The sequence below is a fragment of the Lysinibacillus sp. NPDC096382 genome (assembly GCF_044762845.1).
GTDB lineage: Bacteria > Bacillota > Bacilli > Bacillales_A > Planococcaceae > Lysinibacillus.
In genome coordinates, this window is the sequence record NZ_JBIWFC010000002.1 from 1 (window position 1) to 57671 (window position 57671).

The following is a 57671-nucleotide window of genomic DNA, read 5'->3' on the forward strand; positions in this document are numbered from 1 at the left end:
AAATATTTTAAATCAAACACTTTAGTTAAATTTGAAATAGGTTTAATTTAGTATTTTTTATACTTTATTATAACCTTTATAGTTAATAAATGGAGTTTTTTGAAAATTCATTCAGTATTTTTAACATCAGTTTGCTGATGCACAAACATTATAGCATTAATGACTACACTATAATTTAGGCCATGTTACAAATGTGATAGATGTTACAAACGTTACATTCGTTACACATTAGGTATTTAAAAAATTATTTTGTAAACTTAAGGGGAGGTCGGACAGGTAAGGGTTTCCTCCCCTGTTATTTTTAAAATCCTAAATATTAGGGAAAGACAGACCGACGACCGACCTGCGCCTCATAAACTTGTTCGAGGCAAGACAAATACGGCCGGCCCATATTTTTAAGAGATTAGGTATCTTAATTAATATAAAAGGCTAAAAATTGCTGAAGGAGTGGTTTACATGTGAACTTCGTCCACTTTCCTTTTAGTTCCCGAACGACGCTTACAGAATGGCAAATACCCGAAAGGGATATTGGCGTTCATCTAATAATCCAATCATAAATAGAGCCCTAAATAATAAATACTGGGAGAAACAAAATTTAAAAAGTCTTTCCCAAATCATTTTAAAACCATAAAACTTTTGAACCGCCGTATACGGACCCGTATGTACGTTGGTGTGAGAGGTCGGAGGTTAATCACCTCCTCCTACTCGATTTGCATTGTATAATTGAATATGAATATACAAGATCAGTCGAGTATCACAGTACTCAGTGGTCATGTCCAAGTAACTATATTTGAGAAAGAAATTTCGACTAGTTAATCCTTCTACATTAAATAGTATATTGATAAACTAGTCTTAATTGGGGGAGAAAGACAATGGTTGCGTTTGAAAAAGTTTGGTCACCAACTATAAAAGATGATATTTCAGCATTAAAGGCATGGAATCACTGGGATAAAGGCATTAATCCACAGTTGGCAGATTCCTAGAAGTTCAAATGTTCTGAAAATTGTGATTTTAAAATTATTGCAGCAAATGCATTTACCAAGTTGAAAGATCAAAAAGTTAGTCCTTATTTTAAGTCGGCAAATAAGGATCAACAGCATGATCCTAACTGTGATCGCATAGTTGGACAAATCGCAAAAGACAATATGATAATGGAGAAACCAGTTCAACGTATGGACGTAAACAAAATACGGTCAAACTTGGTTTTGATTTAACCTCCGGATTACAACCAACTCAAATTTCAGTTAACTCAATACCAACTTTACCAGAACCATTAGTACTGAAAAATCGCAAATCTAACAGCAATGGTAACACTGCTGCTAAACCAAATTACAATCGTCCTGCACAAATTAAATCTATCGAAAGGTTGGTTAGTTATTTTCAAGATTGGAGAGCTGGTGATAAATCATTGAAATTAATTGATAAAAACAACAATCGAATTTCATTCGACGATGTATTTATTGATTTAGGAGATAATAAAGATTTAAGTGTTAATCAATCTCTTATTTATTTTGGTAATGCTTACGTAAAACGTTTTAAAGCAAATAAGGACATCTATTATTTGTCTTTTACAGGAGAACATAAATTAACTTCAGGATTGTCTAGCAAAATATCAATTGGGATTAATACTAAAAATGTGTCAAATAGATTTAAGAAAATGCTTAACAATAAGGCTGACATTTTTGAATCAAATAATTCAAATCCTGAGGCATATTTTGAAGCATTTGTTTACGGAAAACTTAGTGAATCGGAAGAAAAGACTGCCAAAGTAACAGGTAAAAAGTTTAAAACGATTCAATTGAGTCTAGAAAATTCAAAACAAAATAATCTACAATGGAATTTTGTCATTTATTAAAACTTCAATGTAGCCTAAATATTCCAACAAGTGTTCATGTTGTAGAATGAACAGGTCAGCTTTAATACCAACGATGAACACGACCTTGCACTATTAGAACACGCAGAGCAGATTAACCCATTGAATAACAAACCACGCAATTTTAGCAAGTATGTGAAAAAGTTAATCGAAGAGGATATGAAACGTGGTTCAGAGAGTGAAATAAGAATAGATAAAAATGAACCAGTATTGCACGAAGATGAAACATATACCATTGAAACAAAAGAGGCTATGAGCAGTTTTATATAAATAAGAAGTCACTCATTTGAAAATTAATGAGTGACTTTTCTCTTTAAATTAATTTCTTGCACCTGCCCGGTGTTATATAATTTTTTATTTTTTGTACCCCAGTGTACCCCAATTTAGTGGGGTACAACGGGTAAGAACGGAAACCACCATTTAATACCAAATTAATTTATAAATTAAACTTCAAGATTTTTTGAAATTAAAATTTTGTTTTTTTCTTAATCAATAAAACAAAAACCCCACTAAATCAATACTTTTACGTTATAATGTAGGACGAGGTGAAGAAAATGTTTGTTAGTGAAAAACAAGTTGAAATTCGATATGCTGAGACCGACCAAATGGGCGTAGTGTATCATGCAAACTACATCATTTGGATGGAGATAGGCCGTTCTCAGTTAGTAAATGATGCAGGCTTTGAGTATGCTAAGTTAGAAAAAGACGGTTATGTATCGCCAGTGATGGATTTATCCATTTCTTATAAGGCTGCTATGCATTATGGCCAAGTGGCAACGGTCCGTACATGGGTGGAAAAACACGATCGTTTACGTACAACATATGGCTATGAAATTTTACATGAAGATGGCACGATTGCAGCTACTGCTCAGTCCGTACATATTCTAGCTCAAAAAGATACGTTACGTCCGGTATCCTTAAGTAAAATTGATCCGGCATGGGATGCGAAATACAAAGAAATCGCATGCGAGACGAAATAGGAGAATCATATATGGAACTTTTATTGGCAATCGGTGCAATTATGGCTTGTCTTGGTGTCGTGTTAGGCGCTTTTGGAGCGCATGCACTAAAAGATAAATTTGCTTCACCACACTATGCAGCCATTTGGGAGACTGCGGTGCAATACCATATGTATCATGCATTAGGCTTACTAGGGCTTGGGATTTTATCGAGTGAAGCCCTTTTAGGCGCTTCAAGTATGCTTTCTTGGGCAGGCTATTTAATGTTGGCAGGTATTGTGTTTTTCTCAGGCAGTTTGTATGTATTAGCTGTTACAGGTGTGAAAAAGCTTGGTGCGATTACCCCAATCGGTGGTTTGTTATTTATCGTTGCCTGGGTGCTTGTGGCTATTTCCGCATTATCTTAAGAAACGCTAAGATTCACTAAAAAAACGATATAGTATTTACAATACGATAGAGGTAGTTCCTTTGGAGCTATCTCTTTTTATAGAGAAGTTTAAAAAAAATGAAACAAATTATCCTTTTTATGCGTACTACATAATGATTAGATTATTTATCTATCGGCGAATGTCACTGATTTGGCAAGGAGTTCATTTTAGGTGTTAGCCTAAAATCATCGCGTTCATGAGATAATGGCTAACTGAGCTGCACCGGAAAAAACGCCACATATCTGTGGCAATATCGAAATGACTGGCATCGTGTCGGTCCCCATGCAGGTCTAAGCACAAAGCCGAATCCGGACGCAATTAAGCCGAGGCATAATTGATATGATAAAATAAGTCTTAAGTATATAAGTTGAAGGTGGGAATAAATATGGGTTTATTAAAAGCAGGAGTTGGCGCATTAGCAGGTGTTTTAGAAGATCAATGGCGTGAATATTTCTATTGTGAGTCACTGTCAGCGGATGTGCTTGTGGAAAAGGGGCATAAACGTACTTCTAAAAGAGGGTCAAATAAAGGCAATGACAACATTATTAGTAATGGCTCTATTATTGCTATCAATGAAGGGCAATGTATGATGATTGTCGAGCAAGGGAAAGTAGTAGAGTTCTCTGCGGAGTCTGGTGAGTATGTTTATGATACATCCACAGAGCCGTCGATAATGTATGGCAATGATTTGTCCGAAGGTATAAAGGAAACATTCAAGCAGATTGGTAAACGCTTCACATTTGGCGGGGAACCTGCAAAGGATCAGCGTGTGTATTATTTTAATAAAAAAGAAATCGTAGGTAATAAATATGGGACACCTGCACCGATTCCTTTCCGTGTGATCGACCGTAATATCGGCCTAGATATTGATATTGCTATTCGTTGCCATGGCGAATATTCATATAAAATTGTCGATCCATTATTATTCTATACAAATGTATGTGGAAACGTTGAACGAGAATTTACAAGAGATGCAATCGATAGCCAATTAAAAACGGAATTGATGACTGCGTTACAGCCGGCCTTCGCACATATTTCAGCAAGCGGGGTACGCTATAGTGAAATTCCTGCACATACGGTTGCTCTAGCAGATGCCCTAAATAAAGTGTTATCAGAGAAGTGGCTAGCAACACGTGGTTTAGCAGTTGTATCATTTGGCGTTAGTTCATTAAAAGCATCTGAAGAAGATGAAGCGATGATTAAACAACTACAACGAAATGCAGTAATGCGTGATCCAGGTATGGCTGCAGCTCATTTAACAGGTGCACAGGCGGAAGCAATGATTGCAGCAGCTAATAATGATGGCGGAGCAATGGCAGGATTTATGGGCATGAACATGGCGACACAAGCGGGCGGTGTTAATGCAGGACAGCTTTACCAAATGAATGAACAAAATAAACAGGCAGCTCAACAAGGACAAACAGCGACGAACTCAGCTACATGGAAATGTGCATGTGGTAGTGAAAACACGGGTAAATTCTGTTCAAATTGTGGATCACCAAAACCAGCAGAAGAAGGATGGACTTGTGCATGTGGTGCTGTCAACAAAGGCAAATTCTGTAGCGAATGTGGTGCTAAAAAACCTTCAGGAGCATTACAATACGTTTGCGATAAATGTGGTTGGCAACCAGAGGATCCTGCAAACCCACCAAAATTCTGTCCAGAGTGTGGCGATGTGTTTGATGAGAATGATGTTAAGTAAGGAGATGACTAATGATGCCAACGCAAGATGCTGAAAATTCTAAACAAGTAAAGCTTGATTTTGACGCTGAGTGTCCATCATGTAGTGCATCCATTGAATTCAACCCAGCAACTGGAAAGCTAACATGTCCTTATTGTGGCTATGAGACTGAAATTGCAGCCCCAGAGAAGCAAGAGGAAAAAGTTGCCCAGGAAATGGATTTTGCAATGGCTGAAGAACGTGGGAATTTTAACTGGGGTGTTGAGAAAAAAACAGTCATTTGCAAATCTTGTGCGGCAGAAACGATTTATGATGCATTACAGGTAGCTGATAGTTGCCCATACTGTGGCTCTAATCAGGTTATGGAGGCTAGTGCTGAAAATACACTAGCCCCGAACGGGGTATGCGCATTTGAAATAACAGATAAGCAAGCGGGAGAGAACTTCCAACGTTGGATTAAGGGAAAATGGTTTACACCGAGAGCAGCAAAAGAGAGTGCAAAGCCTGATTCATTTAAAGGGGTATATCTTCCTTATTGGACGTTTGATACGAAAACAAGCTCAAGGTATTCTGCAAGGTACGGTAGACATCGCACAGTTACAGATAAAGATGGAAATACTCGAACTGAAACAGATTGGTATTCTACAAGTGGTTTTTATCAGGAATTTATTGATGATCATTTAATCAGTGCGACAACACGTTATGATCGTAATATGATGAGAAAAATAGAACCCTTTAATTTACTCAATAATAAAGCCTATAAACCAGAATATGTATCAGGATTTTTATCAGAACGCTACAGTATTGGTTTACAGGACGGATGGAGTCAGGCGAAGAGGGAAGTTTCTGATCATCTGAATGCACAAATTACGTCAAAAATACGTTGGGAACATAATGCGGATGTAGTATCCAATTTACATTTCTCAACGACTCATGATGATATTACATACAAATATCTAATGTTGCCGATTTGGCTTTCTTCATTCCGTTACAAAGAGAAAATTTATCGATTTATGGTAAATGGACAAACAGGTCGAGTAGGTGGGGATGCCCCAATTTCACCACTTCGTGTAACAATTGCTGTTATCTTATCTTTAATTGCAATTGCTATTATTTGGTATTTCTTTATGTCAGAATAGTCATGAGCAGTATTCCTGTAGGATATAATCCATACTTTGGAATACTGCTTTTTTACTGGTGTGGGTGAACGGCTGAATAATTTTAGGATATAGGATGAAAACCTTTAATTATCATAGCTTTCATATTGAATTGTTGCATAAGTTATAATGATAAAGGCATTCTGAGGGAGTTTTTTTTACACAACGATACAGGAAAAACTTTGTGGATGCATATAGAATGACGCTAAATAACAATAAGCGTACTTCAGCAACCTATTATGCGAGAAAGTCGTTATTAGTGATGAATTGTCAGAAAAAAATAAATCAGTTAGGTGGAAGTTTGTTAAATTTCCGGACAGATTTTTTCCATAAAATAACGCTATGTGAAGTTGCCAATTTACTTTAAACAAATTATTATACAGTCAGAGAGCTTTTTTTCATGTAATAAGCTGTGAATGCAATGTTATTCTTGGATAACATCATGTATGGAGGTTTCGACAATGGATGCAATTGAGGTTTTAACAAATTTAGATCAAATACATGGGTATTTTCAACCTATTTTTAGCGCGGATGCGCATACGGTGATTGCCTACGAAATTTCCGGACAGTTACAAATCGAGGGTCAACAAATTAATTTAAAAGATTTTGTGAATAATGAAGATATTCCAGAAGAGTATCGTATTGACATGGAACATAAAATTCTACATGCTGCATTAGCCAAAGTAGAAGAAATAGGACAGGATATTGATATTTATATTCCTAGTAACCCGAACTTACTGATGCAGGATTTTGGTGAAAGTCATTTTAATATTATTCAACAATATATAAGTGAAGACGATTTACATCGTATTGTATTAGTTGTTTCTGAGCATCGTTTTTTAGGTGATATTCATAAGCTGCACCATGCAGTACGTTACTTTACGACTTTTGGTATCAAAATTGCCGTTCAGGAAGTGGGAGCGGAGAGTCATTTAGAGCACATTGCTCTATTATCACCACAAATTTTAAAGGTCGATATTCAAGACTTAAATTATGATTCTTGGTCTGCACAGTCTGATATGATATCAGCAATAGGTAGTCTCGCTTATAAAATTGGCGCAAATCTTTTATTTGAAGGAATCGAAACTGTGTATCAATTGCAGTTTGCTTGGAAGAACGGGGGCCGATTTTATCAGGGGCGATACTTGGCAAACCCTGCCATAACATTCGTAGAGAAGGATATTTTAAAGGAACGTTTTAAGGAAGAGTGCCAGCAGTTTATTACCTCTGAAAAGAAAATTCTAGAGGCACAATATTTCGAGTTGAAAAAGCTGAGAGAGGAGCTAGAAGCGATTGTCCATCGTGTCAAACCTTCTAGTGACAACATCACACTTTTAGAGCATTTAGCGCAGCTATTGGATAGTTATTCGTTCCGAGTATATATTTGTAATGAAGATGGCTTCCAACTTTCTCCAAACGTAATGCGTATAGATGGACAGTGGGAATTGCAGCCTAGAGCCATCAATAAAAACTGGAGTTGGCGCCCGTACTTCCTACAAACAATCATTAAAATGCGCAACGATCAAAGTGGAGAAATCTCAGAGCTTTATCGAGATATCGAGACAGGGGAAATTACAAGAACATTTTCTATTGCTATTAATGAGCATGAGTATTTGTTCGTCGATCTTTCGTATGATTACCTATATGAACATAATATATTTAGATAGTTCTATGAATGCCTATACATCAAGGTTTCTGGGGTACAAGAATAACTTGTACCCCACTTTGTACCCCAAATTTGTGTAAAAGAAGAGAATCACTTGAGTTTTATTAATGATGAAAGAATTTTTGTAGCTTTTAATTCTTCATCTTCAAGTGAGTGTGCATATGCTTTCATCACCATTTCAGATGTATCTCCTATTATTTTAGCCACCGTCGTCAGAGCAACACCTTCTGTAATTAAAATACTCATAAAAGTGTGTCTTAATATATGAGCAAAAAATCTTTCAATTTGATGCTTGGTTTTTAGAGCATTGAACATTTTCACGATATAGCTACTACTTATAGGTTCTAAGTTTGAGGTAATAAATACATAATCATCATCTACTAATTCGGGACCATATATTTCCTTTTATTCCACACACCAAGACTTAAAACTTTTTAAGTGCTCATCAAGTTCTGCACTTATAATAATAGTCCGAATACTATTTTGAAAAGCAAACCATTTCTATAACTAAAACACGTGAATACTAGTGATGGCCTTATCATTTGCTCCTATTTTTTTTGAGGTTAGCCTCTTTAAAGCATGAATTGCATACCCATTTCTCCTCAATAGTATTCACCTCAATAGATAAGATGTTACTAGTATAGGAATTTATTGAATAGGACTGGCATGCACTAGTAACCGATAGGGCAAAGTTTGGTGTGGTTTTGAGAGCAAAAAGTTATTACATATTTTCCATCTTTTGGGTTACTATTGGGTGGGAGGTGAGATTATGGATAACTATATTATGGAGTTCCATTTAGATAATGGTGATGAAGTCTCTACACCAGAAATTAAAGCCGATTCATACCAAGAGGTGTATGAAAAATATTTCAATGTCGATAGTGAGACTAGAATGGTAATTATAGAGAAGAATGCAGAAACAATATTCTTCCCTTCTAGCAAAATCAGCAAAATCAATATTATAAACTTAACAGTTGCAGAAAAAGACGTGATTGACAACTGGATATAAAAATTATTTAAACCACTCTCGCGAGTGGTTTTTATTTTGCTTTGAAAAGTGGGTATCGGGCAGTTACTCCCCTTCACCGCTAGGGAAACGGTATTTACTTTTGAGAGTGAAATAATACCTAAAAATAATAGTGATAAACGGCTATTTTTGTGCTATTTTGTTAATGAGGTGACTTTATGGTGGAAGATATTACAACAAATTTTAAAAATCACGTGAACAGAACAACGCATAATGAGCAGGGTAGACTTAACAACAAAGCCATGAGTAGTAAAAAAATCACTAAAGAATGTGTTGACAGACTGATTGAGGATATTGATAAAACATTAAAGGCGCCCGAGTGACATCTTTTTTTGTAAACTGCATCAAACAACCAAAACGCTTAGCGATGAGAGGGCAGACTTTGAGGTGGTTTTGAGAGCAAAAAGTTATTACATATATTTCATCCCCTGGTTTATGATTGGTTGGGAGGTGAGAATTATGGAGTTTAAAGTAAGGCTATTATTTAATGATGCACATGCTCATCCAGAAGATATAAATGTTTCTGGTGCTAATGAAAATGATGTAATTGATAAAATAGGAAGTATGATTAAAAATGGAGAGGTTTTTTGTCAGAATGAAGGACAGAATTGGTGCTTAAACATGGGGCAAGTAAGGAAATTCCGTGTTTCATATAATTAAATGTTTTGAAGCATCCACTTAATGTGGGTGTTTTTTATTTTAATTAAAAGATGTTGGAGGTGGTGTTTGTGAGATATGGCTAATGGGGATGAAATTAAACGTGAATACGAAACAACTAACATAACATTAGCTAAACTAGCTGAAAAACATGATGTTCCTTTAGGTACTGTAAAGAGCCAAAAGAGTCGTGATACTAAAAACGGTAATCCATGGACCAGAGATGCAACTAAAAAAGATGCAACCAAAACAGCGAAGGTTGAAATCGGGGGAGTTTCCGCATAAACTTCGAATAGTTGAACCAGCTTGTCAACGCACTATTGGATTAGCATGGTCCGAAAAGCGCTACTTTACGCCAATTGCTAAGCAGTTTCGCTTATTTGTTTTAGAATACTTTTCATCAATTTCTAAAATTGATTAAGTAACCTTCTTTATGGTCGTTTTGCCAGTTGGACGTTTCCATTTTCAATTGTTTCCCCAGACTTTGTAGTAATTTTTCTTCTTCAACTAATGGGTGCGTTAATTAAATTGATTTGCATAGTCATCTCTTTTTTTCTTTATTGTGTAGCTTTCGAATAAAGTTTGAATTAAAATACCTTGCAAACATATATTTTACGATAAACTAAAGCATCCATTTTTGAAAAAAGATTGTTCAAAATGGATGCTTTTCCTGTAGTTGAAAAGTTGGTTTTTATAAAAAAAATTGATCTTTGCATTGTTCCATTAAAACAGTCAATAAAACATGAAAACGACAAATGTTTTCCGAGTGATTTTTAGCAAATAATGTTTATACCAAAAGGTAGCGAATTAATCCCAATATGGCAAAACAAAATAAAGCTATGCCAGCTCCTATTCCGGTGATTGCACTGCTGGCAACGCCCAATTTTTTTGATCCCCATGGTGATATGATCGCAATTGCTATAATGAGTACCGCTAATATATACAAACTGGGGTCTTTAAAGATTTTTACTAACCAGAAAAAGTGAACACCTACGACAAAAGCAACCCACGGAGCAACATAATCCTTTTTTTTACTTCGGATTAACAAGAAAGCACCGAGACCCGCGATAAAAAATTCAGTGTAGAAAACAATTAGGTAGTTATTAAACGTGTCCTTTTCTGACAAAGTAGTAGCCGCATCCCAGTGCGTCACGCTTAAGTACACGCCAATCAGGCATACTAACAACGCAATTCCGGAAGCAACCCTGATATACTTGCGCCAATTTTCTCTGGGATTCTCCTGAGCCCACCCAAACCATGCAAAACTAAACATACCTAAAAACGCTGCGTACGTCACATAGTCCCTTATATATTCTGACTCCATATCCACCCACCTTTCTGTTTTATAATTATTATTGGGTATTCTTGCATATTACCTTGAAAAGGTTAATTAAGGGGGAACAACGTATAACAAATATGTACGATGCAATTGACATGTTTTTATATTGATTTAGTTGAATTTATGAGATACAAACGGCGGATTTAGCAGTATATTTCAAAGACTGAACGTTAAGGACATGGTATACTTAATTTGGTAAATATTGAAAAATGAAAAAGCCTTGGATTTTAGGAGGTATAAATGGAATTGAAATTAAGTGTTGAAAACAACGTGAAAAATAATGATGTAAAAACAATGACAGGGTTTCTACTCATATTTTATCTTGCGTGGTCAATTAAAGAATTATGGTTAATCGAATACATTTATTCGTTCGGTGAAATAATCTCACCATTAATAGAGGCACTGGTTAAAGGTCTTGTTTGGATTGTTCCAACTTGGTTATACATAAAATATTATTTAATTACTAATCCATTTGACTACTTAAAAATGAACATTAATGTTAAGAAAGGTTTCTTTTGGGGAATATTTCTTTCACTGTTAGTTGGCTTATATTTTGCTATTGAAACTTATATCATTAAGCAGCAATCATTTCAATTTTCATTATCTATTGATGATTATTTAAATGTCTTTCTAATGGCTGGGATTGCTGAAGAAATTGTTTTTAGGGGGTTTATTTTACAAGAGATAAATAAAAAAATGGCCTTTTGGGAAGCAAATGTTATTACCGCTTTATTATTTTTAGTAATACACTTTCCAGTTTGGATTTACAATGATATATTCTTTCATTTTGGGACGCACGCATATGTTTTTATTTTAGGCTTACTCTTTGGATTCGTGTACAAAAAGACTGGTTCATTATGGTCGGTTATAATATTGCACGCACTTCATAACTTTTTCGTTACCATTATTTAATGGGGTGCTTTACTTGAAGATCATTGAATTGCATATGCAGCTCTTTTTTTCTTATTGAACTGGCTGGGCAGATTAGTGGAAGAGTTAGCTTGTTCCACTTATAGAAGGCAAGAAATACTCAGGCAAAGAAAAAGATATCTATGAAGCTGGAAAAATGTTCGGACAATTTCATCTCAGTTTACGGCTTTCAAAGAACGTTTGAATACCGTTTACGTCTTACTCTCTACTTATATTATAACCCCATCTGATAATTATTTATAGACTACTTTTTCACCATTCCTTACCTTATACTGTTATACGCAAGTCAAAAAAAGTATAAGGGGTGCTTTTATATGAATGACAAAAAAAATATCTTAGATCCCGGTCCATTCTTTCATGGTACTAAATCAGAACTGAAAATCGGAGACCTACTTGAACCTTTGCACTTATCCAATTATCAGGATAAGAAATCTAACCATATATATTTTACTGCAACATTAGACGCGGCTAAATGGGGTGCTGAGTTAGCAAGATCTAAATCAAAAGAGAGAATTTATATTGTAGAGCCATTAGGTGATTTTGAAAATGATCCGAACTTAACTGACAAACGATTTCCTGGAAACCCAACACGTTCTTATAGGTCCAAATCTCCTTTGAAAATAATAGCTGAATTAAGTTCATGGGAAAGACATTCCGATGAAGAAATAAATCATATGCTTACATCTTTAAAAAAGTTAAGTGAACAAGGACAAAATGTAATATACGATTGATTCTCACATTACTACAATTCCCGCCAAAGACATGAACTAATGGGGAAATTATAAGAAGGTAACAAGCTGCTAGTAGGGAGTAATTTGTAGTACGAATGGGGTGCTTTACTTGAAGAAAATTGGGTTGCGTAAGCAGCCCTTTTTTCTTATTGAACTATCGGAGCAATTTAGTTCAAGATAACAATGATATTGTAGGTGGTGTTTCTATGAATAAATTTATTATTACATCAGGTGCAGTAGTTCTGGATGAACATAAGAGGATTTTATTAAAAAAAGAATTGGGAGTTACCAGGTGGGATTGTAGAAGAAAATGAAAATATAAAGAATGCAGTAGTTAGAGAGGTTAAAGAAGAAACAGGAATAATCATTGATATTATTGAATTTTGTGGAGTTTCACAAGAGTTGAAGGGAAATATATGTAATATACGGTGGTTAGGAACACCTATAAATGGAAGTTTAAAAACAAGTAAAGAAAGTTTAGAGGTCGTTTTTTTTAGCATTGAAGATGCATTAAAACTGATAAGAAATGATGACTTTAAAGAGGAATTTTTAAAATGTGTATATAAAGATAATCATCAATTTTTTATTACAATATTAAGTTCACCTGAAGAACTAACTTCATTTATTTTAACTTCAATATTGTTTTCGTTTTTAAAATGCTCAACTGTAACTTGTATTGCTTTTTCTTTAGTATCTGACCATACTTCTTCACTAAATTCCTTTGGCATACCTTGGTCGATTTGATGAAAAAAATAAGGTATTCCACTATTTATACGATAATCCGCAAATTTATGAAGAATAGATTTCATTTAACTATATATCCAAACAAAAAGGCAGAATTTATCCTACATATTTTGTAGATTAAATCTGCCTTTTAATTTTAACAGCAACAATCTTTTCAAAAACAGCTTAATAAAAAAAGTCACTAATAAAAAAATGTAGTGAACCCCAAAAGTTAGATTTTAACCGGAATGGATTTTTCCATTCTGGTTTTTCTTTTTGTTCTCTATTTAATTATTTTAAAGGAATACCAAGTCCTATGGCAGAAGCGATCGATACAATAGAGCTAATAACACCTAGTATACTAGTTAATTTCTCTAATGGTTTTTTAGCTTTCTCTTTATCTCCATTTTCTATATGAGTTTGAAGGAGTTCAAAATTAGCTTCCGCAATCTCTCGTTGTTCCTCAGCTAGGTGTTGAATTTCTTCATGAAGCTGTTGTAAAGCATTGATAATGTCATTAGGCAGGCTAGCTATCCCTTGATTGAGTGTACCATTGTTTTCAATAGTTATATTACCTTTGTTTTCTCCAAAAGTTAAACCACCATATTTACTAGAATCGCCCATATAACCATCTCCTAAGATAATAGTAACTTTCCCGAGCTTTGATACTTTCTCTAATAATTGATCAGAATTTTCTTCGGCTAAAATACCGATAATTTCTCTTAAACTCTCAGGTTTATTTTGCTTACTTAACTCGACATTTTCCGTTTTGTTATTAATTTTTTTTTTGAAAAACTTTGTCTGAAATCATCACTTAATTCGATTATTGGAATGGCGTTTAAAGGATCAAAACAGTTTTCTGTACCACAATACTTACAAGGAATGGAATCAATATTGTCAAGTTCAGATTTATTAGTAGTTAAAATACTTCTACTACATTCCTCGCAGTGAAATTCTAATTTTATAACGAGCGCTTCTTTTTTTTCTAATTCAGATAATGTATCAATAACTACTCCAAGAGGTAAGTTAGTTATTTTGGCAATATAACTATGGTAAAATTTTCCAATCTTACTGATAGCAATTGTCTCAAGTGCATTATCTATTTTTTGAGAAATTTCCCATGGCTTTAAATTGCTCAATACTTTTACCTCGCAGAATAAATTTGGTAAATCAATTTTTCTCTAATATAATCCAATACAGGTTCAGACGCAAATACATTGAACTTAAATGTCTTTGTATTGACACCGATTCGTATAGAATATTCTTGTTTCACGCCATCAACACTATGTTCAAATAATATGGATCCTTTTTGTTTGGATAGATGAGGTTCTAAATAATTGTATAATGGTAAACCTCTTAGTTCCCTAATACTGCCTAATCCTATTGTTTCAAGACCACTTAAAAGTAACAACGTAAAAGGTGTTGTTTCTAAAATGCCGGTAATATCTTCGCTATTTAAATTTTGCTCTAGAATGGATAATTCACCACTAGTATAGTATTCGTCGATTGCAGAAAGTATACTCACAATTGATTGGCCCTGTGTTTCTTCAAATGTATTTACTAATCCTGCTGGTCTTCCAGTAGCATCAATAAGCCTACCTTGAAGTGTATCAGCTAAAGACTCAAGAGTACCCCCATACTTCTCTAACAAATCATGTTGTTTGAATTCATATTTATCATCGACTATTTTAGTTAACCAAGCAATAATTTTTTTGGCAACAGCTGAACTTGCTCGTACTTCAATTATTCCCTTGTCTTCATCAATATAAACTGTTGTTATTTCGTGCTTAATGTATTCTCTTCGGTTAGCTAAAAAATAATCAACATTAACACCAGTTCTATGAATAAATCTTAAATAATATGCTTGAGAACCTTCGATTTCAGCAGCGGCAATAATCGTAGGATCAATAGGAACATTTTCGCTGTTTGGTGTAACTACTTTTTCGAAAGGGTTAAATGGCATTTTATCAATAATACTTTGTTTAAATCCTATTAAACCAGTATTATTTGTCGCCTGGTACCAAGCTAAAGAAACTGCTCCGGAGAAAATATTATTGCTTATCATTTTAAGAACATCGCCTTCAATATGATCAAAAGAGTTCCACACTCTACTTGCTAATTCATTTACATTGCCAGTTGTTTCTAAAGTCAATTTATTACAAATTTCTTTGAGTTGAGTTTTGCTTAATCTATGCAAGTCTTGGGGGAAAATTAACGATTTAATTGTATTCATTTAACACCCTCCAGAATTATATTCTGTGTTCGATGAAATTATGTCGTTTTATTAATAAATATAATATTATATGTATTGAATAACCAAAAAATGACATAAAAGTGTTGATTGACATGGGGGTTTAAATGAATTGGAACTTATATGCATCGAAATGAATAGATATCGTTATAGTTCTTTAGTCTTTTTTGCTGTTTGAGGTTTTTAAAAGAAATAACTACTATTGATTAGAGAGTAGTTAGCTTTTAGGTATCATATTCAATTCATTTTGCGTTAGTTTCTTTAGTGCTCTCATAGATTTTTTTAAAAATTGAATAGGGCGGGAGTATTGATACAATTTAGCGTTCTGCTTCTGGTATAATTAACTGCGAGAGAGGATGATCAATATGAGCAAAAATATCGTTGTTATAACAGGGGCTGGCAGTGGTTTAGGTGCAGCACTTGCTAAAAAATACTCGTCTTTAGGCAATCACATTTGTTTACTCGGCCGTACGAAATCAAAGCTTGAGAATACGGCTAAAACTTTAACCAATGGCTATTCTATTTATGAGGTTGATGTTACTTCGAAACAAATGGTTACTCAAATAATGCGTTCTATACAAGATGATTTTGGATCAATTCCATTACTAATTAATAATGCTGGTGTTGGCTATTTTGATAAAGCTGAAAACTTGAATGAGGATTCAGTTCATCAAATGATTGATATTAACTTAAAAGGAACAATTTTTTGCACACAAGAAGTACTAAAAGGTATGAAAGAGCGCAATGAAGGAACAATCGTCAATATCGTTTCTACAGCTGGTTTAGAAGGAAAAGTAACAGAATCTGTTTATTGTGCTAGTAAATTTGGTGTACGTGGATTTACAGAGAGTCTTGCACTTGAATTAAGCGATACCGCTATTAATGTATGTGCTGTGTACATGGGTGGCATGAGAACAGAATTTTGGGACGGTGTGTTTACCGAGGAAAAAACTAAGACATTAATGGATCCTAATGACATCGCGGATATTATTATGGAAAATATTAAACCAAGAAAAGCGTTAGCTGTAACTGAAGTTGTTATTAAAAATAGACGATAATCGTTAACAAAGGGAGTTATGAGAATGTTCATTGTTCTTGTAAAATATGTACAACCATTAAGTGTTGTAGACGCTTTTCTGCAACAGCACATTGACTTTTTAGATAGACATTAAAGAAGGTCATTTTATCTAAGTTTTCACCATTTATAAAAAATGTTCCAACTAATTAGAAAAAGTATTGGTTTTACATAAAAAAACGCCCGTAAGTGCGTAAAAGGCAATGACCAGATACTCAATTCATTTTGAGCCTGGTCATTTATTTTTTCATCAAAAATTTTACTCTTGTAATTTTAGTATTTTGCCCATATATCATCTTTTTCTCCATGCCAAAGTGCATCTAGAAGAAAGAAATGTAATCCATATTTCGATGAAAATCGAAATATCTATCTTGTACTATAGAAATTGAAAGTACGGATAGGAGGAGATAAAATGACTCAAATTGCTAACACAGAGATGATTAATCCAAAAATTCTTTACTACGGGACACCTGTAATTTTATTAACTACGCTAAATGAAGATGACTCAGTCAATATTAGCCCTCTTTCGTCATCATGGGCTTTAGGAGATTGTATTATTTTAGGAATTGGGCTTGGGGGAAAGGCTATTGAAAATTTAGAACGACATCCTGAATGTGTCATTAATGTTCCAGGTCCTTCATTATGGGGGAATGTAGAAAATTTAGCGCCATTTACAGGAAAAAAACCCGTTCCTGAGTATAAGAGAGCAAATGGATTCACATTTGAAAAAGATAAATATGAAATTAGTAATTTAACACCTAACGAGTCTAAATCAGTAAAGCCTACAAGAATTGCGGAGTGTCCAATTCAACTTGAGGCAAGAGTAAAACATATTCGAATCCCTGATTATGCTTCCTTTTTTGCCATTGTTGAGACACAAGTAATACATGTACATGCTCATAAGGAAATTATCGTTAAAGAAAATTATATTGATCCAAATAAATGGAGTCCACTCATTTATAATTTCCGCCATTATTTTGGACTTGGGCACCAGTTAGGGAAAGCTTTTAGGGCAGAAATTTAAATTTTAACGGTCAGCAAAAAAGGTCGGCTCTCATTTTTTTATGGGTAGTTGATCTTTTTGCTTTTATTCAAGATTTTCTATAAGCACGGTACGTTACAAAACTGTCATGTTGTGATGTTATTTGTCATGTAAAACAATGGATATCGTATTAATTCCTTGTTATAGTTAACAAAGTCGTTAAGGAAGTTTAGAACCTTGTACCCAGCTTAAAGGAGAAATGAAAATGAAACCATCATTAAAAATCTATCCGTTTATATTAGCTATGATTGTCTTCTTATATAGTATAACGCCTACAATAGCAAATGCAGATTCAACTGAAAAAATTCAGAAGATTGATCAATTTGTTAAAGAACAAAAGGCGATTAGTAAAATTCCAGGAATATCGGTAGTAATTGTTGAGAAGGGGAAAACGGTTTATGAAAAAGGCTTTGGATATGCCGATGTTCAGTCAAAAACACCAGTTACCTCTAATACATTATTTGAACTAGGATCTACATCGAAAGCATTCACAGGACTAGCCATTCTCCAATTGGAAAGGGAAGGCTTACTAAAACGTTCTGATGATGTCCAAAAGTATATCCCATGGTTAAAGTTAAAATATAATGGCAAGCCACAGTCAATTACTATTAATCAGTTTCTATATCATACAAGTGGCATAGCTACTAACACTATATATAATATTCCAAAAAGTAACGAACCGAATGCTCTTGAGTTGACCGTCAAAAAATTGCTTGATCAACCTTTAAATAGACAACCGGGTAGTTCATACGAATATGCAACACTCAATTATGATGTTTTGGGCCTAGTTATTGAAAAAGTTTCAAAACAACCCTTTGATATGTATATCAAACAGCATCTATTAGAGCCGATTAATATGAAGGATTCATTTGTTGGACTTCATCAAGTTAAATCTAATGAGATGGCGTCAGGATATAAGATAGGGCTTATGAAAGAGCAGGATTATACACCACCTATCTACCGTGGAAATGTGCCTGCTGGGTATATAATAAGTAACATAAATGATATAGCAAAATGGTTAAAGCTACAGTTAGGCAATAGCCAAATTTATTCGATTGATAAAAAAATTATTCAAGAATCACATATTCCAGATCAATCTGTTGAACCTTTCGATAAGGATACATACTACGCTAGTGGGTGGGGAGTTATAGAAAGAGATAAAAAACAATATTTATTTCATGCCGGCGAAAATCCAACATTTACATCTTATTTTATGATGCAGCCTGATGAACAATTGGGAGTGGCCATATTATCTAATATGAATTCGAGCTTTACAACAGCGATAGGTCAAGGTGTGATGGATTTATGGGAAGGGAAAACGGTTGATACTGTTCATTCAGATAGCCTTCAGAAGCTGGATAAAACTGTTTCACTTTTATGCGTGATTATTGTAGGCTTTGGGATGTTTTTAAGCATTCTATTGTTAACAACCTTGAGAGAAATTATTAAAAAACAACGAATTAAAGTAGCTTTAAATATGAAAAGGACCTTATTATTAATCTTGCATTCTGTAAGTGTTGCAATAATCTTTGCACTTATTAGTATGTCCCCAAAAATTTTATTAGAGGGATCAAATTGGGCGTTTATTAAAGTATGGGGTCCAACCTCAATCACTGTGTTATTTTATAGTGTTATAGTGGCAAGCGTGATTTATTTATTATTGGGGATAGTTAAGATTTTCACCAAAAAGCAAAACGAATTAAAAATGTAGAAATTTGATTGTTTATGAAAAACATGGTAAATTGAGAATAACTTTAGGTAAGGGGGAGAATCCAAATGAAAAAAAGATCAATACGTTTTTTAAGTATGGGTATTGGATTCTCAACAGCTGTTTTTTTCTAAAATTGAGTTTTAAGGGACGAGTCTGCCCTTTTTTAGAAAATAAAAACCTAAAGGAGAATAACTATGAATCATAAAATAACACGCAAAAATCCTATCCAAGTACCTAGCCCAGTTGGCAATTACAGTCATCTTACAATAATCCCTAAGAATGCAACAATGTATGCATTATCTGGACAGATTGGAGTAGGGGTTAGCGGTGAGTTGCCATCATCACTATCTGAGCAGGTTAAAAATACGTTGAAAAATATTCAACTTATATTAGAGGCAGAGGGACTTAATGCAGACAATGTGGTGAAGGCCAATATTTGGGCAACAGAAGAAATTGATTGGGATGACTTCGATCAACAATGGGAATCGATGTTTGGAAATCCCTATCCTTCTATGACGATAGCCTATATTACTGCTTTAGGACTCCCTGATATTAAATTAGAAATAGATATTTGGGCTGCTAAATAAGCAGACTACCGACAAAATCTTTATGATTTTGTCGGCTTTTTATTTACAGTAAAATAGAAAAAAGGTCACTTTTCCTAAGAAAAGTGACCAAAAAGTAAAGAATTAATGATGGGGGTGTGTGTCTTGCCCATTGTCTGAGCAAGTTGGAAGCGAATTAGGTACATTACTATTTTATGAAGAATTAAAACTAATTGTTAGGTATTTGTCATTTTAAGTTTTTTGGTTAGGAGCGTGCCTTAAAATTAGAAGTTTTTAGCAATGAAGGTACTGTCCAATAAGTACCCATTCGCCACAACCATTCTAATGGTCCAAATTTAAAGTATCTAAGCCAAATTTTGCTAAACAGTAATTGGATAATGTAAATGCTTATGCAAATCCAAAGAGATTGGATAAAACGAATATTGCCAATAAGGTCAAAAGCATTGCCAATTAGTAAGATGAGCGCTGTTTGCCCTAAATAATTTGATAATGCCATTCGACCATAGTCTTTTAATGGTGAAAGTAAGGTCTGGCATAAAGGAAGTTTAAGTAATAACATTAATAAACCTACATAAAATGCCGATACAAAAGGGCTAAATTGAAGACCGATTAATGAAAATTTTTCAATGTTTGTCATATGTTCTGTCATTTCATCCGTTGTCATATTGTCAATGTTCACCATTGCCTCGGGGACATAATTCCATTGATACAGCAAGCCACCTATGCTAATCATGAACATAATAACTGTAAAGGTTAATATGCTTTTACGATTGTCATGGATCTTTTCAAAAATTCGATATTGCCCAGCAGCTAATCCTAGTAAAATTAGTGGAAACGGCATAGCGATTTTGATGCCATAATACGCTGTTACGGCTAATAGGATAAGCCCTAAAGTGACGTTTATTTCTTTACGAACTTTGTAAAATGGTAAAGCAATTAGCCCGAAAATTGCATAGACGGTTAATGCTTCTCCAGGTTGGAAATAAAAATGTACAAGCCCGATTAACAATAAAATAATAATTCTTCTAATAAATAAAAGATAGGCGTTATTATTTTTAGCCATTGCTCGGGAAATAAAAATATAAAATCCTACACCAAATAAAAATGAAAAAATCGAGAAAAACTTACCTTCCACAAATAATATTAAAAATCTATTATAGGCAATATCTATAGATGTGTCCGGTGTTTTAATCCATAATAATGCCGGAATATTTACTAAAATAATTCCTAATAAAGCAAATCCTCTTAAATAATCTAATGTATCAATTCGTTTGCTTAATTCAATTGGTTGCATGTTTTCTCCTCCTCACTTACAAAGTATAAGAAAATTGTCCATAAAGTAGTAACGATAAATGTTACGCCAATCTTACAAAATCGTCATATAACATTAATCATTTTCTGGATATATAGATAGGATGTCCTTTGCCTGCTGTCGTAAAATATTGATTAATTCTTTTGGTTCTACAATTTGAGCATGCATACAAAGTCGATAAAAGAGGGGACTTATAAAATTTAGTTCACCTTTGTCTATCATGGAATCGATATAGCCTGTGCCATCTTCATTGATGACGACTAAGTCTTCAAGGTTTGGTTCGCTTTTACATTGTCGTACACCTTCTCTTGATAATAGTACATGTAAACGAATGGGTTGTTTAATCTCATAGGTGTTGCCAAACCACTCCTCTAGATTAAAAAATTCCTCTTTGTTTTCTTCGCTTTTTATGATAGAAAGAATACGATCTACACGAAACAATAATATTTTTTGTTTCGTGAAATCAAAGGCGGGCATATACCATAATCCATCATGTGCGTAAACACCAATAGGATGAATATGTTTCGTTGTTGTACCCGATTTAGATTCATATTGAATGTGTAGATTTTTGTTTTCAATAGCTAGCTCTAAAACAGCTTTCAATAAAGGTGTTTCAATCGCGCGTTTAGGATTCCAAAACGCGATATAGGATTGAAGTTTATCCACTTTCCGCTTCGCCGCCTCCTGAAGCGAGTTATAAAGCTTATGAGAAGCGGACTTACTTTCCGTATTAAAAGGTAAATCACGATAATAGTGCAAAGATTGAAACGCAAAGAAAATTGAAACTGCTTCATCTTCTGTAAATAAAATAGGGGGAAGAAGTCTGCTCGATAGAACAGTATAGCCACCGTTTCGCCCTTGTTCAGCGTAAATAGATAAGCCCATATCACTTAAATCTAAAATATATCGATGAACCGTACGAATCGATATATTGAATTCATCAGCAATTTCCTGAGCGGTAAATTTCTTTTTTGCACTAACAAACAGCAGGATATCTAATAAACGTTGTGCTTTTGACATTTTCTCACCTTTTCTTTTAATCATGCCAGTAGTTGTCATGTATTGTGTATAGTATAAATATTGTTCATGATTTTTACAAAAAAGAAAAGGAGATGACAGTATGTCACGAGAAATCATTTTATATATTGCGACTAGTTTGGATGGATTTATTGCGAAAGAGAATGATGATTTACAATGGCTAGAAGAAACAGAGGGGGAAGGGGATGCTGGCTATTCAGACATGTATCAATCCATCGATACTATTATTATGGGCAAGAGAACGTATGATTACGTTGTAGACCATATTGAGCCTTTTCCATATTCCGATAAGAAATGTTATGTATTCACAACATCACGATCTGGTAAAAACGAACATGTTGAGTTTGTGAATGAAGAAGTTGTAGCGTTTACGAAAAAATTAACGGAACAGGATGGCTCAAAAATTTGGATGGTAGGTGGGGCAGAAATTCTCGATGCCTTCATGAAGGAAGCGTTAATAGATGAAATAATTATTACAGTTACACCGCATCTTTTAGGCTCTGGAATTCCACTGTTTAAGGATCATAACCCATATCAAGATTTGAAGTTAGTCAATACACAACGCTGTGGGCAAATGGTGCAAATGCATTATGAGGTGAAGAAAGAGGCTGAATGATAGCCTCTTTTTCTGTTTTTAGTCATGCGAATGGTAGATTTCACCCATGATACCCTTCATTTGATGCGTACCTGTATCAGTATTGGTCATCATAACAATTCCTTGTTCGAGGTGTGGATAGGCTACTAGCATACATTGAAACCCAGTACCCCAGCCAAGAGAAGAAAATTCGAGCTTTTCGCCCGTGCCATCTAGAAATACCCCAAGGCCCGCCCATTCTTTGCATCCCTGTGGACGGCACAGTTCATTTAGTTGTTTTGTCGTAATGCCAATTTTACTTTGTCCTTTAACAACTGTCATTACATCCAGTAATAATTTTGTTAAATCGCTTGGGGTAGTCCATATACCACAAGCCGCAATATAAGGGTAAATAGAATAGTTCCCTGGAATTAATGCCCCACTTCGATCGTGACCACATGCGAAATTATCTAAATTTGATGTTGAAAGAGAAGTAGAGAATGTACTGTTCGTCATGCACAGTGGTTTAAAAATAATATTGTCCATGAGATGAGAAAAAGGTTTTTGCGTTATATCTTCAATTAATAATTGAATAAGACAAAAGCCTGCATCAGAATAGTGAAATTTACTTTCAGGTTCAGAAGTCACTTCGATTGAAGTAGGGCAATAAGGAGTTGTACCATTCAATATTTCCACCATGGACGGTATTTCGTGAAAAGATTCTAGTTCCATAAAACTGCCCTCAGGATCCACAATACCAGATTGATGACATAGTAAGTTGCGTAATGTAACTTTTTTGTGCTTTGTCAATTGATTGTCAGGAATCTTCCATGAAACTAATTTTTTATTAACATCTTCATCTAAATCTACCTTCCCTTGTTCCACTAATTTCATCACTAAAATACTTGTTAGAAACTTACTGATCGAGCAAGCATTAAAAATGGTATGCTCATTAACTTTTTTATCGGTACCTGCCTCCAGAACACCGAAATGACCTGTGTTACTGATTTTTCCCTTATCGATAGCTACTAGACTTAGGCCAGCAATACGGTAATGCTCCATGCGTTCACGAATGTTTATCATCTACTTAGCTCCTAATTTTTTCTTAATTACAACAGAATGTCGGAACTGGTGTTCGTTTTTTCGTTTTGTTTTAGTAAATGTGCGTGTACAATCATTGATGGACTATCTTTTGTAAAGTCATTTTTGTTCCATGATCCATATATGTGTAACACTTCGATTGTTATTCTAATAGCCTCTTCATTTCCATTGGATATGTATAGCGAAGTCGAATTGAATCTTCGAAGGTAGCGTGTTCTAGCTTATTTATAGAACGGCAAGTTAAGATTTGTGTGATAGGGTCATATTCTTCACGATGCTGAATAGTTAGTTTTCCACCTTCGCTATTGACTGAACTTTCTTCGTATTCATCTACGATAGACAGTTCACTTAGAACGAATACAAATTCTCCTCCTGGATGTAAGTGCTTTTTAACGGAATGGAATAAAGCATTTTGACTTTCATTACTTAAAAAATGTTGCAATGCATTTCCTGTCATAAAGACAAAATTTGATGTGATTGGTAATTGAAGCTGTGTACAGTCTTGCACAGTAAAATGTACATTAACATTCTCCTTTTTCGCTTTTTCAATTGCCAATTGCAGCATCCCTTCATGGATATCTACTGCATAAACATTGAATCCCTGCTTGGCAAGCGGAATAGCTAATCGGCCAGTGCCACAGGCTAATTCAATTATCGTATCATTATTTTTGTTAAGAAGATTTTCAATAAAATATAAATCCACGTTATAATTTTCATGAAGTGCATCATATTCAATAGGGTTATTATATTTCTCTAAATTTCCACTAAACTCATTTTGATACATACAATTTAGCTCCTTCAAATTTATCTTTATTTGTAAGAATATTGTACAATAAATATAATATTCTTACAAAACGGACTAATAGCATAAATGTGGGTTGATTTCCGTTCCGGCTGGGCGCTTTCCTGGGGGCGTCCGATGAGCCGCTTCACTCGCGAGGCTCGCTCCAGGGTCTCGGGCCAACAGGATGTTGGTCACGAAGGCGTTATCACAGGACGTGATGCTTTTAGCCTTCGTTCCTCTATATCGCTAATCCCCAAGGAGTCGCCCAGCCTCCACTCCAATCTACTTAAAAATGTCTCTTTTTAATAAATTTCCATCCCTAAGTTTTAGTGATGAACCAATAAATAAACAAATTATAAAGGATAGGGGGATTCTTTTGAACAAGAAATTTCCACGCAAAATACATATCATAGGCTCTGTTGCTAGTGGGAAAACAACTTTTGCGAAAGAATTATCCACGAAATTAAACATACCATATTATGAATTAGATAATGTTGTTTGGATAAGGCAAAATTCCGGTGATATTAGAAGGACCGATCAACAAAAAGTGGATTATTTAAATAATATTATTCTTACAAATGCGTGGATTATTGAGGGCGTTCATAATGAGGACTGGGTAGCACTAAGCTTTTTGAATGCCGACTTAATTATTTTTTTAGATACAAATTATTTCATCAGAATCTATCGAATAATAAAAAGATTTACGCTACAAAAACTCGGTTTGGAAAAGTCCAATTACAAACCAACTTTTACGATTTTTATTAAAATGTTTAAGTGGAATTGTTATTTTGAGGAGATTGGCAAACCTAATTTTTATCACAAATATGGAGTATATTATGACAAGCTTTTGGTCGTATCAAGTAAGAGGCAGATTTTTAAAAAAAGCATATCCAAAAATAATGGATACGCTTCTTCCGTGTACATTTTAAGCATTTTTTTTCGTTCTCGGTGCTCGTTTTCTTGTTGCTGGCTTTTTTGTTTTTTCTAATGAGGCTTGAAGAGCTGTCATTAAGTCCGTAACGTTATCAGGTACTGGACGTTTATCGCTTGTCGAGATTGTATTTGTAGCTTTTTTCTCCTCTATAAGCTCCATTAAAGCATTGCGATAGTCATCTGTATATTTTTCAGGATTAAATTCTGTTGTTAATTGATCGACTAACATGAGTGCGGTTTCTAGCTCTTTTGGAACAATGTTTTGTTCACTTGGAATACTTGGAACATCACCAACACTCCTTACTTCATCAGGGTAATGAATCGTTTCCATCACTAAAGCGTTTTGATAAACACGGACAATTGCTAATTGCTCTTTTGAACGGATAATAATTTTGGCCACACCTATTTTTCCAGATTGTTCTAATGTTTGACGTAATAGGGCATAAGCCTTTCCGCCAGTCGCATCAGGGGATAAAAAATAAGTACGTTCAAAATAAATAGGATCGATTTCAGTTAATTTTACAAAATCAATGATTTCAACTGTCTTATCTTCATTTTCCTTCCGCAAGTTCTCTATTTCTTCTGGATCTAATACGACAAACTTATTTTTGGCATATTCATATGCTTTAACAATATCCTCATCTTTTACTTCTTGGTTACAGCCTTCACAAACCTTTTTATAGCTAATAGGGGTATGGCATTCTTTATGGAGTTGTCGTAATTTAATGTCTTTATTTTCAGTTGCAGCATGAAGTTTTACTGGTATATTGACAAGACCAAATGAGATGCTGCCTTTCCAAACTGTATGCATTTGTATCACCTCGTTTTTTCTTACTATGATATATTTTGCTTATTTTTATGTATCTTAAAGTGAAATCGTCAAAAACTGAAGGTAAAAAGCAAAGTAGGTATTTAAATGAAACCAATGCTATTAACAGAAGTGCTCGAAACGCCTATCGGTGAGGAATGGATGTACGAAACAAAATATGATGGATTTAGATGTATGTTAGTATGGGACGAACAGCCGATGCTAATAAGCAGAAATGGCAATAACTTAACTCACCTGTTTCCAGAGATACTTGATTTTTGTAAAAGCATATTTAATCACATTAAAAAGTTTTTACCATTAACATTGGATGGTGAATTAGTTTGTTTAACGAATAACTTTAAAAGTGATTTTTCACTTGTCCAAAAAAGAGGGCGGATGCAAAACAAAGAGGTTATTGCTACGCATGCAAAAGACTTTCCTTGTCATTATATTGCGTTTGATTTACTGAGCTATAAAGGGGAGTCGCTGAGCAATAAATATTTAAAAACACGCAAACAGCAACTTTCTAAGCTTTTTACAACTTTAAAGCTCCCGGCGACTGTCAATTATGAGGATTCATGTCATTTGCAAGTGATTAACTGTGTGGAACATAGTGAGCCTCTTTGGCAGGCTATTAAGATTTACAATGGAGAGGGAATGGTTGCAAAGAAGAAAACGAGTAAATGGATAGGAGATACACGCTCGACCCATTGGGTAAAAATAAAGAATTGGAGATATGTAACCGTCATAGTGACGAAATATGATCATGGAAATGGTTATTTTCATGGCAGTATTTATCAACAGGGAGTGTTAGTTGAAGTAGTTATTTTTAAACATGGAATGTCAGAGGAAGAGCGGAAAACACTCATAGCATTTTTTCAAGCAAATGGACAGAGGAAAAATGAAACATGGGAGCTGGAGCCATCCATTTGCCTTGATATTGCCTGTATTGATTTCGATGGAAGCAAATGTCGAGAACCGCGTTTCCATGCATTCCGACTGGAGATGTTGCCAGAGGACTGTCATTGGCAGCATATGCAACGTCAACTTTATCCTATCCCTGATTCGGTGCAGATTACGCATCCTGAGAAGCCTGTTTGGCCTGAAATCGGTATTACGAAGGATGATTATTTGTATTATTTGCAAATGATTTCTCCGTATTTGCTTCCTTTTTTGCGAAACCGACCACTTACGTTAATACGATTTCCTCATGGAGTGCCTGGTGAAAGCTTTTATCAAAAAAGTAGTCCTGAGAAAATACCTGCATTTGCTTCAACAGGATGGATGGACGATATTCATTATCTTGTATGCAACAATCTTGAAGCATTACTATGGTTAGGTAATCAGCTTGCATTAGAGCTGCACATACCATTCCAAACATTGCAAACTGAGCATCCGACTGAGATTGTTTTCGATTTAGATCCTCCTTCTGTTGAGCAATTTTCACTTGCTGTTACCGGGGCACTGGATTTAAAGGAAATTATCGATTATTTTAAGCTACAATCTTTTGTTAAAACATCAGGAGGCAAAGGCATACAGTTATATATACCGTTACCCGAAAATGCCTTTACTTATGAAGAGGTGCGAGTATTTACTGAATTTGTTTGTCGTTTTTTATGTGAGCAAAAACCGGAATTGTATACAATCGAACGATTAAAGAAAAATAGACATCAAAAATTATATTTAGATTATGTGCAGCATGCAGAAGGCAAAACGATTATTGCTCCATACTCGACTCGTGGCAACGAAAAGGGGTTAGTGGCAACGCCATTACACTGGGAAGAAGTCAATGAGCATTTAACACCAGACCTCTTTACTATTCCCGCTGTACTGGAGCGAATGAAAAATGTGAGCAACCCATTTAAAAATTTCCGTCAAGTAGGGGAAAGTCAGGATTTTAAATTAGCTTTAGAGCGTTTAAAAGAGCAATGATGTGCTTACTATGTATAACCAGGCTGATAAGAGCAAAACTTCGATAAAAGGAACAAGCGTCGGCATTATTGTCGGTGCTTTAATAGCTTTAGTTTTGTTTAATAAATCGAAAATTAATGTTAAATTACTTATAAGGTTGAGTTTACTTATTATTTCTGTTCGTTAAATTGGTGATTTTTTAGCGAAGATTAATAAGAAAGGGGGATAACTATTATGGTTTATCAAGCAAAAGCAAATATTTTTTTCACAATCATTATGTTTTTATTGGTTTGGATATTTGGCGCTATATCACTTCTTCCGTTCATCACATCTTTATCAACTGTTTTTATTATGTCAACGGCCTTTATTGTTTCAATAGTTTTTATTTTTTGGTACGCAAATTCGATTAAGTTTGTTTTCTGTGAAAATTATCTTTTAGTCAAAGGTGGGCCATTCAAAAGTAAGATTCCGTATCAAAGTATAACAAGGGTTTCTCCTACGACAGATAAGTATACTGGTTATCAAATTTCATCATCTGATAAGGGGCTGGAAATATTTTATAAAACGGCAGCCAATGGTCGTATAAAAATTTTACCAGAAGATAAAATGAAGTTTATTTTAGAGTTAAAAAAACGATGTCCTAATGCACAGATTTCGCAAATTCAAAAATTTGAGTAATTAAAACCTATGCAAATGAAAAAGGTATGAGGTGAAAAATGAAAATCGAATTTTATGATATTGGTTCAGTAAATGAAGAAGAGTTAGGATTTTCTGTGATAAGTGCTTATTATCAGGGACAATGGGTTTATGTTAGACATTTTAATCGGCAATCTTGGGAGATACCTGGTGGTCACAGAGAACCAGGTGAGATGATTGATGAAACGGCAAAAAGAGAGTTGTTTGAAGAGACTGGATGTAAAGAAATTAACCTATCACCAATCTGCGATTATTCAATGGATGATTCCTTAAAAAAAGTTTATGGAAGATTATACTTTGCAAGGATTAAGGAAATTGGTCAATTACCTGTTTCTGAAATTGATGAAGTAAAACTTTTTAGTAGTCTACCAAAATTTCTAACATATCCTGAGATTCAGCCCAGGTTATTTAAAAAAACACTTACTTTTATAAAGACTATGGAGATTTGTACTAAAGAATAAGAATGAGGAACTATATTTTTAGGTTCCCTTGTAATTTTTTTATTAGTTTTTTTAATTAATGCAGGTTTGAAGGGGAGGTTGGTTTTATTGAATTGACAATTCCCTTAGTCGATAACTGTTGAAGAAAAAAGAACATAAAAGAAAACAGAGAGGATTACTCCTCTCCAGTTAAGTCTGCTTTAATTTTGGGAATTCTTTTTCTCTAAGTAATCCAGAATCCCCATAGACGAAACAATGGTATCGAATGGGATTGTTTGATAAACCGGATGATTTTCTGAGATGCCATTTTCCTGTAAGTAGTTATACAAAAGTTCCTTCAAGCGAGTATCTAAAAATTGTACTTGTTCTTTAAAATCGCTAGATACCGTTAACGCCTTTTTCCCCTCAGCTAAAAATAGCGGTGTCCAGTAGCGCACTTGTCTATAAGCTTCAGCTGGATTTTTATAAGCACCGAAATGACCGAAATACAATTCTGAAGCATTTAATTTTTCATAAAGCTGGATAGACTGCTCCATTGTATCTGGATCATACTGATTCGGTGAAGTGGAGGGAATAATTAAATCAATGGATTCGTTCTCCATTTCCGGATAACGTACACCAGTAGTATCTCCTACAAACAAGCCATTCGTAGCAGAATAATGCATAGATACATGATGCCTTGCATGACCTTCTGTATGATAAAACGTTAACTGATGTTGACCTAAAGATAGTACTTCCTCATGTCCAATTTCTATAATGCGTTCAGCATCGATAGGAACAATTGGATCAAATAGACGATCGAATTCTGCTCCATAAACACTCTGCGCACTTGCAATTAGACGACTAGGATCAACCATATGAGATACACCTCGTGGATGTACAACGAATGTTGCATTTGGACAGCTTTGTAAAAACAAGCCTGCACCTCCGGCGTGGTCTAAATGAATATGCGTAACAATTACATATTGAATATCCTCTAGAGAAATATGTAATTCATCTAAACCTTCTACTATAAATGGCATAGACGGACTGGCGGAAGTCTCGATTAATGCAATTTTTTCATCGATAAGCAAATAAGAGCTTGTACGCTGTTCCCGATTTAAATCGTGTGTATCAATACAATAAAAATTTGGTGCAAGTTTTTGGACGCTCCCCATTAAATGATCCCCCTTTATTTTCGAAGCGTATTAAAAATTCTCTAAAACGCATTTTTTATCTACAAAAAGTAGTTGTTATACTTTATAATAATAGTAAAATGCAATGAATGTCCATTCATTTTTTAGGGGGGACTATTATGGAGAAAAATATTCGCTACGATACAAGAAAAGTCCATCGTGTTAATTTAGCCATTATTTCAATTTTGGCTGTTTTAATTTGTGGACCGTTGATACTCTCAAAGGGCATTATGTTCTTATTTGTTGGACTAGCCGTTATGGCATTAGCAGTTTGTAATTACTTTTTACCAATTAACACGTATGTTAAAGGCTTTATTTTTGGAATGATTCCTTCAAGTACTGTTTTTGCTTTATTTTTAGTTGATAGTTTTTCATTAAATAAACATTATATTTTACTTTGTTCGGTGGCCATTATCGCCCTTTATTTTAAAAAAGAATTACTTGTATTTTTTGGTGTGCTGACAAATATCAGCTTTCTGATTCTTTATATGGCTAATTCGAAATCATTATTAGGGCAATTTGATGATATGACTGTATTTATAACGCTATTTGCGATAATGAATGGCGTCATTATTGCATTATATTTAATCGCTAAATGGGGCAATGAACTAATTGAACATGCTACAATTCAACAAAATGAAGTGAAGGCGTCATTAAATGAGCTTGAAAATACGTTTCAGGAAATTGAAAAAAGTAGTCAAGCGTTGGATGAACACGTTACACAATTCCAACAAACAATGCAGCGAATATCTGGATCAAGTAAACAAATTCTTATAGCTACAGAGGATATTTCCGCAAGTATTCAGCAGGAGTCATCTAGCTTGCAAATGATTCATGGCACGATGAAGGAATCTGTGCATTTTGTCAACGAAACATTCTCAATTTCAAAGGATACTATTTCTAAATCTACTGATTTGCAGCAAGAGATATTAGTAGGATGGGAGAAAATGCAAGATGCGATGGTGCAAATGGGCGTTATGAATCAAGCGATGAGTTCTACAGCTGAAACTGTGAATGAGTTACAGACAAGCTTGAAAACGGTAGATAGCTTACTAAAGGGCATACAGCATATTGCAGAGCAAACGAATCTACTTGCTCTTAATGCTGCAATTGAAGCGGCAAGAGCGGGGGAGCATGGTAAAGGATTCGCCATTTCTGATGACGGTGAAAAAGCGTTACAACAAGGGGAAATACTGTTACAAGATGTAAGCAACTTCTTTACTATTTTAAAAGATTCATTTTCAAAGTCTAACTTCGATTTAACAAGAGGAATGAATGAACTAAGCAGCGCTATTTCGCAATTTGAAACAATCCAATTACAGATTGAAAAGCTTAATGATATGACCGAACAAAATGCGACTTCCACAGGAGAGATTGTACACTCGGTGGAGGACGAACATAATATGCTAGAGATGATGACGAACACAACTAGTCGTATTCAGGAATTAAGTGATACATTAAAGTCGCTTGTTATGAAAAAGGAAAGGGAATCTTTTTAAAAAACGAGAAGCCTATAAAGGTTAAATGGTAGATAGCCAATTAGTTGACTAAAAGAGACTGTGACATAATTATATTTCCAAGAAGAAAATAAAATTTCACATTAGAATAGCGCAAGAAATCAACGTTTTTAAATTGATTTCTCGCGCTTTTTGAGGTTTTTAATAGCTTTAATAATTGGTATCGTAGGTATCATTACAACAATACTATTTACTAAAATTTGAAAATATTTGATTATACAAAAAAACGGGTCGGCCCCGTACTGTTGATGTTTTTAACAATTTGGAGGTGCAGGTTTTTAGCCTTTGATTTCAAACCAATGAAAGTGTTCACTTAAAATACCATCCATTTATTCGACATTTGGCGTTTAAAATTGACGAAGAAGACCTTGAGCATGTATAAGAGTGGTTGTCTTCAACTAAACAGCAACCTCTAGTTCTATCAAATATTCCACATGCTAATGCGGCAATTTACTTTTCAGACCCAGATGGTAATTCATTAGAATTAATTACACCCTTGAAACTAGATGATGTTGAGAGCTTTGATGAAATGTCTATTGAAGAGTGGAGAAAAAATTATTCCTTGTAGCGGAATTTGCGTAATTCTTTAAGTAATTCTATTACAGTAAAGAGCCTTACACCATGGACGGTAAGGCTCTTTCTTTTCCTTGAAGAAATAATGCACTATTTCATTGTTACATTTTTCATTTCATTACTGGCATGGTTATATTTAAAAACGATGGCAAAAATGATGGCCAAAACGAGTGTATACGCTCCAAAGAACAACCAAATATATTGCCAATTCCTTATTCCGTCAACTGTAAAATAATCAACTACTTTTCCACTAATAACAGCTCCTAAATAGGCACCTATGCCATTGACCATTGTACTAAATAATCCTTGAGCACTACCACGAATGCGGTGGTCGACTTCTTTTTCCATAAAAATGGCTCCCGAAATATTAAAGAAATCAAAGGCGCAGCCGTAAACAATCATTGATAATAACAATAAGAAAAATCCTCCGCCAATTGGGTTTCCATACCCAAAGAAAACAAAACGTAATGTCCATCCCACCATACTGATCAGTATTACATTTTTAATGCCATACTTACGTAAGAAAAATGGAATGGTCAGAATAAAGAATACCTCTGAAATTTGTGACACTGATAATAAAATAGCTGGGTATTTTACCGCAAAGCTATTTTTATAATCAGGGTTTAAGGCGAAGTCGTGTAAAAATGGATCACCAAATGTATTAGTAATTTGAAGCGCAACACCTAATAGCATTGCAAAAATTAAAAACAACGCCATTTTTTTATCTTTAAAAAGAACAAAAGCGTCTAGTCCCAAAAGGCTTACCAACGACTTGCCCTTAACTGCATTAGAAGGTGGGCATGCAGGAAGTGAAATTGTATATAGTGCAAGTAGCAACGAAGAGCCGCTAGCAATAAAAAGCTGAATATTACTTAATTCAATTTTGGCAAGACTAATAATCCACATCGCAAGAATAAAACCAATTGTCCCATAGACACGAATAGGTGGGAAGTCCTTTATAACATCAAGTCCTTTGTCTTCCAGGTAAAAATAAGAAATGGTATTCGATAAAGCAAGTGTTGGCATATAAACGATTGAGTTAAAGAGCATTACCCAGAACATCATTGAAGGATCTGAAATTTGAGCAGCAGAAAATAGGGTAATCGCACCGAGGAAATGCAATATTCCGTATAACACATTTGCTTTTACCCACCGATCTGCAATAATGCCTATAAGGCTTGGCATAATAATGGCTGCAAGACCGTTAGAACTATACACGACTCCAACTTGCGCACCAGTAAAATGCAACGTATTGATCATATAAGAACCAAATGTAACAAGCCAAGATCCCCAAATAAAAAACTGTAGAAAAATCATTATTTTAAGACGCAATGTTATATTCATTTTTTCCTCCTTTAGAAAGTGATGGAGTTTTATTTACTTTGTGATGTTCTGCGCTAATGTTGCTATTGAGTACGCATTTGTAGAAGTAGGAGAAGTTACTGTTTTAGACTTTAGAACATACCTACAGCATTTGCTCCTAATGACAGATTCATACGAATTTTATTGGAGTTTCTTCTGTTGATTCTTAGATAAGAATTAACAGAATTGTTTTGTGTAAATCGCGGCAATGTATACGCTTTTCACGAAGATGCTAAAACGTGAAAAAATACTGCAAGGAGGATTTTACCTTTATTAAACCAACATCTGTATATCTCGTTTCTAAAACTTGTACTAGCTCTTAAATTTTTCATGTGCAATCTAGTTGCTAAATAATATAATTATTGAGTGATGTAAAAACTTAAAGTTTAGGAGTAGGTACAATGTTTATTATGGCAATATTGGTCACTTTAATTTTCGGTAGTTTTTCTTACATGTTGTTAAAGTTTCCAGAAGATTTTTTAAAAATGAGTTCCTTTTCAAATAAATTTACTGAGAAACCATTTTTAAAAAAGTTCGTAAAGTTTACGGGCTGGTGGTTTTTAATACTAGTGGTAGGCGTGTGGATTATAGCAATCATCTCTTTATTTGAATAAAATTATGAGAAGTAGTTGAAAAGCATGGCTGATAATGAGGATTGTCATTTTAACACATAGTTAGGGGAAACTAAGGGATAACATTTCTATACATATTGATCGTAACTTTTTAAAAATAGTGATAATTTTTTCCGCTTTCCAATTACCTCTATTATACGCAGTGCGATTTATATACAAATTCGCACTGCATTTTTTGTAAACGAGATTACTGTGTATTTTTTGGTCCATCATTTTAATAATGATGTGATTAATAATAAAATCCAATCACTTTACGCCCGAGTGCAGAACTTGAAGCGTTGTTTGAGTGACAAAAAGAAGGAGAAGGAACACGCAGCGAAATTTTGTTTTTTGAGAAGAGTTTGGCCTTCTAAAATCAAAATCATTCCCGTCGAAAAGATGGCTTGTCAGTTACACTAAAATATTGACAGTCCCTTCAAACTTTTCACTGACTGCAATTTTTAACCTACAGTTTAATTGGTAGTTAGAAGTTAATAAATTTGTAAGGAATGGGTAAGAAAAAAGAGAAAATCGATTTGTACAATTTAAAGTAGTAACTGGGAAAATTAAATGACTCATAGTGACAATTATCTGTTATTGGTGGTATAAAAAGCATATGAAGCGGAGAGAGGTGACTCCGCAGAAATGCCTGATTTAGGTATGAGGAATGAGATGGCTCAAACAACGCCTGCGCAAAGCTTTCTCTCGAAATGAGATGTGCAGGAAAGTACATATTTGGGTGAAGAGCTATATGTAAACTTAGAATCTGGAACAGGGAGAATTTTACATGCAATTAACAGATGTTTTTCCTATAATATCATTAGGTACACCATTTTTTATAACTTTATCAATAGTATCTATTGTGATTGGACTATGCCTGATTTTTTGGGGTCTTGTGAAGCAAAAAAATCATAAAGTACGCTAGCGACATGTTGTATTGTTTTAGGATTTTTAATTATAATTACTCATACAATCCAAATAATTGCGAGAACAATTTAATGTTATAACAAAAATAAAACAGCTAAGCTAGTACAAAAATTGTGACTGCTTCATCAATATCAAAAAGCCGATTTCTCAGTATTCAAATTGAAAAATCGGGCTTTTTTGTTCCATGAATTTAATAAATCCAAAATGACTAAATAGCTTATACTTCTTGAACATTAGCACCTGTTACTAAATAGCCCAGTTCACATGGAAAGATCTTTATGTAAAAAATTTATGATTGAATCGTTTACCTTTTTAGCATGGACTTTTTTAGTGCCAGAGATTTTATTTTCATGGGAGTTGATTAAGAAAAAGGTTGTTATCTCTACCCTTTTTGATGGTCGAACTCCGTCAGATTATTTTATTATGGGCAAAGTCACTTGGTTTACCCAATCCTGAATGAATCGCTCTTGATGTGCGTTCAAAAGTGGTAGGTCATTGCGAGTAAAGAATCTATGTTCGTGGCTTTCTTCTGTTTCATGAATTAATTCTCCTAAAAAACTACTTGAATGGAAAATAATCTGGATGCTGAAGACCTTATCTCCATTCGGATATTCTGCAAATCCTTCTCCTCCTGAATAAAGACCAAACAACTCTAATTGTTCAACTATCAATCCTGTCTCTTCAAATGTTTCGCGGACAGCAGTTTCAAGAAAGGTTTCTCCAGGCTCCATAACACCGCCTGGGATACCCCAAACATCCCGATCTTTTCGATGTTGTAGTAAAATTTGATTCTCTTGTTCAATAATAATTCCACAACCAACAGTCATTAGCACTTCATTTCCAATTAACTTACGAATTGTTTGTATGTAGTTCATTATTTCCCCCTTAAATCATTAATTTTTATTTATTCTTTTAAAGTTAATACGATTATTGTTCCTATAAGTTCCAATTTTCGAAAATTTTTATTAAATTTAACTGCCCCATTAGCCATCCATGTAGCGTAAAAACTAGCGTTACACCACAGAAGATGAAAATGTACTCAGAACGGGTATTGAATACTACGGCTGGGAGAGGAAGGTCGATAAACTATGGTGCCTTAAGCCCTTCCGTTAGTCTGACTCCAACGACCTCGGTGTATCACTGACTGTCGCTCCCTCACGGGAAGCACTCATAGGAGATTCATCCTACTCAGGTTGCCGCACCAGCCCCTAATTTGATTGGCCGTAGAAAGGATGTTTCTAATGGAAGTCATCATTGAACGTGCATGTGGTATGGATATTCATAAGGATTCGATTACCGCATGTATTATGACACCAGAAGACAAAGTGATTCAAACCAAAACGTTTTTTCTATTGCAGTTAATTGATTGGATTAAAGAACATGGTTGTACGCACGTAGCTATGGAAAGTACAGGTGTATTTTGGAAGCGTATTGTAAACATACTCGAGGCTGAGAGTATCAAATTTTTAGTTGTAAATGCCCAACATATCAAAGCGGTTCCCGTTCGTAAGACTGATGTTAAAGATGCGGAATGGATCGCCAAGTCTCCCTGTAAAGTTGTAATATACAAAGGGAATCAAAAATGTACTTGGTTAAACAGGCATTTTCGTACATATTTATTTCAACGTTTATACTTAAGTAATAGCAAGGATTGAAGAGGGGGTGTTTCTATAATTAAGTGTTTTGCTATTAGTATTACTATATTAAAGTGAGAGACAATATTTTGGCTTAAAGGTTGAAGTGGGCTACTTTCTTCAATATTCCTTGACAGGAATATTCTAATTGAGTTATATTGCGATTAACAGGATCATAAAACCTGTGCTGATGTAGATGATAATTTACCGGCGACCATCATTTTACGAGGTGAGCGACATGTCAGGGAAAGTTCTAGGAGTAAACTTAATGACGTTGAGTGCTTTGTCTGAACCAAATCGCATGAATATCGTTGAACTCCTGCGCCAGGGTCCTCTAACCGTGGGTGAGATTGCCAACCAACTGGGATTGAGGCAACCTCAAACTTCAAAGCATCTAAAAGTACTTAGCGACAACGGGATTGTGGAAGTACATGCTGAAGCTAACCGTCGAATCTATAAGCTCCGGCCCGAGCCATTCCAAGCGCTGGATTCTTGGATACAGTCCTTCCAGGGTGTAATGCAAGAAAGATTTGATAATTTAGATGAATATTTGAAAAAATTGCAGAAAAAAGAAAAATCATAAAACCATTTCATCATCAAGGAGGAACTACCATGTCTAACAATTCAATGATATCAAGAGTAGAGAACGATCGCGTACTTATATTAGAGCGCGTTTTCGATGCACCACGAGACTTACTATTCAATATGTTTAAAGAGCCAGAACATCTGAAACATTGGTGGGGTCCGAGAGGATGGGAAATCCCAGTCTGCATAGTTGATTTCCGTCCGGGAGGCGTTTGGCACTACTGTATGAAGTGCGTCGATGAAAACCTAGGTGACTTTTTTGGTATGGAAGCATGGGGAAAAGGGGTTTATAAGGAGATTATTGAGCCTGAGAAGATCAGCTATACCGATTACTTTTCGGATGCTGAAGGTAATTCGAATGACTCCATGCCGTCGACCGAGATTACATTGGAATTCGTCGATTTGGGAGGAAAGACTAAGCTAATAAATCGTGCAGAATATGTGTCTGCAGAGGCCCTTAAGACCGTTATGGATATGGGTATGCTTCAAGGCATCGCAGAAACTTGGGACCGTTTGAATGAGCATGTGCAGTCGCTATAGTAAGGGTTCATCACCAAAAGTTGTGGATGACTTTTGTTAAAACGTCTACTATGTAAAATAGATGATTGGAGTGGAGACTGGGCGACTCCTCGGGGATCAGCAATAGAGGAACGAAGGCTAAAAGCATCACATCCTGTGATAACGCCTTCGTGACCAACATCGTGTTGGCCCGAGACCCTGCAGCGCAGCGGATGTTTTCTGTGCGAAAGCGTAGCGACAGCAACACCAAAAGCGGCTCATCGGACGCCCCCAGGAAGCTCTGCTCTGCGCGAAAGCGAAGCGGCAGCACCAAAGCGCCCAGTCGGAACGGAAATCAACCACACGTTTTGGTGATAATCCATAGTAAGCAAAGTAAGACATTTTAAGGGAGTATAAAAATCAATGATTAATAAAGTCGGTCAACTCATGTTGTATGTTAATAACCAGGATGAAGCAAAAGAGTTTTGGACAGAAAAAGTAGGGTTTAGTGTCATTTCAGAGGAAGATAACGGCCAAGGAATGAAATGGATTGAAATTGCTCCAACCAAAGAAGCAGAGACAACAATTATTCTCCACAATAAGGAATTAATTGCTAAAATGCAACCTGAAATGAATCTTGGTACACCTTCTCTGATGTTCTTCTCTGAAGATTTCGATAAATTATATAATGACCTTTTAAATAAAAACGTTATTGTCGGAGAAATTGTAAATATGCCTTCAGGTAGGATATTTAATTTTGCAGATAATGAAAACAATTACTATGCAGTAATGGCAGCAAAATAATTTTTTAATCAATTTATGAGTGCGGTGCTTGAATAAAAGCATCGCATTTTACTATTGTTCAGCAAAGAGATGTTGAAAGGAGAAGTGAAATGATAATTAGTAGTTTATTATTTGCGAAAGAAAAGCACGAAGGGCAAACAAGAATTGGTGGAAAACCTTATATCAGTCACCCCATTGAAGTTGCAAGTATTTTAGAGAAAAAGGGCTTTTTAGATACTAAATATATTATAACAGCCCTTTTTCATGATTTATTAGAAGATACAGACGCAAGCGAACAAGAGATTTTCTTTTATGGAGGAAAAGATGTTCTAACTGCTGTGAAAATCTTAACTAAAAGTAAGGGCCACAAAATGGAAGTATATATCCAAGATATTAGAAATAATCCCATTGCCAAAATGGTGAAATTAGCAGATCGACTTCACAACTTGTTAAGTGCTTTGGTCGCTAATGAAAAGTTCCGAAAACGTTATGTGAAAGAGACGGAAGAATTTTATCTCGATTTGGCTAAGGGTACACCTTTTGAAGAAGATATTTTAAAGGCTTTAAGTGCATTAAAGGATACTTTCAAATACTGAATGCTTTGAGGAAAGAAACTACAAAAGGGTCACCAGGCTGGAGGCGACCCTTAAATCGAAAATATTAATACTCTCTATTCATGAAAGTAGAGACGATAATAATTAGAAGTATAAATAGAACAACAATTAAGGCAAATGATGAACCATTACCATATCCGCTACGATAGTAAACGTAAAATAAATATAATTATATTATTGGATTACATTTATCTATTTTTCAGGTCATATAACCTAGTGATATGTCTAATTCAATATTTCTAATAAAAATATTATGAAATAGGGGAGGAGGTGATCCTATGAAAATTAATAACTTTCAAAGTGGGTTGAACGGAGAAACGGGAGAAACTGGACTGCAAATAATAGAGGGGAGAATAGGAGCAACAGGGGCAACAGGTCCAACTGGGCTTCAAGGAATAACAGGAAAGACAGGAGCAACAGGAGTAACAGGTCCAACTGGGCTTCAAGGAACAACGGGCACGACAGGAGCAACAGGTCCAACTGGACTTCAAGGAGTAACAGGAACGACAGGAGCAACAGGAGCAACAGGTCCAACTGGGCTTCAAGGAATAACAGGAACGACAGGAGCAACAGGTCCAACTGGGCTTCAAGGAATAACAGGAACGACAGGAGCAACAGGTCCAACAGGGCTTCAAGGAACAACGGGCACGACAGGAACAACAGGTTCAACCGGGCTTCAAGGAATAACAGGAGTAACTGGCACTACTGGTCCAACAGGTTTGAATGGTCCGGGCCTAATGGAAGTTTACTTAAGTACAGATCAATCCGTTGCAAACAATGATTTTCTTGGGATTGGAAGTGCATCAGCTACTTTCATTAAAAATACATTTGTTGTTCCTCAAAATGCAGTTATAACAAGTTTAACTCTTAATATACGAGATCATAATTTAACTGCTGGTGATACTGCATCTGCACAAATATATTTAAGTACAAATTGTGGTTTTACTGCCCCGGTACCTACTGGTATCATAGCAACCATTACAGGACCTAGTACATCTGCTTCGCCAAATTGTTGTACAACTACAACGTCAAATTTCTCAGTAAATAGTTGTACTCTTCTGTCTGTAGAAATAACAACTTCTGGTGGATCTTTTGCAAACGGTGTATCAGCAACTATTCGATATCATTCCCCTTAATGAAAATATTACTAACTGAAACCTTTTGGGGAAACAAATTTAGAAAAGAGTTTTGAAAAAGCCGCAATAACGTGGCTTTTTTACATATTATCATTATATAATATAATTTGATTTATTTGCTTACGCTCCTACTATTAAATATTCCTGTCCAGAAATTGAGTGAAGCAATGAAAATTGCCGTTCGAAATCCAACGTATTTAAAGGATATTAAAAAAACAAATAAGGAAAACTGCTTTAAAGTTTGGAATTAAGACTCTTTTGCCATTAAGCGCCGTTACTCACAGTGCAATATTTGCCTACTGGTGTTACTACAGGATGGTAATATTACGAGAAGTATAAGAAGATGGATTATTATAATTTTGCAAGTCTTGTATATAGAAAACAGGGTACATCTTGGTGCTAATTAAAAGAAGATAGAAATTGAATATAAAATTAATGATAAGTGTAATTATTTATTAACAATGAATATCGTAGGATTTTATATTTACAGAAATAGCAAAGGCTGTTTAGTTACCCTGATGAAAGCATGGATGATTTTTACAAATCGATGCTATTGTTTTTGTTTTACTTGTAGTTAACGGATGGTGATTTATGTTATTGAAAGTCTTATAGCAGTATAAATCCCAATTATGTATAGAAAACTTTGCTCTTAAGTAGATGATTTTAATGGAGAACATGGAAGACTTGGCTCTATTTCATTGTCTAAGTCTGCTTTTTCTTAACATCATAACAATAGCAGGTTATCGGCAAAAGTTGTCTTTCTTCCTTCTGTCATAGCTTAACTCATTCCTTTACTTGAATCTTTTAATTTATTATGACCTGTATATTTTTTTACCCACCTTTTTAAAACAGAGGTACTGCTAATCTCATATTTCGCCAACACCTCCATCTGTGCACAGCTACTAATTTTAACTCTTTTGGATATAATCTACATGAAGTAGCTTCTTGTAATCCTTCACGTCCACCTGCCACATAATTTATTTTCCATATATATAAAGTTTGATGATCTAATGAAAACCTTTCACACAATTCATTGATAGAATAGTAACCTTCTTCAAGTAATATGTAGTTTCAATTCGAGTCCTTAGATAAATAGATTTTATTTTTTAATCTGTCTACCTAATAGGGAGCATATCATTCAGCCGAGCTGGTCTTTTTAATTTTCTTAGTCATAATCAACCATAAGCCTTAAGCCTGATATGGTATCAGTCTATCATTGTATTTACGAGTAAATAAAACTTTGATATTCTATTTATGGAAAATATTTCTTGCGAAAGGGGTGATCAAGGTGTATAAGTGAACAAAAAAATTTTATTTGTATGGGAATAAATTATTGTTTTAGGAAGTGTGTATCTAGAAATCAAGGAGGCAATTCATTTATGAAAAATAAATTATCTGCGGTGTTAGCTGCTACGTTAGCGTTGACAATGAGCCTTCCAACAGGTGCGATGGCGTTTTCTAGTAGTCAGACTATGGTTGTCGCTAGCCAAGAATTAGCTAGTCAAGAACTGAAAAAGATTGCGGCAGAGAAGGCTACCCTACTCACGAAGTCCTATGAGACGACTAGCGTACAGTATGCGCTAATTGATAATGGCAAACTTATTTTGTCGGGTCAGACAGGAAAGAATGATATGAAAGGGAAACAGCCGCTGACCAAAGATACCCTATACGGGATTGGTTCAGTCAGTAAAATGTATGCAGCGGCGGCTGTAATGAAATTGGTCGACGAAGGAAAAGTCAATTTGGATGCTCCTGTCGTCCACTATGTTCCTGATTTCAAGATGAAAGACGAGCGTTACAAAAGCATTACGCCGCGTATGCTGTTGAACCATTCCTCCGGCTTGCAAGGTAGTACGTTTAGTAATACATTTTTATTTAAAGATAATGATACCTATGCCCATGATAACTTGTTGCGGCAATTGTCAAACCAGCAATTGAAGGCGGATCCTGGCGCGTTCTCTGTATACTGCAACGACGGCTTTACGCTTGCCGAGATTATGGTGGAAAGAGTCAGCGGTCTGAGCTTTACCGAATTTATACATCATCGGTTTACAAAACCCTTAAAGCTAAATCATACGAAAACGCCGCAGGACAAATGGGAAAACGATAAGCGGGCTGGACTTTATTTTCCAACGTACCAAGGGCAGCTTCCTACTGAATCGGTGAATGTGATTGGTACAGGAGGGATCTCTTCCACAGCAGAAGATATGGTGCGATTCTCACAAATATTTATGGGACAGGGAAAAGGAATCCTCTCTGATAAGGCTGTCAAAGCGATGGAGCAAGAGGAATATAAAAAAGGAATGTGGCCAGGGGATGGAGATAATATTGTCAACTATGGTCTTGGCTGGGATAGTGTGAAACTATATCCATTCAATGAATATGGGATAAAGGGCTTGGCTAAAGGCGGCGACACGGGACTGCAACATGCTTCACTGGTCGTACTTCCCGAACAGAAGATGGCAGTAGCTGTATTGTCATCCGGCGGTAGCAGCACTACAAATCAATTGATGGCGACTGAATTACTGCTCACAGCGCTTAAAGAGAAGGGCACAATTAAAGAAATCAAGCCGAACAAATCTTTTGGCAAGCCGGTCAAGGCTAAGATGCCTCAAGACGTAGCAAAGAAAGCGGGTTTTTACGGCAATAGTTTCAGTCATTTCAAAATAGAAATAGCGAAGAATGGAGAACTGATCTTACCATCTAATCCAGAAGAAAAATATGTATTTACTGCGGATGGAAGCTTTATTAATGAGTCAGGTACCTCCAAGCTCAACTTCGTCACTGAGAAGAATAGACGAACATATTTGAAGGAAAGCACATTTATATCGATGCCAGGTTTAGGGCAAGAGGTGGTTACTTACTATTTAGCCGAGAAACTAGAAGACAACGTGTTATCGAAGGAAACCACTGCCGCATGGGCAAATCGGGAAGGCGTCAAGTACTATCTTATAAACGAGAAATATAGTTCTGCTCAATATCTCTTACCAATGATGCTTACAACACAAATTAATCGTAATAAAGGTCTAGAGGGTTATTGGGACGGCAGAAAAATTACTGGCCCAAACACGGCTGCGCATCAGCTTCAGATCCCCGTGATGACAGGCCGTGATACGACGGAATCTCGTTTTTATACTGAAGGCGGTAATGAATACATGGAGATGTCCGGATTGTTATACGTAAGTGGAACCAGCGTGAAACCGCTTGATGCAAGCCAATCATCCAAAGTTACACTACAAGAAAGTGGGCATGCAAGATGGTTTACGATCCCACAAACGGTAGCAGGGAAAACGATGACTGTGGCATTGCCATCGCAGAGTTCGTTCGCGGTGTATGATGAAAAGGGAGTATGTATTAATTTTACCGTTGTGAGCGACAATAAAAAAGTAAAACTGCCGAAAAACGGAACGGTTGTATTTGCTGGCGCGCCGAACTCGGAATTTGCAATCACGTTGAATTAATTAATTTAAGTGATGTACAGCAACAAAAGCCTTCCGCAGTTACTAGTAAATATCGCATCTTAACAGGCACATACGCTACAAAACAAGCAGCTGAAAATGTCTTAGATGTATTAAAGCATCATTTCGGTTGGGTATCGTACATCGAACAATGCTAATTGGCGTGTTAAAACAGGAACGTTTACTGGAATGGCTGCAGCACAAGGTGGAGCTAGTAAAATTAAAGCAGCTAAGTTGGCTCAAGTAACAAATATAGTAGATGAATAGTTTAATGTCCAGGTACTCAATTAATTTTGAGCCTGGGCTTTTTTATTGCACAACGTCAAAGGTAATACCTTGCCAGTAATTGTATTTCAAAACACCCTCAAAAGTGTTAAAGGGTGTTTTGATTATACTAATTTTATATTGAATTTCGATAAGCATTTAATGTTGAATTGTACTTAGAGTTTGATAAAAATTTTTGGAGGCTATGTTTCCCCCATGGTCCTAATTTATTAGCACTAGAGCCTAATAAACCATCCTTAGCAGCACTTTTAAGTGTTTCAATCTGTTTAGTAGAGGGTTTAGATCTTTTACTTTCTTCGATAATTTTATTAACATTGTTTATTCTTTCTTGACTCTCTTTAGAAGTGCGGTCATTACTGTTTTTTTGAATGAGTCCATTTTGTTTATAGGATCTACGTGACATTAAATATTGCATAGTTGTTGAATTTCTTGTAGTAATCATTAAAGAATTCCACCTTTCTAGTAAATTGATTATTTAGTATTTACCATACTTATCCTAATATCGACCAGAACTTCAATTAAATTAATCTTTGTGAATATTTTTCCGTTAAATACGATTATAGAGATTACTTTTAAATCACCAAAACAAATAACTAGGCGCTCATTATAAGGTGAGTACCTGGTCTTTCTGTATGTCTATTTAGATATAAATGATATATTTATGATCAATAAAGCTGATACATTGTGGTTTCTTCATCTAAAGATTTTGCAATGTCAAAAGCTTCTTGCTGGGTTTTATTATTTTGAATAATTTCATACATAAATTAGATAAAAATATCCCCCAATAACCTGTTAGATTTTATCGGTTACTGGGGGATTTTAATATTTTAAAAAGAGTTTGCAATTTCTTGTAATTCCGACAAGGGATTAGTTAATAAATCTTCCTGAATACTTAGTAGATAAATCCATTTATTTTTTTCAAATTTCAAAGTTATTACTTTTACTTCTATTTCACCTGTTGAATATGAATAATAAGCTTGTGTTCCACCTTTTAGAGATATTTGAATATCATTTGTATTTATTAATTTATTAATTTTAATTTTTGATGGAAAAACATTTATAACATAATTAATATGTTCCTTATTATTTAAATATTCTATTTCTAGAGTATCATTTTCCTTATTAAATCTTCCAAAGGAATGAGTAAAATCCAATGGGGCTATTTTCGAGGGTAAATCCAACTTTGTTTTATAATATGATTCAGTTTCCTGTACCGCTTTAGAAATAGATGTGTAACCTAATTTATAATAGTCACTTTCTAAATTTTGTTGTGACGCTTTAACTAATTGCCATCCACTTATGCAGAATAAGAATCCAACCAATAAAGCAATTAATTTTTTGTTATTCAACGTCGTCATCTCCCTTAAATATTTATTACTAAAAAAATTAGAATTTACAGGTGCTTTATAATTTAATTAAACCACTTTATTTTTAACCCTGTCCTAAATTTGGATTGGGGTTATGCTGTTTAAACTTTAAAAATAAATAACTTAGTTGTCATTTTCCAAGAATTAAATAAAAGTAAAAGAAATTTTAATAAATTATTTAATTATTACCAAACGAACTTCAAGAGTGTTATGTATGATATTAAAAGATGTTTTAAAACCTGATGGGGTAGCGTCAGGATTTTTCGGATTTACAACGGTAAGAATACAAACCTAGTTATATCAAGGGTTATAAGGCTTGTATCAATAGGGTCTAATCTATTGAGACTTAATCAATTTTACGACAAATAAGGGACTAGTGTCTCATATGACCTGTCTCAAAAGTCTTATCGTTGTAAATCCGCATTTTCGGGATGGGACCACCTTAGCGTACAAAATTTCCGAAATGTTGGCGGTACCCCTATTATTACTTAATTCTTTGTTAACAAAACTAATTTCCTGAATCATTCACAATATAGTTCTTATCTTCGAAGAATCTTCCATATTGATGTGTGAAAGAAATAGAAGGCAACGTTTCGGGTAGCTTTACATCACATTTACAATAATTTTCAAATTCCTTAACAGCAGCTTTTACAGATTTATATCCAGCTTCAGTGTACTTTTCCTCAAAAGAAGGAGGAGTGTCACTCGAATTTGCATTTGCTGTTCCAAAACACTACACACAAATTAATAAACTAAATAAGACCATCAGAAGAGGAATACTTTTATCCAATTTCATCACCCTAATTTTTTATTTAGGTGTAGTATGTCCTGTTCATTTACAATAATTACTTCTTCAACATAAGCTGCCCCGTTTGTTTAAGTGAATTTTTACACAAAATAAACATCAATATTAAAATAAATATCCCATCGGGCGCGATTACTGAGCAAGAAGAAAAAGGTGATACATATTATATATGACTAATATGTATCACCCTTTATATTTTACGGCTTTTACAATTTAGGTCTTGATAATGTGATCGATTGGTTAAAATATAAACATTTTAAAGTTATGGATACAGTTATCTTGGTTTACAGCGAAAATCCTTTTTCAATTCTGGTGGGCACAATGATAAACAAAAAAATAAAGACTCTAGCTAATGTTGAGTTTGGATTTAAACCAGAAGAAAAAGCCTTTCGTCAAATCAACCAAACATATTGCTACAAAGGTAGAGCTAGAGCGCGATATGATTTGGTTGGAACCAAGATTGCATCGTAAAGTCCAATATTTAGAGGAACAGTATTGTTTAAAGGATTTTGTTTTGATAAACAACCTGAGTAATGTATCTAAAATAAAAGTACATGAAAAGTCACTCATTATTTATTTGGAAAGTGAGTGACTTTTTTAAATTTTTCAAATATAATTATCTGTATAAAAACACAAGTTATTGTAAATTATTATCTTTGTTAAGATCTCTACTATATAACGTACATGCCGAGCGATTGTTATAAATTATTCAATATTATAGGTGGGGCACCATTTTTAAAAAAACTACGAGTGCCCTAGAAAGTTCCCCAGTTAAATACATTTAAATACCCTTAAATAGAAGGGTATAAAAACCTCCGATTTGTAAAACCTTGATATTATGCACATCAAAAAATTAAAAACATTAGGTTAGATATTAAGGTCATAAGGATTACTTATTGAAAAAGATAATATTAATGTAATTTACTTATGAATATAAATGAGCTATCATGGGTATTGGAGAAAAGATGCTTTAAAAATTTATATAGCCTTTTCAAAAAGATATTTAGGGGGATCCGCAAATGGCACAAGGTAATTTACACAACAGCCGCGCATCATTCGAAGTTAATGGTAAATCTTATAATTACTATGACTTAGCTGCGATTGAAAAAGCTGGCGTTGCAAAAGTTTCAAACCTTCCTTACTCAATCAAAGTATTATTAGAATCAGTTTTACGTCAATATGATGCATATGTTATCAAAGAAGAGCACGTAAACGAATTAGCAAAATGGGGTAATGGCGCAGATCCAGAAGCTGAAGTACCATTCAAACCTTCTCGCGTAGTATTACAAGACTTCACTGGTGTACCAGTAGTAGTTGACCTTGCTTCTCTACGTTCTGCAATGAAAGAAATGGGCGGCGACCCAAGCAAAATCAACCCTGCTATTCCAGTTGACCTTGTAATTGACCACTCAGTACAAGTTGACAAATACGGTAATGCATCTGCATTAGCAGCAAACATGGACCTAGAATTCGAACGTAACGCTGAGCGTTATAACTTCTTAAAATGGGCTCAAACTGCTTACAATAACTTCCGTGCTGTACCACCAGCAACAGGTATCGTTCACCAAGTAAACTTAGAGTATTTAGCTCCAGTTGTACACGTAAACGAAAATGCTGACGGTACTTTCGAAACATTCCCTGACTCAGTAGTAGGTACTGACTCACATACAACAATGATCAACGGTATCGGCGTTCTTGGATGGGGCGTTGGTGGTATCGAAGCTGAAGCAGGTATGCTTGGTCAACCTTCATACTTCCCAATTCCAGAAGTTATCGGTGTTAAATTAGTTGGCGATCTTCCAAACGGAACTACTGCTACTGACTTAGCATTAAAAGTAACTCAAGTATTACGTCAACGTGGCGTAGTTGGTAAATTCGTTGAGTTCTTCGGACCTGGCGTAACTAAATTACCACTAGCTGACCGTGCGACAATCTCTAACATGGCTCCTGAATATGGTGCTACATGTGGTTTCTTCGCAATTGACGAAGAATCATTAAACTACATGCGTTTAACTGGTCGTGACGAAGAGCACATCGCGGTTGTAGAATCTTACTTAAAAGCTAACCACATGTTCTTCGATCCAACTTTAGAGCCAGTTTACACTGACGTATTGGAAGTAAACTTAGCTGATATCGAACCAAACCTTTCTGGTCCAAAACGTCCACAAGACTTAATTCCACTATCTCAAATGCGTTCTCGTTACAAAGAAGCAGTAGTGGCACCACAAGGTACACAAGGTTTCGGTTTAACTGAAGATGAATTCGCAAAAACTTCTGTAGCTAAATTCGCTGAAGGTGATGTAGAAATCCCAACAGGTGCTGTAGCAATCGCTGCGATCACTTCTTGTACAAATACATCTAACCCTTACGTATTAATCGCTGCGGGCTTAGTTGCGAAAAAAGCTGTAGAAAAAGGTCTAACTGTACCTAAATGGGTAAAAACTTCTTTAGCACCAGGTTCTAAAGTAGTAACTGGTTACCTTGAAGATTCAGGTTTACAAACTTACCTTGACGAAATCGGTTTCAACACTGTAGGTTACGGTTGTACAACATGTATCGGTAACTCAGGTCCATTACTTCCTGAAATCGAAGACGCTATCAAAGAGAACGACTTATTCGTAACTTCAGTTCTTTCTGGTAACCGTAACTTCGAAGGCCGTGTACACCCACTTGTAAAAGCTAACTACCTAGCTTCACCACCACTTGTTGTTGCTTATGCACTTGCTGGTACTGTGGATGTCGACCTACAAAAAGATTCATTCGGTAAAGACAAAGATGGCAACGAAGTATTCTTCGCTGATATCTGGCCTACAACTGAAGAAGTTAACGCAGTATTAGGTACTGTAGTTAACCGTGAATTATTCCAAAAAGAATACGAAACTGTATTCACAGCGAACGAAAAATGGAATGCAATTGAAACATCAACTGAGTCTCTATACACATTTGATGACAAATCAACTTACATCCAAAACCCACCATTCTTCCAAGGTCTTGCGAAAGAGCCAGAAGCTATTAAAGGCTTAGAAGGCTTACGCGTTATGGCGAAGTTCGGTGACTCAATTACAACTGACCATATTTCTCCAGCTGGTGCAATCGGTAAAGAAACACCTGCAGGTAAATATTTAATCGAAAACGGTGTTGCAATCCGTGACTTCAACTCATACGGTTCTCGTCGTGGTAACCACGAAGTTATGATGCGTGGTACATTTGCAAACATCCGTATCCGTAACCAAGTTGCTCCTGGTACAGAAGGTGGTTTCACTACTTACTGGCCAACAGGTGAAGTAGAGTACATCTATGACGCATGTATGAAATACCAAGCTCAAGGTACTGGCTTAGTAGTACTTGCTGGTAACGACTATGGTATGGGTTCTTCTCGTGACTGGGCTGCTAAAGGTACTAACTTACTTGGTATCAAAACAGTTATCGCACAATCTTACGAGCGTATCCACCGTTCTAACCTAGTAATGATGGGTGTTCTTCCACTTCAATTCATGCCAGGTGAATCAGCTGATACTTTAGGCTTAACTGGTAAAGAAGAAATCTCTGTTAACATTACTGACAACGTGAAACCACGTGAAATCTTAACAGTAACTGCTAAATCTGAAGACGGTTCAGTTAAAACTTTCCAAGCTTTAGCTCGTTTCGACTCAGAAGTAGAAGTAGACTACTACCGTCACGGTGGTATCCTACAAATGGTTCTTCGCGCAAAAGCTGCACAATAATCATTTAAATAAAAAACCGATCTCTTAGGAGATCGGTTTTTTGTGTCTGTACATAAAAAATGATTTGCAGCGCGTGGATCGTTTTTATTTTAAAATTTACCGCTAGAACATGTTAGCTGTTTTATAGATGTTGATGTTCTGAAATGCATAAAAACGACCTCAATAAAAGAGGTCATTAGTTATTAAAAGCTTTACTTTTCTACAATTTCCAACTGTTTGTAATAGTTTTCTACAATAGGATAAATATCCGGGTTTGAATCATAGTAGGTATTATCAATTTCACTTAGTGTGAATTTAAATTTTCTTTCACTATCAAAAAGAGTAATACCGTATTTCCATCCAACACGTGTTTCTTGATTGTCTTGTGGAGTATACTTTATATCTTTAATCAGAGAAATGAAATCATTGATTTGTTCTTGCTTAGTTATCGTTTTTGAAGCACCAGTTGAACCATCTTGGATGACCACTTTATCTATTTTTTCAATTTTTCCATCCTTATAAAAGGTTTCTAATGATTGTGTTTTTCCATTTGTACAAGCAGAAACCAAAAAAAGACTTACCAACAAAATTAGCAACAAAAATTTTTTCATTAGACTGCCTCCAAAAATTTCATTATATTGCCAATTTGACGAAATAATTTACCAATAGTTACATATATTAGGCGTGCTATTGCCTCGATAATGGTAGATAGAACTCTTAATGATGGATAGAACCATCGAAATCGTGGATAGAACCACCGAAATGATGGATAAGAACCACTGAAATCGTGGATAGAACCACAGAAATGATGGATAAGAACCACCGAAATCGTGGATAGAACCTCCAAAGGAAAGCCCCATCGAAACGACGGGGAGAACGGCCGAAACGACGGAAAGAAACTCAAGTGACGGAAGAACCCTCCGAAGTGACGGAAAGAATCACCAGAGCGATGGATGGAACCATCGAAACGACGGAAAGAACGGCCAAAACAACGGAAAGACCTATCCTAAAATGAAAGATAACCCCGTCAAAGTTGCTATTCTAACCATCAAAATGACGGGATCATCAAATCAACAGTTAGAACCGCAATTATTAATTAGTTTAAATACTATATTTGTTCTTCAAACTAAAGAACTGTAAACAAATGGCGAAAGACATAGAGATTACTGCGAAATAAATCAATGTTATTGTTCCAATGTGTAAGGAAAGTACAATACCGCCTAAGCTTGCACCGATTGCACTCCCTAAATAATTTACTGAACTATTTAATGCCACTGCAGAACTCCCGTTTTTCGGCTGAAACGATAGTAAAATATGTTGTTGAGGTGCTTGGCATGCCCAACCCATTACTCCCCAGACAAAGAACGGTAAGTACTTTAATATAGGTAAGTTAATCATTATTGGTATACAAATAAAGGATAAAGTTAAAGTAAATAAAATGATTATAACTAAAGATTTTGGTTTTCCAAAATAGTCGATTAAGTAACCAATCATTATACTTCCAACCAAGCCACCGAATCCCCATGCCCAAAGATATATCGTTAAGTTACTGGAGTCTGCCATTTCTTCTAATAAGGGAGATAGATATGTGTATAATCCTAGGCTAGCAACACTGGCGAAAAATGTTATACATACGGTTATAGTTACTCTTTTATCTAGGAACATTTTTAATCGTTCGTTAAGTGCTGGGGGAGGTGTTGTTGGGAAATCAGGCAGAAAAATAACCATACATAAAGCAGAAATGACACCGATCATCACTAATAGCCATAGTGTTACTTGCCAATCAAATACGTTCGATATATAGATGCCTAAAGGAACACCAAGCACTGTTCCCAAGCTCATTCCTCCTATAGTCAATCCTAGAGCTCTTCCTTTCTTTTTATTAGAAACGAACTTTGTAGAAGCCGCTACAGCTAAAGGTGAAAATAAGCCAGCGCCAGTCCCCGCAATTGCTCTCGATAGTAGAAGAATAGAAAAGGTCGGCGCTAAAGCTGTGATGCTATTCGCTATCGTAAAGATAAACATTGACCATATTAAGATTTTTTTAATTGGTTTTCCAGCAAGTAAAGATGAAAATACCGGCGCTGATATTGCGTAAAATAAAGTGAAAATGCTCACAGCCTGGCCGACTTGCGCTGTACTTTTTTGATACGTATCACTAATTCCTGGGAGAAGCCCTGCGATCACATAGGCATCAAAACCCAAGGCAAACATGCCAAAGGATAATAATAAAACATTTTTCATTTATAGAACCTCCATATATTAAAGATGCTAAGTATTATGTCGATTAGATAACTTATAACAATATGTTATAATCGAAGTACCATCTATATTTAATAGATTACTAAAAAACGTTGAATATGGAACAATCACTATTTTATAGGGGTATAACAAATCGTTATAGGGTATGGAGGAATACAATGAATACAGAATGGTTACATAGTTTTATTGCTGCTGCCAATCAAAAAAGTTTTTCTAAAGCTGCTCAAATCACGAATCTATCCCAACCTGCACTAAGTAAACATATACGAAACTTAGAGAATAATCTTGGCACCGAACTTTTTCATAGGACATCCATTGGTATCGAATTAACAGAAGCTGGTGAACGTTTCTACTCTCGAATTACACCCGTTTTGGCTGAAATATCTGCCATTCGTAAAGAATTGCAGCAATTTAGTCAAAGCAACCCTATTGCAATTGGTGCTTTGCCTAGTTTAGCCACTTACTATTTGCCAAACAAAATGCAAAAACTTAAGTTACTAGATCGACCTATAACATTAATGATTCAAAATACTTCAAACGAACTGCTACAATCTTTAGAAAAAGGTAGACTTGATGCAGTCTTTGTGGATGCCAAATATACCGGAGAATCTTTGTGGAGTTGGGAATTGTTTATGGAACCTTACTATGCGGTGTTTCCTTTGAATCATCGTTTTAATTCAAGAACAACAGTTGAGCTTGCAGAATTGTGTGAGGAGCCGCTTATTGTTCATCAAGCTCCTTGTGATTCAAGGAAAGATATAGTAGAACAAATACAATCACTTGGCTACACGCCGAATATCATAAGTGAAGTGAACTTTGGCGATTTCGTTTTTGGGGCTGTAACTTCTGGAATGGGAATTACGATTGTACCCGAGCTAATGGCTAAAAATATCGGTCATCTTCAACTTTTTGCTTTACCTATTCATAATTTTGGGAGATCCAGAACGATTTCATTGGTTACAAAAAATAAAGAATTAGGATCGAAATTATATCAACTAGTATCAAATTAAATGGAATGAAGCTGTCTCCAAGTGTTTAGTGGAGACAGCTTCATTAAATTAATTAAACCCCATTAAATCCTTAACCTTTTTTGTATTTTCCTCAGATGTTAGCATTTCGAGTAAGCTAAATGCAACGTCGAATGCAGTTCCAGGATTTGATGATGTAATAATATGTTCAGTTTGAACAATTCGTTCGTTGACGATGTCTGCACCATAGGATTGTAGTTGTGCTAATCGTTTACTTGTTGGATGATTATATGTAGTAGCTTTTCGATTATTTAGTACTCCACTATGACCTAAAATTAGGGAAGCTACACAAACCGTTGCAATCGGTTTTTTATGTTCATCGAAATGACGAACAACCGCCTGGAATTCCTCACTAAAAGCATCATCATAAAATCCAGCTTCCTCAAATCCACCAGGAATCGCAAGTGCATCAAAATCCTCTAATGAAATTTCATGCAGCAATTTTTCGGGAGCTACGTTAAAATTCCATGTACATTGCAATTGCTGATGCAATCCAACTGTCACGATCTCTGTTGTGCCGTCGCCCTCCCATTTATTCCAGCCAAGTACATCTGTAAAAACACTCGCTTCAACAGCCTCAAATCCATTTGCTAATAGTAATAATATTTTTTTCATGTTGTTAATGCCTCCTTTATATGTTTAATTGTAAAGAAAAGTGCTATCTAATGACAGCAGCTGTATAATGTAATTCAGATGAATTACTTTAAAATAAAAGGAGTTTTATGAAATCTAATTTATTTAAAAAGGTGGATATGTATGGATCAAATAGATAAAGAAATTTTAAAGCAATTGCAACGAAATGCGAAAATTTCGATGAAGGAATTAGCGGTGATGGTGCATTTATCCTCTCCAGCAGTTATTGAGCGTGTTAAAAAATTAGAAGAGCAGGGGGTTATTGAAGCTTATAGCACAAAAGTAAATTTAAAAAAGTTGAATCGCGACATTCAAGCTATTATTTTATTTAAATCCATTGATTGTAAAAGTCTTTCAAATTTTTGTAACGCACATCCCGATGTCCTAGAGTGCTATCGTGTCGCGGGTGAAATCAGTTATATTGTCAAAATTGCGACCAATTCAGTAGAAACATTAGAGCAGTTTATCGATGCCGCAATGCCTTTTGGAACGCCATCAACTAATATTGTGCTTTCTTCAACAAAAAAAGAGGTCATTGCACCTTTTTCTGATGAAAATTTAGACTAATTGAGTCTGGAACTGCTCGGGTAATTAGCAGGACAGCACAGAGAAAAATCCATCACAAGAAGATTTTATTTAAAAAAATCCAAAATAAAACAAACCTTTATACTGTGAACACCGTTTATAGGGCAGAGAGGGGGAGAGATGTTGCTTGAAATTAAAGAACTCGAAGAAATAATGCAGCAGCATACAGAAAGGCTCATCCGACTTGCCTTTTATTACGTCAAAGATTTACAAAGTGCTGAAGATATCGTTCAAGATGTATTTATTAAATTTTACGATAATCAGCAAAACTATGAAGAAAGAGGAGAATTACGGGCATATTTATCGAGGCTCGTCATTAACAAAAGTAAAGACTATTTACGCAGCTGGACATACCGTAAAATACAAGTTCAACAGAAGATCTTTGCCAAGCAGGCTGTCACGAAAAGGGACATGCTAGTGCAGCAGGATGAACAAACCTTAGTTGAAAACGCCATCTTAGCACTACCATTAAAACAGCGTGAGGTCCTTATTTATTTTTATTTTGAGGAAATGCCTGTTATAAATATTGCCGAGCTTTTATGTATTCCTGAAAGTACGGTGAAAACAAGGCTACGTCGTGGGCGAGAGCTATTAAAGCCGAAGTTACAGCATATTGAATGGGAGGTCCTACTGCATGAGTAAAGTCGATGTGAGGGTATTAAATGATTTAACGGAAAGCAAAAAGCGTGTTATGACCCATGTAGTACAGCATTTGGAACAGCGTGAGATGAAAAAAAGGTCTTGGCGTTGGCAATATAGTGTAATGTCTATTATAGTAACAATTTGTATTGGAATCTTTTTATATACTCAAGACAGCGGAAATCAAGATCAAAAAGCAAGTATACCAGAGCAATCAATAAGTACACCAATTGTTTTAGATGAAAATTATCTAAAGTTCATTTTGAAGTTGGATCCTCGGGTGGAATGGTCCAATGATGTTAGGAAGCAGAAGTTTGACTTCTTTTTAAAAGAAGAATCTTTGTATGCTTACGCACAGTTAAAGGGGATAGTACCTTCACAACAAAAAATTGATAAATATCTTGATATTTTTATAGAAGGCAGTGAAAAACAAAACGAAGTGGTATTTGCTAAGAAATTACAAATACTGAATGTTACAAGAGAAGAATATATCGAACAATATATAAATCCAATATCATATAAAGTGGCAACAACTGATTCACTTTGGGAGCATGAAAAAAATCAATCTAAAGATGTAAATAAATCGATCCTATATTTTTTATTGCAGAGAGAGGCATTGGATTATTTAGAGGAGCATTATGGTCAAGAAATAGAAGCCTTTCGTAAAAAATATGAGATTCCAGTAGTGGAAAAAGAAATCTATTCAAAACGCGGGGTAGTCGTAGCAATCAAGGAACATGAATTTTTAGTCGTTTCGAATGCAGACGAATCGAATATTGGTAAATTATCAATAGATGAAATCGTACAAAAACATGGTAATGGTACGTGGTTCCCATTAATTGATAGTCCTACAACATTGTCCCTTGGAGATTATGTAGAAGTTAACTATAACGAAGAATTAGAGCGAAATGATGATTCTATAATAAAAATTGCGGATATAGATAGCATGAAAATACTGGAAGGCCATTAATGAATCGAGGCTAGACATTCAAAAATTTCAAGAATGTCTAGCTTTTTTATAAGCTATTTTTTATAGTTGGATTAGGGTACAATTATTGTAAGTATTTGTATAATGGTGTTTTCTCAAAAATAGGTAGTGCGAGGTGAATATAAAGCATTGATAATTGTAATAATGGACAATGCGTTAGCATTTATTTTATCTTTACCACTCATACTAATCTATTGTAAAAGCCTTGCTCAGGAAAATTTAGCTTGGCGTTGGACTTTGCCATTATGGTTTTTAAATCATCATATGATTAGATATTTAGTGTCCTTTGGTGATAACTTTTGGGTGGTGTTAATGTGGCAAGTTCTTTTTGTTTGGCCAATATGTATAGGTATATATTATTATTTATACAAAAAGGGAGATAAATGGGAATTTTATATAGGGTTAAAGAAAAAGCATGTCATTTTAATAGGAAGCTTAATCGTTTTATGCATTAGTTCACTTATGATTTGTTTGTATGATACGAACAAAAAAGTAATTGCCTTTCATGAACAAGTAATGAAGGAGTTAGAAGATAGCTCTGACCGTCCGCAATATTTGATACAAAATAGTGTTACGCCATCTACTCTGCTCTCTTTGTCTGACCAAATGAATGAGGTCAGAAATGGAAAGGTGCGTGCGACAACCTCCCCTTGGAAAAGCAAGGTAATTGTTGTAATGGACAACGAACAGCAGAAGGAGTTTACGTATGTACGATTTAATGAGGGATGGAAGCTGGATGGTATTTATCGAGAAAGTGGTTTTTGATTATTCGAATAAAAGTAACTATAAGAAGGAGAAAAATCGTGCGTAAACTACAAAACGAAAACTTATTGAAGGAAGATGACTTAAAAGAAATACTCAAAGAATTACAAAGTGGAGCTAGAACATGGCAGCAAAAGGATCATACTGATCTCATTCAATCCATGATGCTACATATCGGTTCATTAGATAGTGAACTACGAGATGACTTAATTTATGGATCGTTTTATGAATTGATCCATGAAAAAAACTTACTAGAGCATGCACTTTTAACGGAGCTTTTAGAGGAATGTTTGAATAATTTATTATATAAGGGTATCGAAGAAAGGG

General features: G+C 35.1%; 57 protein-coding genes and 4 pseudogenes (1 of these 61 running past the window's edge). 41 read left to right on the forward strand and 20 right to left on the reverse strand.

Going from position 1 to position 57671, the window contains the following annotated elements; all coding sequences use genetic code 11:
• The first annotated feature begins 1408 nt into the window (after positions 1-1408).
• From ACIQZA_RS03785 to ACIQZA_RS03815, 7 genes are all read left to right on the forward strand, one after another.
• Positions 1409-1855: a hypothetical protein gene (locus ACIQZA_RS03785; RefSeq protein WP_402880720.1), complete on the forward strand. Its 447-nt coding sequence runs from the start codon at positions 1409-1411 to the stop codon at positions 1853-1855.
• A gap of 120 nt (positions 1856-1975) precedes the next feature.
• The gene (locus ACIQZA_RS03790; protein WP_402880718.1) at positions 1976-2143 is read left to right on the forward strand and encodes a hypothetical protein; all 168 of its coding nucleotides are present in this window, start codon (positions 1976-1978) and stop codon (positions 2141-2143) included.
• A gap of 284 nt (positions 2144-2427) precedes the next feature.
• On the forward strand, positions 2428-2853 hold the full coding sequence (locus ACIQZA_RS03795) for an acyl-CoA thioesterase (protein ID WP_142510643.1): 426 nt from the start codon (positions 2428-2430) through the stop codon (positions 2851-2853).
• 11 nt (positions 2854-2864) lie between these two features.
• Positions 2865-3239 carry a DUF423 domain-containing protein gene (locus tag ACIQZA_RS03800; protein WP_402880716.1) on the forward strand — a complete coding sequence of 125 codons (375 nt, stop codon included), beginning with the start codon at positions 2865-2867 and terminating at the stop codon, positions 3237-3239.
• Between the two features lie 406 nt (positions 3240-3645).
• On the forward strand, positions 3646-4962 hold the full coding sequence (locus ACIQZA_RS03805; RefSeq protein ID WP_402880714.1) for an SPFH domain-containing protein: 1317 nt from the start codon (positions 3646-3648) through the stop codon (positions 4960-4962).
• Between the two features lie 14 nt (positions 4963-4976).
• Positions 4977-6080: a TFIIB-type zinc ribbon-containing protein gene (locus ACIQZA_RS03810; protein ID WP_402880744.1), complete on the forward strand. Its 1104-nt coding sequence runs from the start codon at positions 4977-4979 to the stop codon at positions 6078-6080.
• A gap of 479 nt (positions 6081-6559) precedes the next feature.
• Positions 6560-7765: an EAL domain-containing protein gene (locus ACIQZA_RS03815; protein WP_402880712.1), complete on the forward strand. Its 1206-nt coding sequence runs from the start codon at positions 6560-6562 to the stop codon at positions 7763-7765.
• Positions 7766-7854: 89 nt separating this feature from the next.
• On the opposite strand, the gene ACIQZA_RS03820 is transcribed toward ACIQZA_RS03815, so the two are convergent.
• A complete protein-coding gene (locus ACIQZA_RS03820) occupies positions 7855-8163 on the reverse strand; it encodes a tyrosine-type recombinase/integrase (protein ID WP_402880742.1) in 309 nt (102 codons plus the stop codon).
• Between the two features lie 370 nt (positions 8164-8533).
• Between ACIQZA_RS03820 and ACIQZA_RS03825 the strand changes: the two genes are divergently transcribed.
• The 5 genes and pseudogenes from ACIQZA_RS03825 to ACIQZA_RS03845 all read left to right on the forward strand — a co-directional run.
• Positions 8534-8773 (forward strand): hypothetical protein, encoded by a 240-nt coding sequence (locus tag ACIQZA_RS03825; protein ID WP_402880710.1) that lies wholly within the window; start codon positions 8534-8536, stop codon positions 8771-8773.
• A 176-nt stretch (positions 8774-8949) separates the two neighbouring features.
• Entirely contained in the window at positions 8950-9114 is a 165-nt protein-coding gene (locus ACIQZA_RS03830; protein WP_402880708.1) for a hypothetical protein, read from the forward strand.
• A gap of 136 nt (positions 9115-9250) precedes the next feature.
• On the forward strand, positions 9251-9451 hold the full coding sequence (locus ACIQZA_RS03835) for a hypothetical protein (protein ID WP_402880706.1): 201 nt from the start codon (positions 9251-9253) through the stop codon (positions 9449-9451).
• Between the two features lie 75 nt (positions 9452-9526).
• The gene (locus ACIQZA_RS03840) at positions 9527-9733 is read left to right on the forward strand and encodes a hypothetical protein (RefSeq protein WP_402880704.1); all 207 of its coding nucleotides are present in this window, start codon (positions 9527-9529) and stop codon (positions 9731-9733) included.
• Positions 9729-9869: pseudogene (locus tag ACIQZA_RS03845) on the forward strand (LysR family transcriptional regulator); the annotation flags it as partial. The gene ACIQZA_RS03840 and the pseudogene ACIQZA_RS03845, both read left to right, overlap by 5 nt.
• A gap of 366 nt (positions 9870-10235) precedes the next feature.
• Here the strand turns inward: ACIQZA_RS03845 and ACIQZA_RS03850 are convergent.
• The gene (locus tag ACIQZA_RS03850) at positions 10236-10772 is read right to left on the reverse strand and encodes a hypothetical protein (protein WP_402880702.1); all 537 of its coding nucleotides are present in this window, start codon (positions 10770-10772) and stop codon (positions 10236-10238) included.
• A 255-nt stretch (positions 10773-11027) separates the two neighbouring features.
• Here ACIQZA_RS03850 and ACIQZA_RS03855 point away from each other — a divergent pair, with 255 nt between their 5' ends.
• From ACIQZA_RS03855 to ACIQZA_RS03865, 3 genes and pseudogenes are all read left to right on the forward strand, one after another.
• Complete coding sequence (locus ACIQZA_RS03855) at positions 11028-11699, forward strand: CPBP family intramembrane glutamic endopeptidase (RefSeq protein WP_402880700.1); 672 nt, start codon at positions 11028-11030, stop codon at positions 11697-11699.
• 332 nt (positions 11700-12031) lie between these two features.
• A complete protein-coding gene (arr, locus tag ACIQZA_RS03860; RefSeq protein ID WP_400940606.1) occupies positions 12032-12448 on the forward strand; it encodes an NAD(+)--rifampin ADP-ribosyltransferase in 417 nt (138 codons plus the stop codon).
• A gap of 318 nt (positions 12449-12766) precedes the next feature.
• Positions 12767-12940, forward strand: a pseudogene (locus ACIQZA_RS03865) (NUDIX hydrolase); the annotation flags it as partial.
• A gap of 83 nt (positions 12941-13023) precedes the next feature.
• Here the strand turns inward: ACIQZA_RS03865 and ACIQZA_RS03870 are convergent.
• The 4 genes from ACIQZA_RS03870 to ACIQZA_RS03885 all read right to left on the reverse strand — a co-directional run bounded on the left by ACIQZA_RS03870 (position 13024) and on the right by ACIQZA_RS03885 (position 15404).
• On the reverse strand, positions 13024-13257 hold the full coding sequence (locus ACIQZA_RS03870) for a hypothetical protein (RefSeq protein WP_402880697.1): 234 nt from the start codon (positions 13255-13257) through the stop codon (positions 13024-13026).
• A 205-nt stretch (positions 13258-13462) separates the two neighbouring features.
• On the reverse strand, positions 13463-13795 hold the full coding sequence (locus ACIQZA_RS03875) for a hypothetical protein (protein WP_400940612.1): 333 nt from the start codon (positions 13793-13795) through the stop codon (positions 13463-13465).
• Positions 13796-13920: 125 nt separating this feature from the next.
• Entirely contained in the window at positions 13921-14310 is a 390-nt protein-coding gene (locus ACIQZA_RS03880; protein ID WP_402880695.1) for a hypothetical protein, read from the reverse strand.
• Positions 14311-14315: 5 nt separating this feature from the next.
• Entirely contained in the window at positions 14316-15404 is a 1089-nt protein-coding gene (locus tag ACIQZA_RS03885) for a hypothetical protein (RefSeq protein ID WP_402880694.1), read from the reverse strand.
• Between the two features lie 383 nt (positions 15405-15787).
• Here ACIQZA_RS03885 and ACIQZA_RS03890 point away from each other — a divergent pair, with 383 nt between their 5' ends.
• From ACIQZA_RS03890 to ACIQZA_RS03905, 4 genes are all read left to right on the forward strand, one after another.
• Entirely contained in the window at positions 15788-16480 is a 693-nt protein-coding gene (locus ACIQZA_RS03890; protein WP_400940619.1) for an SDR family oxidoreductase, read from the forward strand.
• Between the two features lie 429 nt (positions 16481-16909).
• Positions 16910-17521, forward strand: a complete 612-nt coding sequence (locus ACIQZA_RS03895; RefSeq protein WP_400940624.1) for a flavin reductase family protein — start codon at positions 16910-16912, stop codon at positions 17519-17521.
• A 217-nt stretch (positions 17522-17738) separates the two neighbouring features.
• Entirely contained in the window at positions 17739-19250 is a 1512-nt protein-coding gene (locus tag ACIQZA_RS03900) for a serine hydrolase domain-containing protein (RefSeq protein WP_402880692.1), read from the forward strand.
• A 194-nt stretch (positions 19251-19444) separates the two neighbouring features.
• Positions 19445-19837, forward strand: coding sequence for a RidA family protein (locus ACIQZA_RS03905; RefSeq protein ID WP_142510627.1), 393 nt, complete (start codon positions 19445-19447; stop codon positions 19835-19837).
• 223 nt (positions 19838-20060) lie between these two features.
• On the opposite strand, the gene ACIQZA_RS03910 is transcribed toward ACIQZA_RS03905, so the two are convergent.
• Entirely contained in the window at positions 20061-21110 is a 1050-nt protein-coding gene (locus ACIQZA_RS03910) for a DUF418 domain-containing protein (RefSeq protein WP_402880689.1), read from the reverse strand.
• A 93-nt stretch (positions 21111-21203) separates the two neighbouring features.
• The gene (locus ACIQZA_RS03915) at positions 21204-22148 is read right to left on the reverse strand and encodes a helix-turn-helix transcriptional regulator (protein WP_402880688.1); all 945 of its coding nucleotides are present in this window, start codon (positions 22146-22148) and stop codon (positions 21204-21206) included.
• Between the two features lie 100 nt (positions 22149-22248).
• On the opposite strand from ACIQZA_RS03915, the gene ACIQZA_RS03920 reads away from it, so the two are divergent.
• Complete coding sequence (locus ACIQZA_RS03920) at positions 22249-22782, forward strand: dihydrofolate reductase family protein (protein ID WP_402880686.1); 534 nt, start codon at positions 22249-22251, stop codon at positions 22780-22782.
• An 18-nt stretch (positions 22783-22800) separates the two neighbouring features.
• Here the strand turns inward: ACIQZA_RS03920 and ACIQZA_RS03925 are convergent, their stop codons facing one another.
• Positions 22801-23823, reverse strand: coding sequence for a serine hydrolase domain-containing protein (locus ACIQZA_RS03925; protein ID WP_402880685.1), 1023 nt, complete (start codon positions 23821-23823; stop codon positions 22801-22803).
• A gap of 160 nt (positions 23824-23983) precedes the next feature.
• Positions 23984-24625, reverse strand: a complete 642-nt coding sequence (locus tag ACIQZA_RS03930; protein ID WP_402880684.1) for a class I SAM-dependent methyltransferase — start codon at positions 24623-24625, stop codon at positions 23984-23986.
• 376 nt (positions 24626-25001) lie between these two features.
• Between ACIQZA_RS03930 and ACIQZA_RS03935 the strand changes: the two genes are divergently transcribed.
• On the forward strand, positions 25002-25613 hold the full coding sequence (locus ACIQZA_RS03935) for a P-loop NTPase family protein (protein ID WP_402880683.1): 612 nt from the start codon (positions 25002-25004) through the stop codon (positions 25611-25613).
• Here the strand turns inward: ACIQZA_RS03935 and ku are convergent.
• Entirely contained in the window at positions 25551-26369 is an 819-nt protein-coding gene (gene ku, locus ACIQZA_RS03940) for a non-homologous end joining protein Ku (RefSeq protein WP_402880681.1), read from the reverse strand. The two genes, ACIQZA_RS03935 and ku, sit on opposite strands and share 63 nt — an antisense overlap.
• Before the next feature lie 105 nt (positions 26370-26474).
• Here ku and ACIQZA_RS03945 point away from each other — a divergent pair, with 105 nt between their 5' ends.
• The 3 genes from ACIQZA_RS03945 (at position 26475) to ACIQZA_RS03955 (ending at position 29434) form a co-directional block, all read left to right on the forward strand.
• Positions 26475-28298: a DNA ligase D gene (locus tag ACIQZA_RS03945; protein WP_402880680.1), complete on the forward strand. Its 1824-nt coding sequence runs from the start codon at positions 26475-26477 to the stop codon at positions 28296-28298.
• A gap of 213 nt (positions 28299-28511) precedes the next feature.
• Positions 28512-28955: a PH domain-containing protein gene (locus tag ACIQZA_RS03950; protein WP_402880678.1), complete on the forward strand. Its 444-nt coding sequence runs from the start codon at positions 28512-28514 to the stop codon at positions 28953-28955.
• Positions 28956-28993: 38 nt separating this feature from the next.
• Positions 28994-29434 (forward strand): NUDIX hydrolase, encoded by a 441-nt coding sequence (locus ACIQZA_RS03955; protein ID WP_400940658.1) that lies wholly within the window; start codon positions 28994-28996, stop codon positions 29432-29434.
• A gap of 179 nt (positions 29435-29613) precedes the next feature.
• On the opposite strand, the gene ACIQZA_RS03960 is transcribed toward ACIQZA_RS03955, so the two are convergent.
• Positions 29614-30570: an MBL fold metallo-hydrolase gene (locus ACIQZA_RS03960; protein WP_402880676.1), complete on the reverse strand. Its 957-nt coding sequence runs from the start codon at positions 30568-30570 to the stop codon at positions 29614-29616.
• Between the two features lie 137 nt (positions 30571-30707).
• Here ACIQZA_RS03960 and ACIQZA_RS03965 point away from each other — a divergent pair, with 137 nt between their 5' ends.
• Positions 30708-32087: a methyl-accepting chemotaxis protein gene (locus ACIQZA_RS03965; protein WP_402880674.1), complete on the forward strand. Its 1380-nt coding sequence runs from the start codon at positions 30708-30710 to the stop codon at positions 32085-32087.
• 681 nt (positions 32088-32768) lie between these two features.
• Here ACIQZA_RS03965 and ACIQZA_RS03970 read toward each other — a convergent pair.
• The gene (locus tag ACIQZA_RS03970) at positions 32769-34022 is read right to left on the reverse strand and encodes a nucleoside permease (protein ID WP_402880672.1); all 1254 of its coding nucleotides are present in this window, start codon (positions 34020-34022) and stop codon (positions 32769-32771) included.
• A 419-nt stretch (positions 34023-34441) separates the two neighbouring features.
• On the opposite strand from ACIQZA_RS03970, the gene ACIQZA_RS03975 reads away from it, so the two are divergent.
• Positions 34442-34654 (forward strand): hypothetical protein, encoded by a 213-nt coding sequence (locus tag ACIQZA_RS03975; RefSeq protein WP_402880671.1) that lies wholly within the window; start codon positions 34442-34444, stop codon positions 34652-34654.
• Between the two features lie 1337 nt (positions 34655-35991).
• On the opposite strand, the gene ACIQZA_RS03980 is transcribed toward ACIQZA_RS03975, so the two are convergent.
• A complete protein-coding gene (locus ACIQZA_RS03980; protein WP_400940674.1) occupies positions 35992-36453 on the reverse strand; it encodes an NUDIX hydrolase in 462 nt (153 codons plus the stop codon).
• A gap of 366 nt (positions 36454-36819) precedes the next feature.
• On the opposite strand from ACIQZA_RS03980, the pseudogene ACIQZA_RS03985 reads away from it, so the two are divergent.
• The 5 genes and pseudogenes from ACIQZA_RS03985 to ACIQZA_RS04005 form a co-directional block, all read left to right on the forward strand.
• Positions 36820-37119: pseudogene (locus ACIQZA_RS03985) on the forward strand (IS110 family transposase); the annotation flags it as partial.
• 331 nt (positions 37120-37450) lie between these two features.
• Positions 37451-37795: an ArsR/SmtB family transcription factor gene (locus tag ACIQZA_RS03990; protein ID WP_400940677.1), complete on the forward strand. Its 345-nt coding sequence runs from the start codon at positions 37451-37453 to the stop codon at positions 37793-37795.
• Between the two features lie 29 nt (positions 37796-37824).
• Positions 37825-38337, forward strand: coding sequence for an SRPBCC domain-containing protein (locus ACIQZA_RS03995; RefSeq protein WP_400940679.1), 513 nt, complete (start codon positions 37825-37827; stop codon positions 38335-38337).
• Between the two features lie 381 nt (positions 38338-38718).
• The gene (locus ACIQZA_RS04000; RefSeq protein WP_400940682.1) at positions 38719-39099 is read left to right on the forward strand and encodes a VOC family protein; all 381 of its coding nucleotides are present in this window, start codon (positions 38719-38721) and stop codon (positions 39097-39099) included.
• Positions 39100-39188: 89 nt separating this feature from the next.
• Positions 39189-39674 (forward strand): HD domain-containing protein, encoded by a 486-nt coding sequence (locus ACIQZA_RS04005; protein WP_402880668.1) that lies wholly within the window; start codon positions 39189-39191, stop codon positions 39672-39674.
• A 64-nt stretch (positions 39675-39738) separates the two neighbouring features.
• Here the strand turns inward: ACIQZA_RS04005 and ACIQZA_RS04010 are convergent.
• Positions 39739-39822 (reverse strand): annotated as a pseudogene (locus tag ACIQZA_RS04010) (YjcZ family sporulation protein); the annotation flags it as partial.
• A gap of 148 nt (positions 39823-39970) precedes the next feature.
• Here ACIQZA_RS04010 and ACIQZA_RS04015 point away from each other — a divergent pair.
• Both ACIQZA_RS04015 and ACIQZA_RS04020 read left to right on the forward strand, forming a co-directional pair.
• The gene (locus tag ACIQZA_RS04015) at positions 39971-40828 is read left to right on the forward strand and encodes a collagen-like protein (protein ID WP_403009851.1); all 858 of its coding nucleotides are present in this window, start codon (positions 39971-39973) and stop codon (positions 40826-40828) included.
• Between the two features lie 1379 nt (positions 40829-42207).
• Positions 42208-44289, forward strand: coding sequence for a serine hydrolase domain-containing protein (locus ACIQZA_RS04020; protein WP_402880665.1), 2082 nt, complete (start codon positions 42208-42210; stop codon positions 44287-44289).
• Between the two features lie 397 nt (positions 44290-44686).
• Here ACIQZA_RS04020 and ACIQZA_RS04025 read toward each other — a convergent pair whose 3' ends face one another.
• Positions 44687-45013 (reverse strand): hypothetical protein, encoded by a 327-nt coding sequence (locus tag ACIQZA_RS04025; RefSeq protein WP_402880663.1) that lies wholly within the window; start codon positions 45011-45013, stop codon positions 44687-44689.
• A gap of 385 nt (positions 45014-45398) precedes the next feature.
• The gene (locus ACIQZA_RS04030; RefSeq protein WP_402880662.1) at positions 45399-45920 is read right to left on the reverse strand and encodes a hypothetical protein; all 522 of its coding nucleotides are present in this window, start codon (positions 45918-45920) and stop codon (positions 45399-45401) included.
• 1051 nt (positions 45921-46971) lie between these two features.
• On the opposite strand from ACIQZA_RS04030, the gene ACIQZA_RS04035 reads away from it, so the two are divergent.
• Positions 46972-47214, forward strand: coding sequence for a hypothetical protein (locus ACIQZA_RS04035; RefSeq protein WP_402880660.1), 243 nt, complete (start codon positions 46972-46974; stop codon positions 47212-47214).
• A gap of 548 nt (positions 47215-47762) precedes the next feature.
• Positions 47763-50468 (forward strand): aconitate hydratase AcnA, encoded by a 2706-nt coding sequence (acnA, locus tag ACIQZA_RS04040; protein ID WP_400941905.1) that lies wholly within the window; start codon positions 47763-47765, stop codon positions 50466-50468.
• A 191-nt stretch (positions 50469-50659) separates the two neighbouring features.
• On the opposite strand, the gene ACIQZA_RS04045 is transcribed toward acnA, so the two are convergent.
• A complete protein-coding gene (locus ACIQZA_RS04045; protein WP_402880658.1) occupies positions 50660-51058 on the reverse strand; it encodes a hypothetical protein in 399 nt (132 codons plus the stop codon).
• A 490-nt stretch (positions 51059-51548) separates the two neighbouring features.
• Entirely contained in the window at positions 51549-52691 is a 1143-nt protein-coding gene (locus ACIQZA_RS04050) for an MFS transporter (RefSeq protein ID WP_402880657.1), read from the reverse strand.
• A gap of 176 nt (positions 52692-52867) precedes the next feature.
• Here ACIQZA_RS04050 and ACIQZA_RS04055 point away from each other — a divergent pair, with 176 nt between their 5' ends.
• Positions 52868-53719, forward strand: a complete 852-nt coding sequence (locus ACIQZA_RS04055; RefSeq protein ID WP_402880655.1) for a LysR family transcriptional regulator — start codon at positions 52868-52870, stop codon at positions 53717-53719.
• Between the two features lie 48 nt (positions 53720-53767).
• Here ACIQZA_RS04055 and ACIQZA_RS04060 read toward each other — a convergent pair whose 3' ends face one another.
• On the reverse strand, positions 53768-54352 hold the full coding sequence (locus tag ACIQZA_RS04060; RefSeq protein ID WP_400941915.1) for a DJ-1/PfpI family protein: 585 nt from the start codon (positions 54350-54352) through the stop codon (positions 53768-53770).
• A gap of 141 nt (positions 54353-54493) precedes the next feature.
• Between ACIQZA_RS04060 and ACIQZA_RS04065 the strand changes: the two genes are divergently transcribed.
• From ACIQZA_RS04065 to ACIQZA_RS04085, 5 genes are all read left to right on the forward strand, one after another.
• Positions 54494-54937 carry an Lrp/AsnC family transcriptional regulator gene (locus tag ACIQZA_RS04065; protein WP_402880653.1) on the forward strand — a complete coding sequence of 148 codons (444 nt, stop codon included), beginning with the start codon at positions 54494-54496 and terminating at the stop codon, positions 54935-54937.
• 138 nt (positions 54938-55075) lie between these two features.
• On the forward strand, positions 55076-55597 hold the full coding sequence (locus tag ACIQZA_RS04070; protein ID WP_323657650.1) for a sigma-70 family RNA polymerase sigma factor: 522 nt from the start codon (positions 55076-55078) through the stop codon (positions 55595-55597).
• Positions 55590-56564: a DUF3221 domain-containing protein gene (locus tag ACIQZA_RS04075; RefSeq protein ID WP_402880651.1), complete on the forward strand. Its 975-nt coding sequence runs from the start codon at positions 55590-55592 to the stop codon at positions 56562-56564. The genes ACIQZA_RS04070 and ACIQZA_RS04075 overlap by 8 nt, the downstream gene beginning before the upstream one ends.
• Positions 56565-56711: 147 nt before the next feature.
• Positions 56712-57347, forward strand: coding sequence for a hypothetical protein (locus ACIQZA_RS04080; protein ID WP_402880649.1), 636 nt, complete (start codon positions 56712-56714; stop codon positions 57345-57347).
• 38 nt (positions 57348-57385) lie between these two features.
• Positions 57386-57671: the 5' end (the start) of a DUF2785 domain-containing protein gene (locus ACIQZA_RS04085; protein WP_402880648.1), read on the forward strand. The gene runs 566 nt beyond the window's last position; 286 of the gene's 852 nt are visible here — the first part of the coding sequence; its start codon is at positions 57386-57388; its stop codon lies off the right edge, out of view.

Excerpts from the sequence above, each read along its gene's own strand:
- ACIQZA_RS03795 (WP_142510643.1), top strand. The coding sequence starts at position 2,428 with ATGTTTGTTAGTGAAAAACAAGTTGAAATTCGATATGCTGAGACCGAC.
- ACIQZA_RS03800 (WP_402880716.1), top strand. The coding sequence starts at position 2,865 with ATGGAACTTTTATTGGCAATCGGTGCAATTATGGCTTGTCTTGGTGTC.
- ACIQZA_RS03805 (WP_402880714.1), top strand. The coding sequence starts at position 3,646 with ATGGGTTTATTAAAAGCAGGAGTTGGCGCATTAGCAGGTGTTTTAGAA.
- ACIQZA_RS03810 (WP_402880744.1), top strand. The coding sequence starts at position 4,977 with ATGCCAACGCAAGATGCTGAAAATTCTAAACAAGTAAAGCTTGATTTT.
- ACIQZA_RS03815 (WP_402880712.1), top strand. The coding sequence starts at position 6,560 with ATGGATGCAATTGAGGTTTTAACAAATTTAGATCAAATACATGGGTAT.
- ACIQZA_RS03825 (WP_402880710.1), top strand. The coding sequence starts at position 8,534 with ATGGATAACTATATTATGGAGTTCCATTTAGATAATGGTGATGAAGTC.
- ACIQZA_RS03830 (WP_402880708.1), top strand. The coding sequence starts at position 8,950 with ATGGTGGAAGATATTACAACAAATTTTAAAAATCACGTGAACAGAACA.
- ACIQZA_RS03835 (WP_402880706.1), top strand. The coding sequence starts at position 9,251 with ATGGAGTTTAAAGTAAGGCTATTATTTAATGATGCACATGCTCATCCA.
- ACIQZA_RS03840 (WP_402880704.1), top strand. The coding sequence starts at position 9,527 with ATGGCTAATGGGGATGAAATTAAACGTGAATACGAAACAACTAACATA.
- ACIQZA_RS03850 (WP_402880702.1), bottom strand. The coding sequence starts at position 10,772 with ATGGAGTCAGAATATATAAGGGACTATGTGACGTACGCAGCGTTTTTA.
- ACIQZA_RS03855 (WP_402880700.1), top strand. The coding sequence starts at position 11,028 with ATGGAATTGAAATTAAGTGTTGAAAACAACGTGAAAAATAATGATGTA.
- arr (WP_400940606.1), top strand. The coding sequence starts at position 12,032 with ATGAATGACAAAAAAAATATCTTAGATCCCGGTCCATTCTTTCATGGT.
- ACIQZA_RS03870 (WP_402880697.1), bottom strand. The coding sequence starts at position 13,257 with ATGAAATCTATTCTTCATAAATTTGCGGATTATCGTATAAATAGTGGA.
- ACIQZA_RS03875 (WP_400940612.1), bottom strand. The coding sequence starts at position 13,795 with ATGGGCGATTCTAGTAAATATGGTGGTTTAACTTTTGGAGAAAACAAA.
- ACIQZA_RS03885 (WP_402880694.1), bottom strand. The coding sequence starts at position 15,404 with ATGAATACAATTAAATCGTTAATTTTCCCCCAAGACTTGCATAGATTA.
- ACIQZA_RS03890 (WP_400940619.1), top strand. The coding sequence starts at position 15,788 with ATGAGCAAAAATATCGTTGTTATAACAGGGGCTGGCAGTGGTTTAGGT.
- ACIQZA_RS03895 (WP_400940624.1), top strand. The coding sequence starts at position 16,910 with ATGACTCAAATTGCTAACACAGAGATGATTAATCCAAAAATTCTTTAC.
- ACIQZA_RS03900 (WP_402880692.1), top strand. The coding sequence starts at position 17,739 with ATGAAAATGAAACCATCATTAAAAATCTATCCGTTTATATTAGCTATG.
- ACIQZA_RS03905 (WP_142510627.1), top strand. The coding sequence starts at position 19,445 with ATGAATCATAAAATAACACGCAAAAATCCTATCCAAGTACCTAGCCCA.
- ACIQZA_RS03910 (WP_402880689.1), bottom strand. The coding sequence starts at position 21,110 with ATGCAACCAATTGAATTAAGCAAACGAATTGATACATTAGATTATTTA.
- ACIQZA_RS03915 (WP_402880688.1), bottom strand. The coding sequence starts at position 22,148 with ATGTCAAAAGCACAACGTTTATTAGATATCCTGCTGTTTGTTAGTGCA.
- ACIQZA_RS03920 (WP_402880686.1), top strand. The coding sequence starts at position 22,249 with ATGTCACGAGAAATCATTTTATATATTGCGACTAGTTTGGATGGATTT.
- ACIQZA_RS03925 (WP_402880685.1), bottom strand. The coding sequence starts at position 23,823 with ATGATAAACATTCGTGAACGCATGGAGCATTACCGTATTGCTGGCCTA.
- ACIQZA_RS03930 (WP_402880684.1), bottom strand. The coding sequence starts at position 24,625 with ATGTATCAAAATGAGTTTAGTGGAAATTTAGAGAAATATAATAACCCT.
- ku (WP_402880681.1), bottom strand. The coding sequence starts at position 26,369 with ATGCATACAGTTTGGAAAGGCAGCATCTCATTTGGTCTTGTCAATATA.
- ACIQZA_RS03945 (WP_402880680.1), top strand. The coding sequence starts at position 26,475 with ATGAAACCAATGCTATTAACAGAAGTGCTCGAAACGCCTATCGGTGAG.
- ACIQZA_RS03950 (WP_402880678.1), top strand. The coding sequence starts at position 28,512 with ATGGTTTATCAAGCAAAAGCAAATATTTTTTTCACAATCATTATGTTT.
- ACIQZA_RS03955 (WP_400940658.1), top strand. The coding sequence starts at position 28,994 with ATGAAAATCGAATTTTATGATATTGGTTCAGTAAATGAAGAAGAGTTA.
- ACIQZA_RS03960 (WP_402880676.1), bottom strand. The coding sequence starts at position 30,570 with ATGGGGAGCGTCCAAAAACTTGCACCAAATTTTTATTGTATTGATACA.
- ACIQZA_RS03965 (WP_402880674.1), top strand. The coding sequence starts at position 30,708 with ATGGAGAAAAATATTCGCTACGATACAAGAAAAGTCCATCGTGTTAAT.
- ACIQZA_RS03970 (WP_402880672.1), bottom strand. The coding sequence starts at position 34,022 with ATGAATATAACATTGCGTCTTAAAATAATGATTTTTCTACAGTTTTTT.
- ACIQZA_RS03975 (WP_402880671.1), top strand. The coding sequence starts at position 34,442 with ATGTTTATTATGGCAATATTGGTCACTTTAATTTTCGGTAGTTTTTCT.
- ACIQZA_RS03980 (WP_400940674.1), bottom strand. The coding sequence starts at position 36,453 with ATGAACTACATACAAACAATTCGTAAGTTAATTGGAAATGAAGTGCTA.
- ACIQZA_RS03990 (WP_400940677.1), top strand. The coding sequence starts at position 37,451 with ATGTCAGGGAAAGTTCTAGGAGTAAACTTAATGACGTTGAGTGCTTTG.
- ACIQZA_RS03995 (WP_400940679.1), top strand. The coding sequence starts at position 37,825 with ATGTCTAACAATTCAATGATATCAAGAGTAGAGAACGATCGCGTACTT.
- ACIQZA_RS04000 (WP_400940682.1), top strand. The coding sequence starts at position 38,719 with ATGATTAATAAAGTCGGTCAACTCATGTTGTATGTTAATAACCAGGAT.
- ACIQZA_RS04005 (WP_402880668.1), top strand. The coding sequence starts at position 39,189 with ATGATAATTAGTAGTTTATTATTTGCGAAAGAAAAGCACGAAGGGCAA.
- ACIQZA_RS04015 (WP_403009851.1), top strand. The coding sequence starts at position 39,971 with ATGAAAATTAATAACTTTCAAAGTGGGTTGAACGGAGAAACGGGAGAA.
- ACIQZA_RS04020 (WP_402880665.1), top strand. The coding sequence starts at position 42,208 with ATGAAAAATAAATTATCTGCGGTGTTAGCTGCTACGTTAGCGTTGACA.
- ACIQZA_RS04025 (WP_402880663.1), bottom strand. The coding sequence starts at position 45,013 with ATGATTACTACAAGAAATTCAACAACTATGCAATATTTAATGTCACGT.
- acnA (WP_400941905.1), top strand. The coding sequence starts at position 47,763 with ATGGCACAAGGTAATTTACACAACAGCCGCGCATCATTCGAAGTTAAT.
- ACIQZA_RS04045 (WP_402880658.1), bottom strand. The coding sequence starts at position 51,058 with ATGAAAAAATTTTTGTTGCTAATTTTGTTGGTAAGTCTTTTTTTGGTT.
- ACIQZA_RS04050 (WP_402880657.1), bottom strand. The coding sequence starts at position 52,691 with ATGAAAAATGTTTTATTATTATCCTTTGGCATGTTTGCCTTGGGTTTT.
- ACIQZA_RS04055 (WP_402880655.1), top strand. The coding sequence starts at position 52,868 with ATGAATACAGAATGGTTACATAGTTTTATTGCTGCTGCCAATCAAAAA.
- ACIQZA_RS04060 (WP_400941915.1), bottom strand. The coding sequence starts at position 54,352 with ATGAAAAAAATATTATTACTATTAGCAAATGGATTTGAGGCTGTTGAA.
- ACIQZA_RS04065 (WP_402880653.1), top strand. The coding sequence starts at position 54,494 with ATGGATCAAATAGATAAAGAAATTTTAAAGCAATTGCAACGAAATGCG.
- ACIQZA_RS04070 (WP_323657650.1), top strand. The coding sequence starts at position 55,076 with ATGTTGCTTGAAATTAAAGAACTCGAAGAAATAATGCAGCAGCATACA.
- ACIQZA_RS04075 (WP_402880651.1), top strand. The coding sequence starts at position 55,590 with ATGAGTAAAGTCGATGTGAGGGTATTAAATGATTTAACGGAAAGCAAA.